Consider the following 54,795-nt stretch of genomic DNA (forward strand, 5'->3'; position numbering starts at 1 on the left):
GATAGTGATAACGAAGATGTGAAAGCACTATTCGCTGATCGCAATGTTACGATTGAGCTTGCCAGCACTGAAGCGGATATCGCCCGTTATTTTGTCTTTGATAATGGTAGCTTCAGCCAATACAGTGGTCATGCTAAAAAAGCAGACCTCACCATCAATTTCAAGGATTCGATGACAGGTGTTAAGCTTTTGACCAAAGGCAATCTTCCTGCCTTTATGACTGCTGTACAAGAAGGCAACCTCAGCATCGAAGGCGATTACAGCCTAATGATGTGGTTCAATAAACTTGCTAAGCATATCGTGCCAGCTATTCCAGAAGAATGTAAACCTTATATCCAAAAAGCCAAGCCTTATGCTTATAAAGCACAAAAACTTGCCAACCATTGGATTGGGGTTGCTAAGCACAAACTTGGCAAATAATGACGTAAATAGATCGACGTAAATGAAGAAAACAGATCACGATTATTTAGCGCTCAGTTACTTTACTCTTTCGCAGTGCTCTGATTTTCTAAAAAGGTTGCGGTATACTATATCGCAGCCTTTTTTATTACCTAAAATTTTATGGCTTTACACACAACTCTTTTAACCACTATTCTCTTAAAAATGATTGTTTCAAAAACTATTATAAAAGGAATTATATGATGGCAGGATTACTTAACATCTCAGAGCCTAATGCCAGTAGCCCCACTGACACATTCAATAATAAAAATAACAGCCACAGCGGCTTGGACAATGACTTTTTAAACAACTTAACAACGGATGCCACCGCCAGCCAACAAATGACCCGTAAGCATAGCCGCGAAGAAATCGCCAAACTGTTTGATTTACCTTTAATGGATTTGTTGTTGCAAGCGCAAACGATACATCGGGCGAATTTCACTGCCAATGAAGTGCAAATCAGTACTTTGTTGTCGATCAAAACAGGTAACTGCCCCGAAGATTGTGGCTATTGCTCACAGTCAGGTCACCACCGCGACACGACTAAATTACAAGCAGAGAAGCGCATAGAAGTCGATAAAGTCATTGCTGCGGCCAAACGTGCCAAAGCCAGTGGCTCGTCACGCTTTTGTATGGGTGCGGCATGGAAACATCCAAGTGCCAAAGACATGCCCTATGTGGTTGAGCTGATCAAAGAAGTCAAGGCCTTGGGACTTGAAACCTGTATGACCCTTGGTATGCTAGATACCAATCAAGCGACGCAACTGGCGGATGCTGGACTCGATTATTACAATCATAACCTAGATACCTCACGTCGTTATTATGAGCAAGTCGTCAGCACGCGTAGCTATGACGAGCGCTTAGATACCATAGACAACGTGCGTAACTCAGGCATCAATGTCTGTAGTGGCAATATCGTCGGTATGGGTGAAAGCCGTGACGACCGTATCGATTGGGTACACGAGCTACTAAAAATGCCCAAAGCACCAGAGTCAATTCCGGTCAACTTGCTTGTGCCCATTAAAGGCACACCAATTGGTGATAAAGTCTTGGCAGAAGGTCAACTGTCAGTGATTGAATGGATTCGTACTATTGCCGTAGCACGTATTTGCTGCCCGACCAGCTATGTGCGTTTGTCTGCTGGTCGCGAAAGCCTATCCGACTCTGAGCAAGCCTTGGCCTTTATGGCAGGTGCCAACTCATTCTTTTATGGTGATAAACTGCTGACTACTGGCAATGCAAGCCAATCAGGCGATGACAGACTCATGCGTGAGCTTGGTCTAACAAAGCAATTTGCCGCGCCAAGAGCGCCCAAAATATTGCCTGTGATGGATGCGATGAGTGGTCATCAATCGCAAGTGGTGATGGCAGAGTAGCGTTTTTTATCGCTACCATTATTGGATAATCTGCGCTAAGCTTGCCGACATTATTGATAATAAAATATTAAATCGTAAGAGAGAATGTGATGGCAGATTATTTCAACTGGATTAAAGCAGCGCATATTATATCGATGGTCTGCTGGTTTGCTGCGATATTTTATTTGCCACGCTTGTTTGTCTATCATGCGATGAGTGACGACAGCATCAGCCACGAACGCTTTGCTATTATGGAGCGTAAGCTCTATCGCGGTATTATGACGCCATCGATGATAGCCACATGGGTCTTCGGTCTATGGATGTTGGGGCTAGGCTGGGAGGTGTATAAAACCCAAGGCTGGTTACACGTCAAGCTCTTATTAGTGGTGCTACTCTCTGGCTATCACGGTGCTTGTGGCTTTTATCGTAAAAAGCTAATTGATAATCCGCATTATAAGACGCATAAATTTTGGCGCTGGTTTAACGAAGTACCAGTGTTTGCATTGGTCATTATCGTCATCTTAGTAGTAGTAAAGCCCTTCTAAAATTCAGTAAATATGCCCATAACTGATTTTTATATCTGAATACCTCTAAACTAAAAGCGTCCATTACTTATTAAAGTAACGGACGCTTTTTTAGGACATCATAAATATGAAAGCTTAAACACTAGGGCGCATGATTTGATAGACATTACTCAAATCATAAACACGGTAACGCGCAGGTTCGCGGCGATTTTCGCCCGCATAGCTGAGGATCAGTGCTTGCTTTGCACGCTCATCAACCCAGCCGACAAACAGTCCACTATGCTCGACGCCATTGTAGCCATGATTGATATAATAGAGCCAATCCCCAACTTCAATCTCGCCGCTATTGGCATAAGGACCTTGACCATAAGTACCTTTATGAATGGTATCGCGTGTCACCCCGGCGCGTTTAAACACGGCATTGAGATAGTCCCAGCAGCCACCTTGAATGATCGCGCGCTCGTTCAGCGCCATCTTGCGTGCGGTGCTAACGACTTCACGGGCGGCCAAACTACTCTGCATCTCCGCACTGCTCAGTAACGGTAAATACTCGCTATCGACATTATCATAATTACCCGATAAAAAAGCGGGCATCACTGCTGGTGCTTGACGCGCTACTTCAGGATAACGATAGGATGTCTGAATCACTGGTGGAGTACTGGCAGAATTTGAGCGATAAGTTCCTGCACGTTGAATGGTAGAACGCGTGCTGACTTTCGCGGAGGGCACCGCTGAGTATGATGGTGTATAGCGAGCACTAAAATCAGATTGCACAGATTTTTGGGCGATCAGCGCACTCATACTATCGGCATGGGCCTGACCTACTAGGCCAACGGTAAATAATAAAAGACTGCACGACGCGGTAACCGACGACGACATAGACAATGACACAGGCAAACGCGACATGACCAACTCCTTGTCAATAAAATATAAATGACAACATAAACCATAATAATAGGATGTTCTAATCTTACTTATAAACCATTTAGACATGACGCTGCAAGCATTATTCGGCTCAAATAGCCGATAAAAGGTATAAAAACACAGACTAATGGTTAGATAAGAGGAGCACGTAGAAAAACGATGGAGAGCTGGCGCTAAATAAAAAGGAAATAAAATAAGCAGTTTTAGATTAAATACTGCGTAGATAGAGTGCTGAGCAGATAAAACATTATCTGAGATAGAAGATTGCTGAAATAAAATATTACTGAAATAAAGTCACTGAGGTTTTTATAGCCCAATCTAGTAGATAATCGGCTAAGAAATAAGCTAATCGTTACTCATTTTGATATTAACATGACGCTTGCCCAATGCTTGACCTTGCAAAATAGCTTTGGCAGCGGTTGCCTCTTGAATACTATCAAAGCCGCTAATATGGTATTTGCGTATATCATCACAATCAACAATCTGTAATTGCTCACCAATAAGCATGATTTTATCACCGTCAGTCAACTGAATATGCTGACGCTTACCTTGATTGTCATGCACCAGCTCACCAGCACGCAGCCACAAGATGCCGCTGCTGATGACACCAGCCATGGCTTTTTTCTGTTGTTGGCGTTTTCGATTAAATATAAAGCTACCAATAATCAGTAGCGCCAATGCCCCTATAGCCAAGCGCTCAGGCAGCAGACTCATTGCCAAAGCAACTGCCACTGCCCCAACCAATAATGCTGAGCCAAACCAAAACATGCCATCATCAGTCGTTTTTGGCTGATCTTGTAGCGTGATTTTGGCACCATCGTCGGTCAGCTTGAGCATGCATGACTACCTGTTACAGAGTAATAAGAAAGTAAAAGTTTAATGAAAATACGATGAGCAAGTAGTCATCAATAAGACTACCAACCCAAGGCTGTTTTTTGCATAGCAATCAGCTCAGCGATGCCTTTTTCGGCAAGAATCAACATATCGTCGGCTTGAGCACGAGTAAATGGCTTTTCTTCCGCCGTTCCTTGTAGCTCAATAAATTCGCCTTTTTGGGTCATAACCACATTCAAATCGGTATCACAGCTGGCATCTTCTTCGTAGTTCAAATCGAGATACGCTTTGCCGTCTTTCATACCAACAGAGACCGCAGCGACCAAACCAATCAGTGGATCTGCCTTGAGTTTTTTGCTTTTTTGGATACTCTCTAATGCATCGATAAGCGCAATAGCAGCCCCTGTCACACTAGCAGTACGAGTACCGCCATCGGCTTGCAAAACATCACAATCAAGATAAATGGTATTTTCACCCAGCTTACTCAAGTCAATCATCGCTCGTAAGCTACGACCAATCAAACGCTGGATTTCTTGGGTACGACCTGATTGTTTACCACGTGCCGCTTCACGTTGGTTACGAGTATTCGTCGCGCGTGGCAACATACCATATTCAGCAGTGATCCAGCCTTTGCCTTTACCTTTAAGCCAACGCGGTACGCCAGATTCAACACTAGCGGTACACAATACTTTGGTATCACCAAAGCTGACTAACACTGACCCTTCGGCATGCTTAGTATAATGGCGCTCAAAGCTGATCGAGCGAAGTTGGTCAAGCTCACGATTGTCAATACGCATAAAAATCCCTAGTACAATGTTTTAAAGGCGGTGTCATAAAATGAGGTGTCTGTCATTATGTGGCTAACCGTCATTTATCTAGCAAACTATTAACAAGCTAAAATAAATAATAATTGGATGCCATAGCAGACGTAAATATTGAGATATCCTAACGTGGCAGCGGCGCAATAGCAAGATTCGTTCGAGCTATTGCGCCGCTACTTGAGCCAGTCATTGGCTTAACAAAGAAATAGCACCAACTTTATTCTAACCCTTCCATCTTACGCAATTCTTTACGCAGGATTTTACCCACGTTTGATTTTGGTAATTCATCGACGAACTGTATGTGACGCGGACGCTTGTAACCAGTCAGTTGCTTTTTGCCAAAATCAAGCAACTCTTGCTCTGTCACATCGCCTTTTTTGACCACAAACAACTTGGGCTCTTCACCGCGGTCATCGTTTGGAATACCGATAGCGCCGCATTCTACCACAGCTGGATGCTCGCTCATGGCTTCTTCAATTTCGTTCGGATAAACGTTAAAACCAGAGACCAAAATCATATCTTTTTTGCGATCAACGATTTTGATAAAGCCTTTTTCATCCATGATACCGATATCGCCAGTTTTCAGAAAGCCATTGGCAGTAAACGTTTCAGCTGTTTCCTCTGGACGATTTTGATAACCTATCATCACCTGCGGACCTTTGACACAAATCTCGCCGCGATCACCCAATGCGACTTCATTTTCATCATCATCGATTAGTATTATATCGGTGCTAGAGGCAGGAATACCAATTTTACCCGTGAATTCAGCAATGGTCATCGGGTTAAAAGCAGCCACTGGTGAGGTTTCTGACAAACCATAACCTTCAACGATAGGCAGACCAGTGATTTTATGCCACTCTTTTGCCACGCTTGGCAAGACAGACATACCGCCACCGATAGACGCTTTTAGGTTAGAGAAATCTAAGTCTGCAAAGCCGTCTTTGTGTACTAGACCGTTAAACAAAGTATTCACCGCAGGGATAAAGGCGGGTTTGTATTTGGCCATCTCTTTAATCAAACCATCCAAATCACGAGGGTTTGGGATAAGCAAGCCTGCATAACCTCGGTACATGCCATACATGCCGCAGACCATAAATGAGAATACATGATATAGCGGTAGTGCCGTCAGGATGACATCATTGGCATCAACATCATCATCAAATGCACTGTCCATCAATGCACTAATCTGTAGCATATTGGCAACTAAGTTACCGTGCGACAGCATTGCACCTTTGGCAACCCCTGTCGTACCGCCCGTATATTGCAATAATGCCACGTCGCTTAAATTCAAATCAGGGCGTTTATATTTGCTGGCTGATACTGCATTTAAAGCGTGCTTAAAACTCACGCTGTTTGGCAGACTATAAGCCGGAATCATTTTTTTGACATGGCGCGCAACGAGGTTAACGACGGCTCCTTTCACTGTTCCTAGCATATCGCCAATCTTACAAACGATGACATGCTCAACCTGACCTTTGTCTTCTGCCTCTTGATAGGTGTTCGCAAAGTTCTCTACAATGAATAGGGCTTTGGTGCCACTATCATGCAGCTGATGCGATAACTCTCGGCTGGTATATAAAGGGTTGACGTTGACCAACACCATACCGGCACGGATGATCCCCAAAGCAACCACTGGATATTGCAGGAGGTTGGGCATCATCACCCCAACTTTATCACCTGTTACCAAGCCTAATGATTGTAAGTAACTGGCAATTTGGCGACTGTATAAATCCAATTCCTTAAAGCTAATCGATGCACCCATACAAATATAGGCCGTTTTTTTCCCATAACGGCTAAAGTTACGCTCAAACACATCAAGTAAAGAGGTATTGTCATCAGGCATATCGATAGTCGCATCAATGCTATAACGCTCATAAGTTTTCAACCATGGGCTGTCACTATCTATCGTCGGCATAGTAGGAAATACGCTGTCTTTATTATTCATTGCAGCGTTATCGTTTGTAGTCTCTTTATTGATACTGTCGGTCATAATTTTCCCTAAATGTTACCGTTAAAAACGTAGAATAATCTAATGAAAACACCATTATTTTTTGTGATTGTTCAGTGACAGCAGAAGCTTGTGAATAAAAAACGTGGTAACAAAAAAGGTTTATCATTCACAAGCTTTGTCAATCAAAGCGCAACGTTAAGTCCTTGATAAATATCACAATAACTCGGCATTGACGAATTAAAAACCACTTTATCCCTGATAGTTTTATCAGACATATAGCGCAAAACCAACGTCATCTCATCGATAAATAGACGAATATGTCGGTAAGCACTATAGCAGTTTTGCTAAAAATTCTCTATCTCTACCTGATTGGTTCATAGCGACAAAAAAAGCAATAAATACAAAAAATGATAAGGCAGCATACCAGCAACCTTACCATTTTCGGATCACGACACCCAGTATCACAACCACCACTATCACGACAACTTAGCATCCTGATAGTTTCTTTCAGATTTAGTTCGTAGCGTTAGTTTGTAGCGTTAGTTTGTAGCGTTAGTTTGTAGCGTTAGTTTTTATCATTAGTATCGTGGTGACTTATCATGATGACTTTACGAGTGCCTAACAAGCAGTAGCAGACACTCATAAAAATACTCTGGCGCTGAAGGCTAGCTGATTAAACGCGGTTCTTTTCTTCCAGCACGCGCAAATCTTTATGTAAAATCTTACCGACATTTGATTTTGGTAATTCATCGATGAACTCAACATAACGAGGACGCTTATAACCAGTTAAATTCTCTTTGCTATAAGCAAGCACTTCTTCTTTAGTCAAACTGTCATCACTACGCACGACATAAATCTTTGGCACTTCGCCGCTCTTTTCATCTTCGATACCAATGACGCCGCATTCCAAAATCTTTGGATGACCTGACATCACATCTTCGACTTCGTTTGGATATACGTTAAAGCCAGATACCAAAATCATATTCTTTTTACGATCAACGATTTTAAAGTAGCCTTCTTCATCCATCACGCCGATATCACCCGTACGGAAATAACCGTCAGACGTCATGACTTCAGCGGTAGCATCATCACGTTTCCAGTAGCCTTTCATCACCTGCGGACCACGAACACAAATCTCGCCGCGCTCACCCAGTGCGACCTCATTGCCTTCTTCATCCAAGATAGCCATGTCTGTCGCTGGCATCGGCAGACCGATGTTACCTGAAAACTCGCCCGTACCTTGTGGATTGGCTGATGCCACAGGAGAAGTCTCTGACAGACCATAGCCTTGTACGATCACATTACCAGTAATTTTTTGCCATTTGTCAGCGGTGTCTTTTAATACTGCCATGCCACCGCCCATCGACATCTCAAGCTTGCTATGATCTAAAGCTTTGAATGGATCACTATTTGCCAACGCATTAAACAGCGTATTGACCGCTGGGAAAAACGCTGGTGGATAATCTTTGTAAGCTTTGATTAAGCTTGCGCCATCACGTGGGTTTGGTACCAGTAACCCAATACAACCACGATATAAGCCAAACATGCCGCAAACGGTAAACGAGAAGATATGATATAGCGGCAAGGCGGTCATGATAACTGGCTGCTCATCCATACCTTCAAACTTATCAAAAGCATCGCCAAGATAGGTATCACATTGAATCAGGTTGGCGACTAAATTACCATGCGTGAGCATTGCGCCTTTAGCGACACCGGTCGTACCGCCGGTATATTGCAAAACAGCAATATCATCAAGGCAGATGTTATCTGGACGTTTGTAATTTTTGGCTGAGAAGCGATTCAGCGCCGTTTTGAAGTTGGTGCTGGTTTTAAGGTTATAGTCAGGTACAAGCTTCTTCACGTGACGCACGACCATATTAACGATAAAGCCTTTTAATGGACTCATCAAATCACCCATCGACGTCACGACGACATGGTCAACCAAGTCTTTACCAATGTCTTCATACGTTTTGGCAAAGTTCTCTAAAATAAATAATGCTTTGGTATCAGAGTCTGTTAGTTGATGCTCAAGCTCTTTTGAGGTGTAAAGCGGGTTAACGTTAACCAAGGTCATGCCAGCACGCAGCACACCCAATACGGCAACTGGTAGCTGCAAAATATTTGGCATCATGACGCCGACTTTATCGCCTTTTTTTAACCCAAGTGATTGCAAGTAGGCAGCAATTTGTTTGCTATAACGATCTAAATCTTCGTAGGAGAGTTTTGCATCCATACAGACAAACGCTGTCTTACCAGCGTGCTTCGTAAAATTCTGCTCAAATATATCGATTAAAGAAGTATTAGCGGCTGGCATCTCAATGTCGTATTGAATACCAAGCTTTTCATAAGTTTTGACCCATACTTTATCGTTACGACGAATTAGGTTACTGTGATTTTCCATAATCTTTTCTCTCCTAGTAATAGTACGCTACCGTCAACCCATGCGAATCACAGTGTGATAAAAATATAACAGCTCAGAGCGCAGGCTTGTCATCGTAATGGCAGGCTTGGCTGTGAGGCAATCATATGGTGATGAGCAAACAATATAGCGGTAAATAGCCCTCTGTTCATTAACATACACACTTTATACAGACTACTCAATATAAAAGATTGCTACTTGAGTTCGCAAACTGTCTTGACGGTCAATAATGTCATAGTTATCAAAACCTTAATAGCAATAATCGATAATCTTTCAGCGATTTATTAGCAAACATTTATTCATTAATACTGTTTATAGTGTTTTATCGTTAACTATTTTTTACCTTTACTATCAAGGGCAGTAGCAAGCTCTGTTAAGGTCACAAAGTTACGTCGTGTACCCTTTTTATCATTATCCAGCACGTCACGACCTGTCGTCTATTCTGACTTATGCCTTTTTAATTTTGCCAATATCCTTTACGATAGCGCTATCCTATTTGTACGCTTGCACCAATTATTTATACCTATTAAAACTGATAAGTGAACCCTATTTTATGTCCGATGTTATTGATCATACGATTGACCCTATTATTCCTAATGAACCGATGGATACTCGCTCAGTCGCAGAGTTCACTGAGCAGGCCTATCTCAACTATGCGATGTACGTCATCATGGATCGGGCGTTACCAAATATCGCTGACGGTCTAAAGCCTGTCCAGCGCCGCATTGTTTACGCCATGAGCGAGCTGGGGCTAAAATCAACGGCAAAGGCGAAAAAATCTGCGCGTACCGTCGGTGACGTGCTAGGTAAATACCATCCACATGGCGATAGTGCTTGTTATGAGGCGATGGTTCTAATGGCACAGCCGTTCAGCTATCGCTATCCACTCATCACGGGCCAAGGTAACTGGGGTAGCCCAGATGATCCTAAATCCTTTGCCGCCATGCGTTATACCGAAGCCAAAATGTCGGCTTATGCCAATACTTTGCTTGCAGAACTCGGACAAGGCACGGTCGATTGGCAAGACAACTTCGATGGTACGATGCAAGAGCCAACCACCCTCCCTGCCCGCCTGCCCAATATTTTATTAAATGGTACGACAGGTATCGCGGTTGGCATGGCAACCGACATTCCACCGCATAATCTTAATGAGGTGGTGCGTGCAGCGATTCGCTTGCTTAAAAATCCAGAGTTGTCCGTTAAGCAGCTCACGCAATCAATACCAGCGCCAGATTTGCCAACGCCTGCTGAAATCATTACCAGCAAAAAAGACTTGCAAGCGATGTACGAGACTGGTCGTGGCAGCTATAAAATGCGCGCAACCTTTCATATTGACCCGAAAGAAAAAAATCTCGTCATCATTAACGCCCTCCCTTATCAAGTATCCGGTAATAAAATTCAAGAGCAAGTTGCTAAGCTGATGACGGATAAAAAGCTGCCGTGGATTGTTGATATTCATGACGAATCAGACCACGAAAATGCTTGCCGTATCGTACTTGAGCTAAAATCAACCCGAGTCGATGTCGCTCGCGTCATGAGCCATCTGTTTGCCAGTACGGATCTAGAAAGCAATTATCGCGTCAATATGAATATGATTGGCCTAAATGGTAAACCACAGGTCAAAAACCTAAAAGAAATTCTTGATGAATGGCTGGTCTGCCGCCGATCAGTGGTCACCCGTCGCTTACAATATCGCCTCGATAAAATCGACAAGCGCTTACATATCCTCGCAGGTTTGCTGATTGCTTATCTTAATATTGATGAAGTCATTCGCATCATTCGCGAAGAGGACGATCCAAAATTATCGTTAATGCAAGATTATGACCTCACTGATATTCAAGCCAATGCTATTTTGGATATTCGTTTGCGTCAGCTAGCAAAGTTAGAGGAAATTGAGCTACGCCGCGAGCAAGATGAACTGGCTGCCGAACGCGCCATCATTCAAGAGTATCTGGACAATCCAGACAGTCTGACCAATCTGATGATTGACGAGCTAACAGCCGATATGAAAGAACATGGCAATGAACGCGTATCACCACTGGCAGAGCGCGAAGAAGCGCAAGCATTAAAAGAATCTGACCTTGTACCGAGCGAACCGATCACTGCCATCCTATCAAAGGCAGGTTGGATTCGTGCTGCCAAAGGTCATGACGTCGATGCCGCTGGCATGAGCTATCGTTCAGGTGACAGCTATCAAGCGCACGTGCGCGGTAAATCCAATGAGAAAATCTACGTGCTCGATAGCACTGGACGCAGCTATAGTATTGATGCGCATAGCCTTGCTTCGGCTCGTGGTCAAGGCGATCCTCTGACCAGTGTGTTAAAGCCACCAGCAGGTGCTAGCTTTGAGCAGCTATTAACCGGTGCTGACAATCAACGCATTATTCTCGCTAGCTCCGCAGGTTATGGCTTTATCAACACCATCGGCAATCTTGATAGCAATCAAAAAGCGGGTAAAAACATCATTAACCTAGCGGCTGATAGTCGATTGCTCCCTGTTGCGCGTATCGATGCGCCAGTAGAAACGACTGCCAATGCTGATGGTGACAATACCCATGCAAAGGTAGCGCCTGACCATATCGCTGTCGTGACCAATGCTGGATATTTACTGATATTTTCCCTCGATGATTTACCTGAACAGGCACGCGGTAAAGGTAATAAGCTAATTAAATTGAAAGAGAATGAGGAAGTGCTCGCCATTACGCCTCTCAGTCAGCAAGACAGCCTAATTATTACCGCTGGCAAACGCCATGTGACGCTAAAACCAAATGACTTGGCTAACTATATGGGTGTTCGTGGTAATCGTGGTAGTCAGTTGCCAAGAGGCTTTCAGAATGTGACGAGTGTTGAGGTTGGTTGATTTAGTTTCGGTTCTTAGATTCTAGAAAAGTTGGGTTAATAGCTTAGCTTACGTTTGCTATTTAGGTTGTCATAGGAATTAGAAATGGTATTACGAAAAGATCTGAAAGATGCTCACGAAAATAGTGTTTTAAGCACTTTTAAGGATTACATGAAAGAAAAAGGTTCAATTTTAAAAGTTGAGAATAGGCCTGATCCACCAGATGCTTTGGTTGAAATTGATAATAATAAAACTTGGATAGAGATTACAGACGCTTTTTTCAGTGATGATGTTGCTAAAAGCATTACATCTTATGCTGCTCATGATAAAATACATCAACCGTCTAAAAGTGGTCTATTTATAGATGCTGATGCAATCACTTCTGAACGAGTTGAGTCAGTTATCAAAAAAAAGTTAACTAAAAGCACAATGATCGAGCTAGCCAATTTACATGGAGGTGGCATACTTCTTGTTGGCTTATTCGATCCATTTTTTGACATAAATGATATAGAAAATCTTTTATCACCAGCTTTTAAGAGTCAGTTGCAAGCTCAAAAAGTCTTTGATTCTATTTATCTATATGAAACGTGCAGCGAAAAAACACATAAATATAAGAAGATTAAGTAATCAAACCTATGGTAAGGTTCTGAATTGGAAAATTACGAGCAAGCGTAGGCTGGGCTTTTAGCCCAGCAAACTCTGTCAAAAAACTAAACCTTAACTATCAATCTTAATACCATCAATATCCGCTCCACCCCATTCAGACGTATAAACCCCTTCTTCTACGCACTTTTGAAAAGTCAAATACTACCAATCGATAGGGCATGCTATATAACCATGTTTCACCGCATAGCTGTCTCAAGTTACCATATTACTTTGATGTCTTGTTCGCGCAACGCTTTCTTATATAAGATAACAGTCGGAATAAGGTCTATCAATATACCAAAGCCAAACATTAGGCATATACTTAATAGCGTCGGTGTAAATACCTCTAGTTTATATAAGACAAACATCGCGCCATAATAGCCGACATTGATCCAAAGTGACTGAAAGAACATATAGTTCGTTTTACCTAAGCCATATAAGGTAGCATCCAAAATACTATTATTGAATATAAAGACAAAATAAAATACTGTCTGTATTCCAACAATATACATCACCGTTTTTATGTCCTGAACATTCATAACATTAGCAAGAAAGCTTTGCCAGAATGGAATAGTAATACACCATATAGCGACAAATATTAGCCCTAGTGAGAAATAGCCTTTTGTGTTTCTGGCAATATTTTTTACGTCTTCACCAACGTCTCTTTTTACTAACTCGGACAATGCTAAGGCAGGTAGTAACAGCCAGCCCCAAATAAAGCTATTAGCTACCCAATAATTACCTTGCTCCTCAACCATGTTAATCATTTTTATAATCATGACTATAAAAGCAATATTTCTGACTAGCGATTCTAATCCTGAAAATACACCTGTCGTCCACCACTCTTTCATCCATGTAAATGACATTTGATTGACTGATAAAAGCTTCAATCCATATTGTCGTATAGAGATATAGGTGGCTAGTAAAATAGCTACATTGACAATAATATTCGTCCAAGCAATACCGATAACACCCATATTCAGACTAAACTCAAAAGGTCCAAAAAACACGCTATCTAAGAATATAGATAGAATCATCTGCACCGCTAGAAAGCCATAAATATACTTATCTTTATTTAAACTGATAATAGTAACCGTCATATATTTAACTAGCGTAGCAAACATAATTGCTACGGTTTCCAGGCGAATATATTGTGTCGTTCTTTCAACGATCTGCTCTGATTGCTCCATAAAAATCACAATATTTTGTGAATAAATGAATAAAATCGCAGATAGACAAGCCGTGATACCCAAGATAACGATAAACCCAGTCTGAACTTTATTTTCAAATTCCTCTGTATTAGACAAAGATTTTCCGAAAAGATAGAATAAAGGCAAAATTAAGGCTTCTTGCGCTATCTCATAAATCAAACTCAGCCACAGTATTTGACTCGCAATATTTATTCCTGAGTCACTAGGCAAATCACCTAGAAAATTCACTCTAATTGTTTGATAGAGTGAAGGTAGTGCCATCATTGAAATAAGAGCGATTAACAGTCTAATATTAATATTTTTAAACATGAGGTTTTTTTAAGAAATAAGCATATTGTTTGGCTCATTATAAATGAGAATTTATACTTTAATTGACTTAAAGTGCTTTCCTCTTATCTATATATGAAACATAACCTACTCTCATCAAAAAGCCGCCTATACACACGGTATAGACGGCTTTTTTACGACAATCAGAATAGAAAAATCGTCTAAGACTTGTTAGAGTCAGCATTTTCAAAAACTGCTGTCAAAAAGCTTTTAATCTGAGCACTTGTCATTAGATAGGGATTATAATCAGAACCTGCTGAGAAGCTTTTGAGGGCATACTCTTCATCTTCAGCGCTTGATGTTAGATGTTTCACTAAAAACCCATTCCATTGACGCGACTCTATTTCCTCTATATTAACAATATTGGGAAAAATAGTTGAATGCTCGTCAAGTATTTTTTTTAAGGCAATATTGATAGCGGGCCTTGTCCCTTGAAAACTTTGAACGAAATAACCTTCACTAATGACTAAAGCTGAAGCTATATTGTTTTCTTCAAAATACCTTCGCCAATACTCAAGTGCACGAGTCAGCTCGATTCCCGAATCTAGGTCGACATTTTTGGCGATATATATCATGTTGATAAGAATATGCTCGCCATTTATTTTTTTGCTTTCTGGAGTATGGCTTGTCGCTATAGTCATGAGAAACCTTATTTATAAAAACCTGATCTAATTTAAGATAAAGTATAATCAATAAAAAATTTTTTCTTAGTGGTTTTTTGTCATCTAGCATCGTTGTATTTCTAGAAATAAGCATTGGAATTCTAATGAGATAGGACGCTGACACTTCTCGGAGTACAATTGTACTATAAAACTTGGCACAATGACTGCGATATCATTAGTCTAATAATTAACAAGCCTAATCTATATCTTCCTATAGCACAGTCTCAACCCTAACATACGACTGACCCACGCTTACTCATGGCTCAGACGTTGCAAACATCACTTACTCTTACTAAAAAGCCGTCTATATACACGGTATAGACGGCTTTTTTACGCTCATTAAAACGACCAAAGCATCAATACCGACCCATCTCAACCGTTGTCTCAGCAAGCACACTATCGCCTTGCCATGCCTGCACATCTACCGTATACAGATGGTTTTTGCCACCTGAACAAGGCGGTTTATACGCCCCTCCCGCTTCCCCTGCACGGCTACGATATTCCGCGATCATCTCAATCCCGACTGGCACTTCATAAGTATGCCCAAACACGCGTGGAATCTCAGCACTCGTAGCACCTTCTGGTAGGGCAAACTCTACAATGCCATGTCCACCATGTTGCATACGTTTATTGCTCACATCGTTGTAAACGAAAACCAAGCTCTCCGCACCCATCGGTATGTTTGAGACCGTCATGCTCGGCGTGGCTGGATTTTTGCCATCATAGTTTAGACACTGCTGCCCTTCAGGTATTTTTTTGCCATTCCAAGCAGCATCGTTAAACTTAACATCCATTGCAAAGGCATTGGCAGATAGTGCCAATGTTGCTAAAGCCGTCAAAGTGGTGACTGATTTTAAGGTAAAAATTTTCATACTAGCTCCTTTAGATAGCGGATACACTGATAAAAACCGTTCATCATTTTGTTAACTGATATTGATCGTTAATCTTAACCTTATAATAAATAGCCACTATTAAGTTAATTATATCGTTTAGGGTTTTTGTTAACCTTTCGAATAAACGCAAATCAATCGCAATGCCCGCAAAGCGAATACCGCAGCAGTAGCCAAATTTGCATCATCGCAGGTTACTTTATAGGTATTTATCTCTTTGGGTGTGTTGTAGTAGTATCTAAATCATTGGTATTGAAACGACTAAAAAACAATAGGATCATCATGTTTATCGAAGACAAAATCGCCAAAGAAAGTATGACTATCAACACTCCGACACCCAAGATCATCTTTTTTGACATCGATGACACCTTGAGCCGCAATGGCATCATTGCCCAACACAACAAAGCAACACTTGAGGAGCTTGCAAGCACTGATATTAAGCTGGTGATTTCAACGGGACGCTCCAAAGCCATATTGCCAGCAGATATTTTAGCTTTACTCAAAGCTGATGTCTTAGATGCGATTATTTGTATGAATGGACAGTATAGTTTTGATAAAAAGGGTCGAATTAGCCACTATCCGTTGTCCGCTGAGCAAACGGATACAATCGTGCGGCTGTGCCAGCAGAGCGAGTTGATTCATAAGTTTGACTCTGCCACCCATATCGCTTGGTCAGGTGAAAATGAGCGCTTGCGCGAGTTTAATGCCATCACGCCAAACTCTATCGTTGATCCTGAATATCATAAAGGGAATACCGTCTATCAATGCTCAGTATTTTTTAACAATCAACAAGAGAAAATGCAAGACGTCGATTTTGCCCAGTACGAGTTAAAGCTCGTCCATTGGCATCATATCGGCGCAGATATCTTACCGATAGAGGCATCCAAGGCGCGAGGCATTAAAGACGTTTGTCAATATTATGGGGTAGATGCCAGTGAGTGTATGGCGTTCGGTGATGGAATGAATGATTTAGAGATGTTTGACTTGGTCGGCTATGCGGTGGCGATGGGTGATGCAAAGCAAGAATTGATTGCGCGTGCAGACTTTGTCACGGGTACGATTGAGGAGCGCGGTATTCAGTCGGTGCTTGAGCAGTTTCATATTGCGTCTTAATAATCAGACTTTGCAAATTGCTACTTCTCTAGGACGTGTCCTCATTTTTAAAATAAGGACACGTCCCAGATAAATCTAACCATGCTTCGTCATTAAACTATAAAGCCAACTACCGATTTTATAAAATCCGACAACAATCAAAATAAGCACCACCGCTGCCAGCACATAGGCCAACCAAACAGGCACATTACTCAACCAGCCAATCGTAAATGCTAAACCCATGTACGTCTCAACCGGCCAATTAACGATAGGTGTCGGCGAGCCAGCGTTAAACATGGTCATAAAGGCGACGATGCCAAGCACAGCAGTAATCAGTCCAGCGCGTTTACGATTATTCATCTTTTGCCTCTTTTAATTCAAACCATTTAATTAACATTCGATTGTTTTTATTTTATCGGTACTCTTTGCATCTTATAAAAACCACGTTGTAAACTCATGGCTTAAGGGTAAAGTAGCTCTCATCATAGCATGATTATTTACGCTTATTATCTTACTCAAATTCAGCAGTAAATCCCATATTTTTCCTTTTATAGATTCTTCAGCCATTCATCAGCGACACTTTTAACAATATTATGAAGAACGTACTTCTTTCTTGCCCTTTAAATTCTTAACAATCATAGCCATAATAGTTTCACAACTGGCTCGATACCTTATATTTAGCACTTAGTATTTAGCCCTTAGCTTCCATTATCTATCATTTAACTTTTTACTCATTTGCATCATTCTTATTTAGGAGAGATATTTTGACTCATTCATCATCGCCCCACAACATTGCTCGTAGCGCTCATATACTACCAAAAGCACTATTAGCCGTGGCTGTTGGGCTAGCACTTGCTAGCTGTAGTAAGTCAGACAATACGGCGGCTGATGGTACAGCGGCGAGTGCTGAAACGCTCAATCTGTATAACTGGTCAGAGTATATGCCGCAAGAAATCCTTGACGGCTTTACTGAAGAGACAGGCATTCGGGTCAATTACACCACCTTTGATTCTAACGAAGCTATGTACGCCAAGCTCAAACTACTCGATGACTCTAGCCAATATGACTTAGCCATCCCATCAACATATTATGTCGAAAAAATGGCCAAAGAAGGCTTGCTGCAAGAGCTCGATAAATCCAAATTGAGCAATTTTAAGAATCTTGATACGTCTTTTACCAATACCAAGGTTGATCCAGAGAACAAATATTCGATTCCCTATATGTGGGGCAGCACCGGTCTTGCCATTAATGGTGACAAGGTCGATCCTGCAACCGTAAATAGCTGGAACGATTTATGGCGTCCTGAGTATAAAGGGCAAGTGATGCTGATGAACGATATGCGCGAAGTGTTTGGCATGGCGCTATTGACCCTTGGGCATTCAGGTAATAGTAAAAATCCTGACGAAATCAAAGCCGCTTATGAGAAGCTCACGACCTTGATGCCAAATGTGAAGACCTTTAACTCGGATGCCTCGCGCATGCCTTATATGGAAGGCGAAACCACGGTTGGTATGAGTTGGAATGGTGAAGCTATCATCGCCAATAACGAAGGCTTGACCAGCTTGGTTTATAAATATCCAACTGAAGGCGCTATCTTGTGGATGGATAACTTTGTCATTCCGAAAAACGCCAAACAAGTCGATGCAGCCCATAAGTTTATTGACTACTTGCTGCGTCCTGAGAACTCTAAAATCGTCAGCGAAGAGATTGGTTATGCCTCGCCTAATATGGCTGCGCGTGAGATGATGCCAGAAGAGGTGAGAAACAATCCAACCATCTATCCGAGCAAAGACGTACTGGCAAAAGCGGAATTCCAAGAAGATGTGGGCGATGAAGCATTGCAAGTCTATCAGCAGTATTGGGATAAACTAAAAACTGGTCGTTAATCATTGTTTGTTGATAGCTGTTTTTAATAGCCATTTTTAATAGCTTTTTTAACAACTGTTACCGCAAAAAAAACGCTGACTTAATAAAGTCAGCGTTTTTTATTTATTCTTTATTGGCTTTTATTTAGCTTTTATAGTCGGTTCAATATAATTTGGATACAAGGAAGGCGAGCGAAAGTACTACCAATAGTAGACTAAACGAGCCTGACACCGTATCTGATTTATATAGGATTGACTATATTTATAAGTGCAAATCAGTTTCACTACCTTTATGCTCGATACGGCGCTGCTCGCGGCGTTGATAGCGCAGACCAGAGGCGGCAAACCATTGCGGCTTAGTCGTTTGCAATAAATCACTAAGTCGCTGCAACTGTACTTGTAAGGTTTGGGTCAGCCAAAAATAGCCTTGCCACTCAAAGCCTAAGTTTTCTACGCTTGGATATTCTGATACCGCGATACGGGTAATAGGACGAAATACTTCATCATTTGGGCTACGTAATACCGCCGCCATATGCTGCATCGCTTGCGTCAATTCGTGCTGATAATGAATAAGCAAAATATGGTTTTCATCGTCAATTTCAATATTGGCCAAACGCGGTGCGGCACTTAACAGTAAATCAATCGTACCAATAATATTCCGATGAGTACGCTGAATAGTCTCTAGTGTTTCCTTTTCAATACCCGATTCACTTGCTGTCGCTGCGATATGCGGACGCACGGCAAGCAAACGCTTATTAATTTTTTGTAATGCTTTCACCAAGGATTTATTGACGGGTGTATCTGGTATAGAACTGTTCGATGGATAAATAATACTGGCCGAACTGGTCGCCTTACTATATTTAAACGGCTTGGGCACTAAGACATCCGCATCAATATGATTGCCAACCCCTGCATACAAATTGCTGCACGTCTCAAGATTACTGGCCAACAAAAACCGCCACATCAACGTCGATTTAAGCGGTAAAATTAACGTTGCGGCCACCGCTACTCCTGCACCAAGCAAAATATTGAACGCGCGATATAAGCCATCTTGGGCAATATTGCTATGGTCAGGGCTCGACACAATCATCAGCATGGTAATACCTGTCAGCAGACCGATATAGCCTAATTGCTTGACCGCCACATAACCGATGATGCCACTGATAATGCCAATCAGTGCATAATATAGCCACAGCCAGCCACCGATATCTTTAATCAGCCATAAGAAGCTAAGTCCAACCACCACCCCAAGCAAAGTACCCAATATCCGCTCTTTAGCCTTGGTATAAATCGCCCCTTGATATTGTAACAAACCCAAAATCACAAACACAGTAATGGTCGTCCACTCACCATGCGGCAAGTGCGTAAACTCATTTAATAAGAGCGCAATAAGTATAGCCAGACCCAAACGTATGGCATGCAAAACATCTGCATGCTGATAACGGGCATAAGGCTCTACAAATGGGGCGGTAAATCGTTGCCAAAAAGTCGGTTTCACGCAGGGTATCTCTTATAAGTGAAGGAATAAAAAATCGGTTAAATTCTAGCTACTGGCTTAACTATTGATAAAGCGATGATAAAGTCATGATCAAAAAATAACGCCTTTTACCTATTAAAAGATAAAAGACGCTGAAGGTCAAAACATGCTAGCACATAACGACAAAAAAACACCCTAACAACATCGCATTTGGTTATTGGTAACGCTGAAAGGTGCTGACAAATACTTGCCAGCATCTCCTATATTTACAAGTGTAAATCGGACTCGCCACCCTGCTCTTTCATTCTACGCTGTTCACGCTTTTGATAGCGCAGACCAGAAGCAGCATACCACTGCGGTTTGGTCGTTTGTAGCAGATCACTTAACTGTTGTAGTTGTGCTTGCAGCGTTTGCGTCAACCAAAAATATCCTTGCCACTCAAACGTTGCATACTGTACGCTAGGATATTCTGATAGCGCAATACGCGTAATAGGTCGAAAAGTCTGATCGCTTGGACTGCGTAGCACTGCCGCGATATGCTGCATGGCTTGGGTGAGCTCGTGTTGATAGTGAATCAGTAGCGTATGATTATCGTCATCGATATCGATATTCGCCAAACGCGGTGCTGCACTGAGCAATAAATCGATGGTACCGATGATATTGCGATGGGTACGCTGAATCGTCTCTATCGTCTCTTTATGAATGCCGGACTCGCTTGCTGTTGCAGCGATATGTGGACGTACTGCGAGTAGTCGCTTGTTTATTTGCTGCAGCGATTTTATCAACGCTTTATTGACAGGCATATCTGCAGTAGTGCTATTTTGAGGATAAGACAGGCTAGCTGAGCTTGTCGCTCTAGTATAGACAAGCGACTTGGGAGCCACTATTTCAGCATCGATATGATGTCCGACACCAGCATAAAGAGTACTACAGGCTTCTAAATTATTTGCCAATAAAAATCGCCACATCAACGTCGACTTTAGAGGTAAGACCACTGTCACCATGACCGCAATACCTGTACCGATTAAGATATTGAGTGCACGATAGACACCATCTTGCGCCATATTAACTTGATTCAAATTAGAAACGATCATCAGCATAGTAATGCCAGTGAGTAATCCAGTATACCCTAGCCGCCTGACCGAAAAATAACCAATAATCCCACTAATGATACCAATAAGCAGGTACTCTATCCCTAACCAAGCACCCGTCCCTTTATTGAACCATAAGATTGCAAATGCCACGACAATACCCAAAACCGTGCCTAGTACTCGCTCTTTGGCTTTGGTATAAATAGCGCCTTGATACTGTAGCAATCCTAAAATAATAAAGACGGTGATCGTCGTCCATTCTCCGTGTGGAAAATGGCTTATTTGATTGGCTAACAGCGCAAGTACAATGGCTGCACCGATACGTATGGCGTGCAAGATATCAGCGTGCTGATAGCGCGCATAAGGTTCAATGAATGGTGCAGTAAATCGTTGCCAAATTTTTGGTTTCACGCACAGGCACTCTTATTAATTGAAGAATATATAGTCAATGAAAAGTAATATCGAACCATCATGTACTGCTGATATCAAAAAAAACGTCTCTGACCTGTTAAAAGGCAAAAGACGTTTGAGATCGAAATAGAGCTATCAATAATTGGATGTCAACCAAACCCATTATACCTCTAAGAAGTCCAAAATACCTTCAGCGGCTTCACGACCTTCCCAAATCGCGGTCACAACCAAATCAGAACCGCGTACCATATCACCACCAGCAAATATCTTGGGGTTTTTGGTTTGGAATTTAAAGGTTTGCTTTTCTGCTGCCAGCACGCGACCGGAACTGTCCATTGTCACTTGCTGAGACTCAAACCAGTCAGCAGGGCTAGGACGGAAGCCAAAGGCCATAATCACAGCATCACATGGGATAATTTCTTCTGAATTAGGAATCGGCTCAGGACGCTGACGACCACGATTGTCTGGCGCACCCAAGTGAGTCGTAACGACTTTCACGCCATTCACTTTACCATTCAAACCAATGATTTCTGTCGGTTGACGATTGAATAGAAACTCAACGCCTTCCTCGCGAGCATTGACCACTTCGCGGCGCGAACCTGGCATGTTCTCTTCGTCACGGCGATAGGCACAAACTACTTGCTCAGCCCCTTGGCGAATACTGGTACGGTTACAATCCATCGCAGTATCGCCACCACCTAGCACCACCACTCTTTTGCCTTTAAAGTCGATATATTCTTCAGGATTTTTTTCCCAATCGTTGCAGCGATTGACGTTGGCAATCAGGTAATCTAGCGCATCATGAACACCGACAAGCTCTTCACCAGCAAAGCCGCCACGCATATAAGTGTAGGTACCCATGCCCATAAATACCGCATCGTACTCGCTTAACAGTTCATCAATACTAATATCAGTACCGATTTCTGTCTCAAGACGAAATTCCATGCCCATGCCTTCAAAGATGACACGGCGGTTACGCATGACGTCCTTTTCCATTTTAAATTCTGGAATACCAAAGGTCAGTAAACCACCAATTTCAGGACGCTTATCAAACACAACTGGTTTCACGCCGTTTCTAACCAGTATATCCGCACAGCCCAAACCTGCTGGCCCCGCACCGATGATCGCGACTTTTTTATCTGTCCAAACCACATCAGACATATCCGGACGCCAGCCAAGTGCAAAGGCGGTATCGTTGATGTACTTTTCGACATTACCAATGGTTACAGCGCCAAAGCCATCATTTAAGGTACAAGCGCCTTCACATAAGCGATCTTGTGGACAGACGCGGCCGCAGACCTCAGGCAACGTATTGGTGCGGTGACACAATTCAGCCGCTTGAAATATCTGCCCTTCGGTGGCCAATTTGAGCCAGTTAGGAATGTAGTTATGTACAGGGCACTTCCATTCACAATAAGGGTTACCACACTCCAGACATCGGTGCGACTGCTGCGCAACGGCTTCACTCTCAAACGGTTTATAAATTTCAACAAATTCCGTTGAGCGCGTGGCGATGTCTTTTTTGGTCGGCTCAAGCCTTGGTACATCTAAAAACTGAAAACTATTTTCTAAGCGTTTTGCCATGGTATTGTCTCTTTAATATGAGGCTTTTTATATCAAGCTTTTTTAAAGTGGGCGGTGACAGTCAACGATGTCTCATTTATCGCAAAATTAAGAGATTTATATCGTGACCGTCACTTACCTGCTGAAAACCTCTGAGTTAAAAGGTTTTTAAAAGCGGAACATTGGATAATCCAAGCAAAGCTACTGTGGGTCAGCCATGGTGGTCTTGAGAAGGCTCGCAATGTTTGCCGCTTTAGGCTTCACCAAATAAAACTTACGAACATAGTGCTCAAAGTCAGCCAATATCGTCTGACCCCACGCGCTGCCTGTTTTATTAACATGCGCTTCAATCACTTGCTGCAAATGGATACGATGCTCTTCGGTTTGCTCACTTGAGATACGGTTAAGATCGATCAGCTCATGGTTACAACGGTCAAAGAAGTCCCCTTCCATATCAAGCACATAAGCGAAGCCACCTGTCATACCTGCCCCAAAGTTGAGACCCGTACGCCCAAGAATAGTGACAATACCGCCTGTCATATATTCACAGCAATGATCGCCTGTGCCTTCGATGACTGCGTGCGCGCCAGAGTTACGCACCCCAAAGCGTTCGCCAGCAGTACCAGCTGCATATAGTTTGCCGCCCGTTGCGCCATATAAGCAAGTATTACCAATGATGGCGGTCTCTTGCGCCGTAAAGCTTGAGTCTTTTGGTGGATAAATAACAATCTCACCGCCAGCCATGCCTTTGCCGACATAATCATTGGCATCGCCTTCTAGCTCAATATTTAGACCACCTGCATTCCAGACGCCTAAACTCTGCCCAGCAGTACCAGTCAGATGCAGCTTAATTGGCATATCACTCATGCCAAGGTTGCCCCAGACCTGCGCAATCTCACCAGAGATACGCGCGCCGATAGAGCGATCACAGTTACCGACATAATAGCTATAATCGCCGCCATTACCTTGACGAATATTGAGCAGCATATCACTAATCATCTGTTCAGCGAGTAAGCCTTTATCAAACGGCTCATTACGCTCAACCTGACAGGTTTGGGCTTTACCACTACTGGCCGGATGGCTAAATAATAATGGCGTTAAATCCAAATGACGCTGCTTATCCGTGTTGCCTTCTAATACTTCAAGCAAGTCAGTCCGTCCGACCAACTCTTCCATACTACGCACACCAAGGGCGGCAAGCCATTCGCGCGTTTCAGTTGCTACAAATTTAAAGAAGTTAATGAGCATCTCTGCTTCGCCAATGAAATGCTCATCACGTAGCTTGGCTTTTTGCGTCGCAACCCCAGTCGGGCAATTATTAAGATGGCAAATGCGTAGGTATTTACAACCAACGGCAATCATCGGCGTGGTACCAAAGCCAAAGCTTTCTGCCCCAAGGATAGCGGCTTTTACCACATCAAGTCCTGTCTTTAGACCACCATCAGTTTGAATACGAACTTTATGACGCAAGCCATTTACTCGTAGTGATTGATGAGTCTCAGCCAGTCCTAGCTCCCATGGTGAGCCTGCATGATGGATAGACGATAGCGGAGAGGCTGCCGTACCGCCATCATAACCTGAGATGGTAATCAAGTCGGCATAAGCTTTTGCCACACCAGTAGCAATAGTACCAACGCCCGGACGTGAGACCAATTTGACCGAAACCAAGGCGTCTGGATTGACTTGTTTTAAGTCAAAAATCAGCTGCGCCAAATCTTCGATAGAATAGATATCATGATGCGGTGGCGGTGAAATCAACGTCACACCCGGTACAGAATAACGTAAGCGCGCAATCAGAGCATTGACCTTACCACCCGGCAACTGACCTCCCTCACCCGGCTTGGCACCCTGTGCAACCTTGATTTGCATCACTTCTGCTGAACGCAAATACGCTGGGGTGACGCCAAAACGACCCGAGGCAATTTGTTTGATCTTTGAGTTGCGCAGCGTGCCATAACGTACTGGATCTTCGCCGCCCTCACCAGAGTTTGAACGTCCACCGATGGTATTCATCGCCATGGCAATCGCTTCATGGGCTTCGGGTGACAATGCCCCCAACGACATGCCCGCCGAGTCAAAGCGCGTCAGAATGGATGAGATATCCTCTACGTCATTCACATCGATAGAGTTATCTGTTTTTAATTGCAATAAATCACGCAAGGTCGCCACCGGACGGCTATTAACCAAATCAGCATAATGACGATAATTATCATAATCACCCGTACGAACCGCGGTATGCAGGCTATTAATCACGTCTGGGTTAAAGGCATGATATTCTTTGTTGAAGACAAACTTCAGTAAGCCACCTTGATCGAGTGGCGCGCGGCGCTTAAAAGCATTCGCCGCTAGCTGTGCTTGATCGGCAGCTAAGTCAGCAAAGGTCGCACCTTTAATACGACTCTGCACGCCTTTGAAACACAGGCTCACCACCTCTTCAGAGAGACCCACTGCTTCAAATAACTGCGCGCCGCGATAAGAGACAATGGTCGAGATGCCCATTTTTGATAAGATTTTTAGCAAGCCTTTATCCAAGCCTTTACGGAAATTAACCCGCGCTTGAATCGGATCACCAAGTAGCTCACCAGTCGCTACTAAGTCATCAATAACATCATAAGCCAAGTAAGGATAAATGCAGGTCGCACCAAAACCAATCAATACTGCCACTTGATGCGAGTCGCGCGCCAAACCAGTCTCAATGATTAAATTGGCGTCAGTTCGAATACCTTGACCAATCAAATAATGATGCACCGCACCAGTCACCATGATGGCATTGGCTGGTACTTTATCAGCATCGATGTCTTTATCAGACAACACAATCAAAGTGTGACCAGCTCGGATGCTGTTAGCCACTTGCTCGCAGATAGCCGTGATGGCTTCTGATAGCTCAAGGGTGCGATCATAGTTTAAATCAATACGCGCCATTTTAAAGGCTGGATCGCCCAAGGTCTCAAGCTGCTGCATCTTGCTGGCTGACAGTACAGGCGACGATAAGATAATACGGTGTGCATCTCGCGCTGATGGCGCAAACACGTTAGTTTCAGCACCGAGGCAGGTCTGCAATGACATCACGATAGATTCACGCAATGGATCAATCGGTGGATTGGTCACCTGTGCGAACTGCTGGCGGAAGAAATCACCGACATGGCGGATTTGCTGCGACAGCACTGCCATAGGCGTATCATCACCCATTGAACCGACGGGCTCTTGACCATTTTCGGCGTTGGGGCGGATAATTTCAGTACGCTCTTCATTGGTGATGTGATACATTTTTTGCAGTGTTTTTAGCTCATTACCACGGCATGTTTGTGCTGCTAACTCTTCTTCAAGGCGCTCATCATCACGGATACGGGTTGCTTCTTCACGCAGCCATTTACGGTACGGATGGGCTTTTTTAAGTAACGTCGCAATCGCTTTAGTATCTAAGATTTGACCCGTTAAAGTATCAATAACGAGCATTTGACCAGGGCCAACGCGTCCTTTTGCCAATACATCTTTTGGCGAGTAATCCCACACACCAACTTCAGAAGCAACGGTGATATAGCCGTTTTTAGTGGTCACCCAGCGCGATGGGCGCAGACCGTTACGATCAAGCATACAGACCGCATAGCGTCCATCTTGAATCACCAAACCTGCTGGACCATCCCACGCTTCCATGTGCTGCGAATAAAACTCATAAAAGGCGCGCAAATCCATATCCATGCTATCGACATTCTGCCAAGCAGGTGGCACGAGAATCGACATCGCATGGAATAGATTCATACCACCTGACATGAGGACTTCAAGCATATTATCTAAGCTTGATGAGTCAGATCCCGTACTGTTCACCAGTGGCGTCAATTCATTCAAATTGGGCAGTTTGTCTGATTTTAGTTTTGGCGTCCGTGCCTCAGACCAGTTGCGATTGCCTGTGATGGTGTTCAACTCGCCATTGTGGGCAAGATAACGAAACGGCTGCGCCAAGGGCCAACGCGGCAAGGTATTGGTGGAGAAACGTTGATGAAATACCACGATATGCGATGCCAAACGCGCATCTTGTAGATCCAAGAAAAATGCTGGCAAGTCTGATGGCATCACCAAACCTTTATAGATAATCGTCTGGCAGCTTAATGAGCACACATAAAACAGCTCATCATTAGCTAAGCGCTGCTCTGCTTTTTTGCGTGCGACAAACAGTTTACGATTAAAGTCGTCCGCTGCCAAATCATCGGGGGCGTTGACAAACACTTGCTTAAAATCAGGTAAAGTCTCACGGCCAATGTCACCGACAATGCTCAAATCAAGCGGCACATCACGCCAGCCAGCAACCTCTAATCCTTGGGCGACAATCTCATCGCTCAGCACTTGCTGGCTATCACGAGCTTTTGTCTCATCTAAATTGACAAAGATCATACCAACGGCAAAGTTGTTAGTAATCACGAACCCTTGCTCAGCAGCAATACCTCTAAAAAACTCAACAGGCGTCGCCAGTAGTAGACCACAACCATCACCCGTTCTACCATCAGCAGCAACACCGCCGCGATGGGTCATACAGCTTAGACTATGAATAGCAGTTTTTACCAAATCATGGCTGGCTTGTCCCTCAATATGAGCGATCAAACCAAAACCACAGTTATCAGAAAAGTCATCTGGCGTGGCCAGGTGGGTTTGCGAGGAAATCATTGACATGGCTAGTCCTTTTAGGTGAACGGGCAATTTATGCATCCAATGCAGATCATAAACTGAAGACCGTAAGCAGAACGGGCTAATAATTAATATTCGTATATCCGAATTAATAAATGGTGTGACGCTCATAGACATCATTTTGAGACTAAGGTGAAAGCTCTGGCACTCCCAGTCATTGAATGATGTTTCAATAGATCATTAACATATTAAAAGATAGTAAACGGTCGCCCTTGGCAATGACATACAGCCCTGTATACCCGTTACCTAATCATCAATAACGCAATGTCGCTATCTTGAGTGTCACTTGTTATCACACCATGCCTAGCAATCCAGACTGATTGACTACGCATGTAATAACCGTGCATTTGATTAATTTTGAATATCTGACGCTCTGTAATCAAGCGCTTCATTCACTCTAAAGAGAGCGATAATAAGAGAGGTTGCGCCACTTGCGATAGCTTAATTATAGATAGCAAGTGACAACGCTTGAGACAAAAAATTTTAGTAACGTATCTTTTAAATGATAGAAGTTTACCAATTCATTGTTAAAAAACAATTTTTACGATAACTATACAGAACGTCGCCCACAGTTATATTAGTTAATGACGGACAAAAAATCTAGTCTTTTCTATCCATTCACCCACCATATTTTGTAAGAGAACTTATTACTATTGGTTATAGGATGATTAAATGTTCTATGCAAATTTTGATACATAGTATCTGTGACAAGGCTTAGTTGAGATACTTAATTAAGATCAACTTCTTTTGGAAATGTATTTTTAGCACTAATTATATGCTTTATGATGCTCCACAAAAAAACCCACTAACCAGCTTGTCAGTGGGCTTTTGTCAATCATAGTGATAACGAGGTTATCATAACTATCAACGATATGTTCAAAGGACAAACACACTCTAATTACTTTTGTCTTCTATCAGTGTTTTTATGCTGTCGTTATTGCTCTTAGGAGGATTGCTATTCTTGCTAGTAGCGTTTGCGCCAGAATTTGTGCTACTGGTACTACTTGGCGGCTTTGGTGTTGCGACTACTGGGGGGTTTTTAGTGGTATTTTCAGTGCCTGATGTCACTGGTTTTTTATTCTCTGATTCAGACTTAGTTCCACTACCTTCATTTTTAGGCGTGGTAACAGAGGATACTTCCTCTTCATTGCCAACAATGCGCTCTTCAGTGACCGATAAAGTATCAGAGGTATCTGCTGACTGACGGATACTTTCATTGTCGCCGTTACTGGCAGTTTCTTGACTGCTACGACCAGCATTGTCCCCATTATTCGTTTCTGGCAGTGGCTGGCGCACTGGCACTTCGCGCTTAGTCGGCTTTAGATCAACAGAACGTGTGCGTCTGGTGCTCAAATCTTTAACCGGATCAGGGCGTTCATAATTATCAATGATACCGACATAACGATTGATCTCTTCTGGCAACACGCGCACATTGGCTGGCAACTTAAAGTCTATCAGTTTTGCAGCGCCAACCGCTTCTTGTGGACTACTCATGAGCCCATAAGTTAACATATAGCGGACTTGATTTTCATCATCAAGATAACGGAAATAAGCAAATTTATTACGGTCTGCGCGGCCTTCTAGATAACTGACAATCACATCGTTTTCGGCGACATTCATCACCTGCACTGTCCACTTACCTTTGTTCGCCAACAAATAACGTTTGTCTTTAAACTCAGCAGGATAATTGCGCAAATCACGTACCGTCGTATCAAAACTAATGGGCTGCACGTCGGTATCAAGCTCGTGTAACGACTCTATTTTTAAGGGCTGCTCAAGCTCAGCACTCAATGGTTGCGGTGCTGATATGGGAGCATTTTCAATTTTGGCACCCATCGCTGGCGTTTGACTAAACATCCAAATCAGAGCCGTAACCACACCCAGCAGCAAGGTCATTATCAGCCAAATCAACGCTTGACGGCGATATGACTGGCTAGCGGTACGCGGCGTCGATCTTGAAGCTGCCATGGGAGTATCCTTGGTGAAAATAAAGTTGACCGCATTCAAGAGATGCGCAGTAAGTAGAATGGCGGCGAGCCAGTCTGCTTTAAACCGTTGCGTTCAGTAAGTATTCATGAGCACTAAAGCTTTGAGACATTATACGCTGTGCTCTGACAATACCGCATGCAAAAGATCTTCATCGAAATCATTGGTCAATATGGCCTGACCTAGTGATTTTAACAAAATCAGGCGGATTTGTCCGTGTTTCACTTTTTTATCATGTCCCATCAAGCTTAGCACCGTTTGTGTATCAATGCGTGGCGGGGTGATGGGCAAATTTGCTAAGGTTAAAATACGCTTAATACGAGCAACGTCCTCAGCCGTTAACCAACCCATTCTCTGTGATAACTCTGCGGCTTGTACCATGCCAGCAGCAACTGCCTCACCGTGTAGCCAATTACCATAGCCTTCATGGGTTTCAATGACATGACCAAAAGTATGACCAAAATTTAACAATGCTCGCACGCCTGACTCTCTTTCATCTTGCGCGACGATATCGGCTTTATACTGACAGCAGCGTTTTACGGCATCACCAAGTACCGCTAAATCCAAATCCATCATCGCTGGCAGATTGACTTCCAGCCAATCTAAGAACGTGACATCCATAATGAGTGCGTATTTAATGACCTCAGCCAACCCGGCTGACAACTCGCGCGCTGGCAAAGTCTTGAGCGTACTCATATCAGCAAGTACCATTTGCGGCTGCCAAAAAGCGCCAATCATGTTTTTGCCTTGAGGGTGATTGATGCCCGTCTTACCACCAACGCTCGAATCCACTTGTGACAGTAGCGTGGTTGGAATCTGGATAAAATTTACACCACGCATAAAGCTTGCAGCAGCAAAGCCCGTCATATCGCCCACAACGCCACCACCTAAAGCAATAAGCGTAACGTCACGATTGAAATGCGCTGCCATCAATACATCGTAAATTTGATTGATACTGGTCTGATGCTTATATTGCTCACCATCTGGCAATACGCAAACACGCACAGTGAACTGCTCTGTTAACTCTTTTTCTAAAGCGTTTAGGTATAAAGGCGCAACAGTATCATTAGTGACAATCAATACTTGGCGACCACGAATATAAGGTGTGATCAGCTTTGCCATACTGTTGTGATCTATCGCTGTTTTTTCAGTAATGACGATTGGATAGTCATGGCTTTGCGTATGAACCGTTAAACCGTCATGAAACAGTGGCGTTGCCATTAAACACTCCCTAAGCATTTTGAATGAGGTAAAAGTAGCTGAGCTTAACTAGGGCGCGTCCTGATTTTTATCGCCATTTTTAAATGAGGACACGCCTTGATAAAGTTTATCATTATGGTTAATTTTCTTTATCTTCTGGTGCTATAGCAGTCGAGTCAGTAAATGACTCTAGTTGCTGTAAGAGCTGATTGACCATATGACGAGGATAAGTATGACCAGTTGGCATAATAATATGAGCAACTTGGCGATATAAGGGATCACGAGTGCTATATAAATCTTGCAAGATTTTTCTAGGATTTGGCTGCTGTAACAGTGGTCGTGATTTGTCTTTAGCCGTGCGAGCCATTTGCACATCAACTGGCGCGTTCAAATAAACCACGATGCCACGCTGATGCAAAAACGCTCTGTTTTCAGCACACATCACAGCGCCACCACCAGTCGCTAAGACGATTTGGTCTTTTTGAGTCAACTCATCGATGGCGCGCGTTTCACGCTCACGGAAGCCCGCCTCGCCTTCTTTAGCGAATATCCAAGCTATGTCAGCCCCTGTCTGCGATTCAATGTACCAATCGCTGTCTACAAAGGTGCGCCCCAACTGCTTAGCCAGCAATTTACCGATGGTTGTCTTCCCTGCTCCCATCGGCCCTACTAAAAATACCGACGGCAATTCCTCCACCATAATACTTACTCAGCTAAATTAGCTATGATACAACGTCATTGATATTCTGGCTAGTAATGAGCGTTGATTATTGTTAGTAAAATTCAATCAATATGAAAATTTTTCCATAAAAAAAGCAAGCGTTGATGCTTGCTTCTTTTGAGCGAAAACCAATCAATAAATGATTAATCCAAGCGGCTAATACCATCATTGATTAATTTTGGCGTGATAAATATCAATAACTCTTCTTTCGAATTACTACGCACGTCTTTACGGAAAGCCCGGCCGATATAAGGCAGATCTCCTAAGAAAGGTACTTTATCGACACCATTGCTGGTACGATTCTTAAAGACACCACCCAACACAACCGTTTGACCATCTTCAACAATAACATTGGTTGAAATAGAGTCTTCAGCAATAGCAACCTGATTATTAATAATGGTTGGCGTACCGTTAGTGATTAACAATTGCAAACCGATTTTGCCATCTGGGGTGATATTTGGTGTGGCCTCTAAACTCAATGCTGCTTCTTTAAAGCTAGTGGTAGTTGCTCCACTGGCAGACGCTTCTTGATAAGGAATCTGCGTCCCTGAAGAGACTTTCGCCGTTTGCTTGTCTGCTGTCAGAATCTTCGGCGTAGAAATCACTTCACCGCGATTATCCGCTTGCAGTGCTGACAATTCAAGATCAAGCATTACATCTGACATGCTAAGCAAGCCAAAGGCAATACTACCCGCGGGGTTAGCCACACCTAAATCGACGTTTAAGTTATCAGGACGAGTAATATCGTATGAAGGATAAGAAACCGTTTGACCATTTACCGTCGTCGTTTCTACATCAAAGTCTTTTAAATCCCATAACGTTTGATTACTACCACCGACCAATAAATTACGGTTGTTAGCAGCACCATTTGACAAGATACCCCAACGAACCCCAATCTCTTTACTAAAGCTATCACTAGCACTCACAATACGCGCTTCAATCATAACCTGACGGACTGGAATATCAATTTTACCAATCAACTTATGGATATTCTCGATACTGTCAGCCACATCTTTAATAATTAAGGTATTGGTACGCTCATCTACCGTTACCGTTCCACGATTAGACAATAAAGTATTGTTATCAGCAGCATTTGCATTGCTGCCACCTGATGAGCCACTGCCTTGAGAAATAAGTGTCAAAACATCTGGTGCTTTTGCATAGCTAAGACGAATATATTCTGTGCGTAATGGCGCAAAAGACTCAACTGCTTGCTGTGCTTCAAGCTCACGTGCTTCTTGCTCAGCAAGCTCGGTGGAAGGCGCAACCAAAATGACATTGCCATTCTCACGCTTACCAAGATTCTTACTCTTTAGAATAATATCTAGCGCTTGATCCCATGGGACATTAATCAGGCGTAAGGTGATATTGCCCGCGACTGAATCACTAGCCACAATATTCATTTCTGTGAACTGCGCTAGGATATCTAAGACACTACGAATCTCAACGTCTTGAAACTCCATAGATAGCGCTTCACCGCTATAGACTTTTTCTTCAAGTGTTGGCTCACGTAGTAGCTCAGGTTTTCTGATATTAATATTCAGCTGATTGCCTGATTGATAAGCCTGATACTCATAATCTTCTTTGACATTAATAGTAATTACACCATTTTGACCTTGGTTTTTAGTATCAATACTTTCAACCAGACCACTATTAATATTCAAACGGCGCAATAAATTTCTTGGCACGGTGCTACCCGTTAAGCGTACCACTAACTTGTTACCTTGACGTTGTACATCAACGGGAATGGCTTCATTGGTAAGTGCGATGCTAACGTTGCCACCACCATCATTTCCTGCGGCAAAATTGACGGCACTCAAACCATCATAGCTATATTGCTTACTCACTTGCGATGCAGCAAGTTGTGGGCTTAATAATGGGTTAACTCTGACCACCATGGTATCAGCAGGCACTTGGTTTTTAACCACCGTTTTACTGGCTATATTGACTGCCGGTGCACTACTGGTTTCTAAAATCGGTGTAACGACTGCTGTCCTCGTGATCGCATTATTGTCATTGAGTACGTCTTGGATAGGATCATTGGTCATTACTGGACGGTTAGGATCGGTAATGGTTAATAGTAAATCGTTACCCTCAATCGATGTCGTATAGTTACCTGCCTGTTTTAGCTCAACAATCAGACGCGTGGTACTGTCACTATTTAAAGTCGTGACCTTATCAATCATACCAATATTGTATTCATTAAAGCGACTAGCAAGTCCATTTTGCACTTGTTCAAAATCTAATACCAAACGGCTAGGGTTATCAAGTTGATAAGCAGCAGGTAACACTGGTAAACCTTCAAATCCCAAACGCATTTGCGTCACTGCTGGTGCAGTTTGTACCACAGAAACTTCGTTAATGCGCTGTGCGGCATGGGCACTATTACTCACTGCTACCATGCTGATTGCCAATGCTGAAATGGCAAAAGCAGAAGATACGCGGTTGCTCATCATCGTTACCTTGTTATTGCGTACTGTCATTATTTATTCCTCAAAAAATCTGCCGACTTAGCTTATGGGTGAAACCAACGACTGGGGTTTTTCAACAAACCCAGCGCGGCTGTCTGGCACAATTTCAATCAAGTTAATCTGGGTCGGCGTGATTTCAACAATACGGCCGTCATTTAGTCCAAGATAATCACCTACTTTCACACTCGCGACTGAACCATCAGGGCGTTGTACCAACGCATATCGCTGACCTTCAGGTGAAATTACGACACCACGAAAAATCAGTTGCGATAGCTCATATTGCTCAAGAGGTTCTTTCACTCTGGTAATGTCAGGACGCACACCATCGATGGAGGTGGTGGGACCTTGGACATTGACTAAACTCGGTGGTAAGAATGGACTGCGCTGGGCGCTGGCACTATAAACAAAGTCTTCTACTAGCTCAGCTTTGGGCGGTGGTTCAATAGGTTGAGCTGGCTGATTACGGATATCGGTCATTGATTGCTCTGCCATACCAATGCGATCCGCACACCCTGTCATGGACAATACAGCCATGCTTAAAACCAATAGCGTAGGCAGTTTTTGAATATTCATTAGTTGCCTCCTGCATTATCAGTGGTCGCAGCGTCAGTGACAGCAACCGTTTCATCACCCTCAGGGTCAGCTTCTTTTGAACGATACGTTTTGGTTTGTAATACCAAATTAAGCTCCGGTAAAACATCCAATGTCGGCTGCGGATTGCTGACCTCAAAATCATGCATAGTAATGATTCGTGGTAAGGCGGCAAGACCACTAATAAAGCTACCAAACTGATGATATTCGCCCAAAGCAGCAATGCGGATAGGTTGCTCAATAAAAAATTCGTTTTCAATCTCAGGCTCTACTGAAATGTCTTGAAAACGTATATTGCTGCCGACACCCGTCATGTTAATGCCCTCAACCAGCTCTGATACACGCGTATCTTTTGGTAACTGATCGAGTAAGGTATTGAACTCAGCTTCCATTTGGACAACTTGCTCTTGGTAAGCTTTTAAATGACGCGCGCGTGATTCTTTTTCACGATAACTATCAAGTAACGTTTGTTGCTGGCTCTCAGCAGCATTGATCTCATCGATTTTACTACTAATCGGTAAAGCCCATGCCAACGCTGCGATGAGCGTAATGATAAGCCCTATTACCGTTACCTTTACAGGTAATGGCCAGCTGCCGTAGTTTTCAGAGTCTAACGATTCAAAACTGCGGCGAAACTCCTGTAAATCAAACTGTTGCTTTGGTTTCAATGCTGTTTTTTTGGTTTTAATCAGGCTTTTTTTACGGTTAAGCTTCATAACTCACCTCCAGGTACAGTGGTACCGTCAGCACCTTCTACAGGAGCGGCTGTTTCCGACTGTACTTTGGTCGTGATCACAAACTGTACATAACTGTCTTCAGGATAAATAGGACGCGGCTGTTCACCAGCGGTGACCGTATTATTAAGCACTGGTGCAGATTCATAAGCACTGATATTTTGTTGGATATTACTAACGGCTGAATCACCCATCCATTTACTATCATCAAGATTACGAATCAAACTTGACACAATATTTGGATTATCAGCTCGACCTGTCAGCGTCAAAACATCGCCTTCACGTTTGAGGTTATTCAAATAGAGTGCCGGCGGGATGGCTTTAGCTAGATCATCCCATAAACGAACAGGCACAGGACGTCGACCCTGCAAGTCTTGAATGACTTGCATACGTGAAATAATATCCTCACGGCGCTGCTCTAGACTATCAATTTCAGTCAAAGCCGTATCTAAAAGCGCATTTTCTTTTTCAATCAATGCGTTCGCATCAAGTTGTTCATCAAGCTCGTTGTTAAAGTAGCTCCATGAAGCAAATGCAGCCAATAAAGTAAGCAAAGTCACTGCCACTACTAACGTGAGAAATTCTTTATTGCGACGCTCGCGCTCTTCTTGGCGCCAAGGTAATAGGTTAATACGAGCCATTAGTCGAAGCTCCTTAACGCAAGACCGCACGCAGCCATTAAACTTGGTGCATCAATGGCCAGTTGCTCATTATCGATATTTGGGGCAATAGTCATATTGGTAAAAGGGTTGGCAATACTGACAGTCACCCCAAGTTTTTGCTGTGCCATGCCAGCAAGACCAGAAATAGAGCTACTACCACCAGCAAGGACCACATGATCGATACTACTGTATTGGCTTGAAGAAAAATAAAATTGCAATGAGCGAGTAATTTGTTGAATAGCATTTTCGATAAAAGGCGTCAGCACATCAAGATAGTAGTCATCTGGTAAGGTACGCTCACGCTTACTAACAGACGCTTCTTCAGCAGATAGTCCATAACGGTTTTGTATCGCTTCTGTTAACTGAACACCACCAAATAATTGTTCACGGCTATAGATAAACTCACCGTTCTTAGCGATATATAAAGTCGTTTGATTGTGACCAATATCTATCAAAGCCACTAACTCAGGGGCATTTGGTAAGTTATTTACCATGAGTCCAAAAGCACGTTCTATCGCATGTGATTCAATATCCATGACCTTCGTTTGAAGACCACCAAAGGTTAAGGCATCAACTCTTTGGTCAACATTCTCCGAGCGTGATGCGGCAAGTAAGACTTGCACCATATCATTACTTGCTAAAGATGGCCCTAAAACTTCAAAGTCTAAGTTGACGTCTTCTAATGGATAAGGTATGTATTGATCAGCATCTAAACGTATCTGCGCTTCACGCTCAACGTCGCTTAGCGCAGCATCCATATCAATAATTTTAGTGATTACTGCTGATCCTGACACGGCTGTTGCAGCACTACTACCAGCGACATGACAACGTTTAGCTAAGTTAGCAATAATATGACCAACCGCTTCGGTGTCTACAAGAAGTTTATCGACGACTATACCTTCTGGCAGTCTTTCAATACCATAAGATTTTAGATGAAACATGCCCTGTTGGCGCTGTATATCAACCAACTTTACTGAAGTGGCACAGATATCCACACCAATTAAATTCTGACTCTTGGAAGTAAATAGCCTCACAAACTCTATACCTTATATTAAGTGTACAATCTGATAGTTATTTGTAATAATTCAGTACAATACTTTACTTAACAGATAGATTCAAGCATTTAAACAGGTTATTAAGGTCAACTTACACATTTATTATGACCTGCTGATTTTGTTCAAGGTATAATGTTTTATCTGTTGCAAATTTTAATTGATAAGTCTTCTTATGACCAAAAAAAATGCTACCGCCCGTCTCATTCACTTTTTGGTGGGGCTTGTTATTGCCTGCTTGGCATTGGCAGTTATCTTAGCACTTGCTGTGCCCATTGGTTTTTATGGGATGGCGATGTATTTATCGCCTACCCTGCCTAGCATTCAAGAGATTAAAATAGCAAATTTAGAAATGCCATTACAGATATATAGTAGTGATGACAAACTCATTGGCCAATATGGTAACCGTTTGTCTTTACCAATTACTTTTGAGGACATTCCTGAAAATTTGACTCATGCTTTTTTAGCAGCAGAAGATGCGTCCTTTTTCCAGCACAGTGGTATTAGTATTAAAGGTCTTGGTCGCGCAGTGACAGAAGTAGTGACTGATGACGACAGCCAAACGGGCGGCTCTACCATCACCATGCAGGTTGCCAAAAACTACTTCTTAAGTCCAGAGCGCACCTTAAATCGCAAATTGGTCGAGCTATTTTTAGCACGTAAAATAGAAGATGAGCTCAGTAAAAATGATATCTTGACGCTTTATGTCAACAAAATCTATCTAGGCGAAGGCGCTTATGGTATCCGCGCCGCGGCAAAAAAATATTATAGTAAATCCCTAGAAAACCTCACTATTGCTGAAACAGCAATGTTGGCGGGCCTACCAAAAGCCCCTTCTAAATACAATCCTGTTGCCAATCCCAGTCGCGCCCTCACTCGCCGCAACTGGATCATTGGACGCATGCACGAATTAGGCTATATCAGCAAAGTACAACGCGACGAAGCGATCAGCTCACCAGTAGGCATTAACCTCTATAAAGAGAAGCTCGACGTCAATATGCCATATTTGGCAGAAATGACACGCTCTACCTTAGTTGATCGCTATGGTGAGCAAGTGATGCATAGTGGATGGCGGGTACGTCTTACCGTTGATAGCAAAGCACAGACAGATGCGGAAACAGCGGTACTGACCGGTTTGGTGGCTTACGAACATCGTCATGGTTGGCGCGGGGCTGAAGCAAATGATGAACCGCTAGAAAATTTCCGCCGCTATAGTAATATGACTCCCGCCAAAGTCACCAAGGTTAATGCTCGCAGTTTTGAGGCGACAATGCCCTCTGGTGAAAATGTGACCGTTGGTTGGTCTGGGATGAGCTGGGCACGCAATTATATTTCTGCCAATCGTATCGGTTACTTTCCTGACAACGCCCGCCAAATTGTCAATAAAAACGATATCATTCGTTTGATACCGACCGCGAATGGTAATTGGCAGCTGGGACAAATCCCCGAACTACAAGGAAGTCTGGTCTCCTTGAATCCAGAAACTGGTGCTGTTAAGGCATTAGTCGGTGGCTTTGACTTTAATCACAGTAAATTCAATCGTGCTCTACAAGGCTGGCGTCAACCAGGCTCAACCATTAAACCGCTTGTCTATACCGCTGCTCTAGAAAAAGGCTATCGCCCAGATAGCATTGTTTCGGATCGACCGATTCAAGTGGGTGACTGGAAACCAAAAAATTCTGATCAACGTTTTTTAGGCGAAATCACTTTACGCCGTGGACTATATTTATCTCGTAACTTAGTCTCTATTCGTCTCTTACAAGCCATTGGTATCTCTGATACGCGCGACCTATTAGATGAATTCGGACTTGATAAAGAAAAGCTACCGACGACTTTGTCGTTAGCGTTAGGTGCAGGACAAGCAACACCGTTACAAATGGCAACAGCCTATGCCACGTTCGCGAATGGCGGTCACCGTGTACAGCCGTATTTTATCGAACAAATTTATAATTATAATAATAACCTCCTTTTTCAGGCAAACCCACGCCAAGCGTGTGCCACCTGCTTCAATGAAAAACTTGAAGACCTCAATAGAAATCTCATCGAAGATTATAAGAAATCAATTGAAAATGAAGACAGTGTTATCGATGATGAAGTGACGGTTAAAGAACAAAACTTAGAAAACAGTGATAATAGTGAACAAAACGGTAAAGCGCTAAATTTAAAGGTTTATGATGCTAGCCCACAGGCCGATCGCTTAAAAGCACCAGCGGTTCAATATGCACTGGCTAAGCAAGCACCTCGAATCTTACAACCCAGAGTCGCTTTTGAGATGGCAGATATCTTACGTGACGTCGTACAGCGTGGTACGGCAGTACGAGCCAAGGCTTTAGGTCGTGATGATATTGGTGGCAAGACTGGTACCACCAATGAAGCAAAAGACGCTTGGTTTGCAGGTTTTCATCCTACCAATGCAACTGTCGTATGGATGGGTTTTGATCAACCATCAACCATGGGTCGTCGCGAATATGGTGGTGTGGCAGCTCTACCCGTTTGGATGGATTTTATGAAAGCCCAACTTAAAGACACGCCTCATCAGTGGGTGTCTATCAATAACCGCGCCAAATCGAAAAAGCAAAAACAAAGAATTATAGAAATGACTGATGATGGTATTCTGGCCGATGATGAAGATACGGATAGCAGCGAATCAGAAAAACCAGTTAAGACGCAGACTCAACAGCGTAAATCACCACCAGCTGAGCCTGTTGAAGTACAAACTAGCTCTCAAGCAGCCAAACCTAGTAACAGTCGTAGTAATGATAGTGTGCCGCAAAACCCTTTATCGGTAACACCCGTTGAGCGCATGCCACCGATACCAGAGTAGACAACCATTAATAATATAAACTTATGACGTAAAAAAAGGCTTATTTGGCACTCGCTAAATAAGCCTTTTTTATACTTAATATTTTGATCAATACCACTCTATTAAAGGACAGTCATCAGTCAACTAGGACATGTCTTCATTTTAAAAATGGTGATAAGCGTGAGATAAATTTTAATAACTATTTTTAGAACTCAACCATACCAGCACGTAGTTGCTCAATCAGCTCTAAAAACTGCTGACGCCATTCTCGTATGGTCGTCTCATCTGGCAACCATTGATTCGACAAGGTCACAACGTTAACAATAAGATCAGGTGAGGCAGTATTGCTTGGTGTTTGATCTACAATAGTATCTGGCGGCACGGCGTACAAACAACGCTGATACGCACGCTCTATATTGGCCAAAAAACCCTGCTGCTGTAACTGCTGCAAGCGTTGAATTTCAGGCGATACTTGGGTACGCTCGCTCAATGCTTGCTCAATATCTGACAATGTTGGTGCGCTCAGGTTTAAACTATAAAAATAACCTAGCTCTTGGGTAAATGCGAGAAAGGCACCGTATAGATGAAAAATAGCAGTTTCACAATGGGCTTGGTATAGCTGCTTATCATCGGTACTTCCCGCCGCTTGGCAGGATAGACGACAGAAATACAGTTTTTGATTGGTACGATCTGCTTGATATTTGGCAACACGGGTTTTACCTGCCATTTGCGACTTATCCTTATATGAAATGTAAATTAGGGCATATTTTCCAGTGTACTATTTTTTTAGATAACAGTACCATGCATTTCTCACTTTATTGCACACACAAAAAAGCCAGCAACTTAGGCTGGCTTTTTATCAAATTAACAATAAATCAAAGACGCTTAATACTATTAATTATCCTGATTAAGCTCTTGTGCAAAGGCTTCATCAAAGCTTGCAAAGTCTTTACTGTCCGTGCTCGCTGACATATCAAATGCTGCATTGTCAAACCCTGCTTTAAGATCTTTATCTAGCAGTTTTTGCTCCGCTTTCTCTTTGCGTGCTTTATGATAAGCAAGACCAGTACCAGCAGGAATCAAGCGACCAACAACGACGTTCTCTTTCAGACCACGTAGCTCATCCACTTTACCAGTCACGGCAGCCGCAGTTAGTACACGGGTCGTCTCCTGGAACGATGCTGCTGAGATAAAGCTTTCTGTTGCCAGACTTGCTTTGGTGATACCTAGTAATTGACGCTCGAACTGTACTGGGAATTTATCTTCCGCTTCCAGCTTAGCATTCAATGCTTTGATATCAGAGTACTCTGCTTGATCGCCTTTGAAGTGGTTTGAATCGCCGCCATCAGTGATTTCAACTTTACGCAGCATCTGACGAATAATCACTTCGATGTGCTTATCGTTGATTTTTACACCCTGCAAGCGATAAACATCCTGTACTTCGTTAACAATGTAATCAGCAAGTGCAGTCTGACCTTTCAAACGTAAGATATCATGTGGATTCTGTGGACCATCAGCGATCACTTCACCACGTGCTACCGTTTCGTTTTCAAAGACGTTGATTTGACGCCATTTCGGGATTAGCTCTTCATGAATCTCACCATCTTCATTGGTGATGATGAAGCGGTTTTTACCTTTAGTCTCTTTACCAAAGCTAACCACACCTGTCATTTCTGCCATGATGGCATGATCTTTTGGACGACGTGCTTCGAACAAGTCAGCAACACGTGGTAGACCACCGGTAATATCTTTGGTACCTGAAGAGGCTTGTGGTACACGACCCAAAATCGAACCGGCTGCTACTTTTTCACCATCGCTGACGCGAATGATGGTTTCAGCTGGTAAGAAGTAAACCACTTCTTTACCTTCATCAGTGTTCAAGATAATCGCAGGACGTAAGTCTTTTGCTGAACTTGAACGGTCACGAGTAGCAAGAATCTCAAATGAGCTCATACCAGTCGCATCATCAACTTTTACGGTAGCAGTCAAGCCATCAGTGATCTCACTGAAGCGTGCAGTACCAGCAAATTCTGTGATAATAGGATGCGTGTGCGGATCCCATTTAGCGATGGTTTGACCAGCATCAACCTGATCTTCGTGTTTCACAAGCACGCTAGAACCATAAGGCACTTTATAGCGCTCACGCTCACGACCAAGCTCATCGGTCAAGGCGATTTCAGCTGAACGCGATACGATGACTAAGTGACCATCGGTATGTTGAACCGTTTTCATGTTTTCGAAATGCGCTTGACCAGCACTACGAACTGAGATGCTGTTATCCACTGATGCTGAGCTTGCTGCCCCGCCCACGTGGAATGTACGCATCGTTAACTGAGTACCAGGCTCACCGATAGACTGAGCGGCCATAACACCAACTGATTCGCCGATATTCACTTTATGACCACGAGCCAAATCACGACCATAACACTGTGAACAAACACCATGCTCAACATTACAAGTAATAACTGAGCGTACCCAGATGTCATCAATCGCATTGTTATCAAGCACGTTTACCCAATGCTCATCGATCAAAGTACCTGCTGGAATCAATACCTTATCGGCATCATCGTTATAAGTCACATCACGAGCCGTCACACGACCTAGCACTAGTTCACCTAACTTCTCAATGATTTCACCACCTTGAATATGTGGTTTCATGAGCAAGCCTTGCTCAGTACCACAGTCATCACTGGTAATAACCAAATCTTGTGCCACATCAACCAAACGACGCGTCAAGTAACCTGAGTTAGCCGTTTTAAGTGCCGTATCCGCAAGACCTTTACGTGCACCATGCGTTGAAATAAAGTACTGAAGTACGGTCAAGCCTTCACGGAAGTTTGCTTTAATTGGCGTTTCAATGATTGAACCATCTGGCTTAGCCATCAAACCACGCATACCAGCCAACTGACGAATCTGAGCCGCACTACCACGAGCACCCGAATCTGACATGATAAAGATAGAGTTGAATGACTTCTGCTCTTCTTCTTCACCTTTGGCGTTCATGATTTTATCAGTGGCTAAGTTGTCCATCATCGCTTTAGCGACTTTGTCGTTGGTACGTGACCAGATATCAACTACTTTGTTATAGCGCTCACCAGCGGTCACAAAACCTTGCTCGAATTGATCTTCGATTTCGCGAACTTCGCCTTCTGCCACTTCGATAATTTGCTTTTTCAGTGGTGGAATAACCATGTCATCAATACCGATAGACACACCAGACAATGTCGCTTGGGCAAAACCAAGATACATCAATTGGTCAGCAAACATGACACTTTCTTTAACGCCAACTTTACGGTAGCAAGAGTTGATCAAACGAGAGATGTTTTTCTTCGTCATCTCTTGGTTACATTCATCAAAAGACATACCTTTAGGCATGATGTTCCAGATCAATAAACGACCTGCAACCGTTTCTTTTAAGCTGATTTCTTTAGTCTCATTGCCATCTTCATCAATATGCGTCTCAGTAACACGCACTTTGATCTTAGCGTTTACATGCAAATCGTTTGAACCAATCGCACGCAATGCTTCATTAACGGTGGCAAAAATCATGCCCTCGCCTTTGGCATTGATAGACGAGCGACTGATGTAATATAGACCCAGTACAACATCCTGTGACGGTACGATGATTGGATCACCGTTCGCAGGCGACAAGATGTTATTGGTAGACATCATTAAGGCACGTGATTCAAGCTGTGCTTCTAGGGTCAATGGCACGTGAACGGCCATTTGGTCACCATCAAAATCGGCGTTAAACGCGGTACAAACGAGCGGATGCAATTGGATTGCTTTACCTTCGATTAGTACTGGCTCAAATGCCTGCAAGCCCAAACGGTGAAGTGTTGGTGCACGGTTCAAGAGTACTGGATGCTCACGAATAACCATGGCCAGCATATCCCACACTTGCGGCTCTTCACGCTCTACCATCTTTTTGGCAGCTTTAATTGTCGTGGCTAAACCATGAGACAATAATTTGTTATAAGTAAATGGTTTGAATAATTCAAGTGCCATTTTCTTTGGTAAACCGCACTGATGTAGACGTAGCGTTGGACCAACAACGATCACCGAACGACCAGAGTAATCGACACGTTTACCAAGTAAGTTTTGACGGAAACGGCCTTGCTTACCTTTGATCATATCTGCCAAAGATTTCAATGGACGCTTGTTACTACCAGTAATGGCACGACCGCGACGACCGTTATCAAGCAAGGCATCAACTGATTCTTGCAACATACGCTTTTCGTTACGTACAATGATATCAGGGGCACTCAGCTCAAGCAGACGCTTTAGACGGTTATTACGGTTGATCACGCGGCGATATAGATCGTTTAGATCTGAAGTCGCAAAACGACCGCCTTCTAGTGGTACTAGCGGACGCAAATCTGGTGGTAGTACTGGCAAGATGTTCATCACCATCCACTCAGGCTTGTTATTAGAGTCACGGAAGGCTTCTAATAATTTAAGACGCTTAGACATCTTTTTAAGCTTGGTTTCAGAACCCGTTTGCGGAATCGCTTCGCGCAAATCATCGATTTCAAGATCTAAATCGATATCTTTCAATAGGTCTTGAACCGCTTCAGCACCCATTTTGGCAGTGAATTCATCGCCAAACTCTTCAAGCGCTTTATAATAATCTTCATCATCAAGCAGTTGATACTTCTCTAGAGAAGTCAAACCTGGCTCAGTAACAATATAGCTTTCAAAATATAGGACGCGTTCGATATCACGAAGCGTCATGTCTAGCAATAGACCGATACGGCTTGGTAATGATTTTAAGAACCAAATATGCGCCACTGGGCTGGCTAAGTCAATATGACCCATACGATCACGACGTACTTTCGCAGTCGTTACTTCTACGCCACATTTTTCACAGATAACGCCTTGGAACTTACGGCGCTTATATTTACCACATAAACATTCAAAGTCTTTTACTGGACCAAAGATTTTGGCACAAAATAGACCATCACGTTCAGGCTTAAACGTACGATAGTTAATCGTTTCAGGCTTTTTCACTTCGCCATGTGACCATGACTTAATGACGTCAGGTGAGGCTAAAGTAATTTGAATGCTATCAAACTCTTGATTACCGTTGCCGGTAGGGCTTTGCATGATATCGAGTAAATCTTTCAAGTTGCTTCTCCGTTATCTTTATAATCATCTGATAGCGTATTATTGACGCAAATAAGATGAATGAAGGCAATGAATAGGGTTGAGACAAATCACTAAAAGCAGCAGCGATGCGCATACTGCTTTTAGGTTGACCACTAAGGATAATAATCAACTGAGACCATGTTAACGATAGTCTCAATCAGCCGTGCTTAATGGGTTTGTTTTAACTCAATATTAATACCCAATGATTTGATTTCTTTGGTCAGTACGTTAAACGATTCAGGCATACCTGGATCCATATACTGCTCACCATCAACGATGTTTTTGTACATACGCGTACGGCCTTCAACGTCATCCGACTTCACAGTCAGCATCTCTTGTAACGTATAAGTCGCGCCGTAAGCTTCTAGTGCCCAGACTTCCATCTCACCGAAGCGCTGACCACCAAACTGAGCTTTACCGCCGAGTGGCTGCTGCGTCACTAGTGAGTAAGAACCGGTAGAACGTGCATGCATTTTGTCATCAACCAAATGGTTAAGTTTGAGCATGTACATATAACCAACGGTTACTTTACGGTCAAACTTCTGACCAGTACGACCATCATATAACGTCTGTTGACCATCGCGATCCATACCAGCAAGCTCTAGCAAATCTTTAACTTGGCTTTCTCTTGCGCCATCAAATACTGCTGTGCCCATTGGTACACCAGCGCGCAAGTTATCTGCTAGCGCCATGATGTCATCATCACTCAAGCTATCAAGATCAACTTGCTCACCGCCGACTTGGTTATAGATTTTGTCTAAGAAGTCACGTAGCTCTTTGATCGCTGCTTGCGATTTGAGCATACCATCGATCTTCTCGCCCAAACCTTTCGCTGCCATACCCAAATGCGTTTCTAGAACCTGACCGATGTTCATACGCGATGGTACACCAAGTGGGTTCAAGACGATGTCAACGGTATTACCATTTTCATCATAAGGCATGTCTTCAACTGGCATAATGCGCGATACCACACCTTTGTTACCATGACGACCCGCCATCTTATCACCAGGCTGAATACGACGCTTAACCGCTAGATATACCTTAACGATTTTTTGTACGCCATGTTGTAAGTCATCACCAGCGGTTAATTTGCGTTTTTTCTCAGCAAACTTCACATCGATATCTTTTTGCTTATCAACCAAATACTCAGCGATTTGCGTTAGACGCTCAGAGATTTCTTCTTCAACAGGCTGAATATCAAGTAAAGTCTCAAGGCTCATATCTTTCATATCAGCCAATGCCATCACTGTACCGGCTTTTAAACCAGAACCACCGCTGACTTTTTGACCATCAAGCAAGTTACCAATACGACCACGAGCCGCTTCTTCAAAGATACGTAGCTCTTCTTTTAAATCTTTACGATAGCTATCAAGCTGTGATTTTTCAATTGCTCTTGCACGTGCATCTTTTTCCACGCCATCACGAGTAAAGACTTGAACGTCAATAACCGTGCCTTTGCTTGAGGTTGGTACGCGTAGCGACGTGTCTTTAACATCAGCCGCTTTTTCACCAAAGATAGCCCGGAGCAATTTCTCTTCTGGCGTTAGTTGCGTTTCACCTTTTGGCGTCACTTTACCAACTAGAATATCACCAGCGTCGACTTCAGCACCGATATAAACGATACCTGCTTCATCAAGACTTGATAAAGCGGCTTCACCAACGTTTGGAATATCCGCAGTGATCTCTTCGGTTCCGAGCTTGGTATCACGTGCCACACAGGTCAATTCTTGAATATGAATCGTGGTGAAACGATCTTCTTTCACGACTTTTTCAGATAACAAGATTGAGTCTTCGAAGTTATAACCATTCCACGGCATAAATGCGATGCGAATGTTCTGACCCAATGCAAGCTCACCCAGATCCGTTGACGGACCATCAGCCAAGATATCACCTACAGCAATAGCATCACCTTGGTTGACGATAATACGTTGGTTGATACAAGTATTTTGGTTAGAACGCGTGTATTTAACGAGGTTATAGATATCAATACCAGCTTCACCAGCAATCATCTCATCTTCATTGACACGAACCACAACACGTGAGGCATCAACGTCTTCGATCACACCGCCACGCTTAGCGATCACACAAACACCTGAGTCACGCGCAACGTGACGCTCCATACCCGTACCTACTAACGGCTTATCAGCACGTAGTGTAGGAACTGCCTGACGCTGCATGTTCGAGCCCATCAAGGCACGGTTAGCATCATCATGCTCTAGGAACGGAATCAAACCAGCAGCTACCGATACAACCTGACTTGGCGACACATCCATATGCGTCACTTTTTCTGGCGGCATACGGACGAATTCACCATAGCTACGCACACTGACCATCTCATCAGATAACGCGCCTTCTGCGGTTACTGGTGAATCAGCCTGTGCAATGACCGTACCGACTTCTTCAATCGCTGATAAATACTCAATAACATCTGTTACTTTACCATCAACCACACGGCGATAAGGCGTTTCTAAGAAGCCAAAGCTGTTGGTCTTTGCAAAAGTCGCTAGTGAGTTAATCAAACCAATGTTTGGACCTTCAGGAGTCTCAATCGGACATACGCGACCATAATGGGTATCATGTACGTCACGTACTTCAAAGCCTGCACGTTCTCGGGTCAGACCACCAGGTCCTAGAGCTGAGACACGGCGTTTATGGGTAACTTCAGACAACGGGTTGTTCTGATCCATAAACTGCGATAACTGGCTTGAACCAAAGAATTCTTTGACCGCAGCAGCAACAGGTTTTGAGTTAATCAAATCTTGTGGTGACAAGTTATCAGATTCCGCTGAGCTTAAACGCTCTTTGACTGCACGCTCTACACGTACTAGACCAACACGGAATTGGTTTTCTGCCATCTCGCCGACCGAACGAATACGACGGTTACCCAAGTGATCGATATCATCGACTTCACCGCGACCGTTACGAATCTCAATCAATTCTTTTAAGACATTAACGATATCGGCATTGGTCAATACGCTACGAGCGCGTTGGATGTCTGGATCATCAGTATTATCAAACTCTAACCCTAAACGACGGTTAAACTTCATACGACCGACGTTCGATAAGTCATAACGATCAGCGTTGAAGAACATACTGTCAAATAGTTTTTCAGCGGTCTCAACCGTTGGTGGCTCACCTGGACGCATGACTTTATAGATTTCAATCAATGCTTCTTCACGGCTTGACGTACTATCAGCACGCAAAGTGTCGGCAATATAACTGCCTTGATCGATATCATTGGTGAATAGAATGCTGAATTCTTTGATAGACTCGCTGGCTTCAAATGCGCTTAATTTAACCAATAACTCATGGTCAATCAATGTATTCGCTTTAGCGATAACTTCGTCATTCACCACGATATCTTCAGCTAAAATACGCTCATAGAGATACTCATCAGGTATCGCAATCTTCGTCATACCTGCTTCTTCAAGCTGACGGATACGGCGGGCGTTGATACGTTTACCCTGCTCGACGATTACATCACCTTCTGGTGATACGATATCGAACTGAGCCATCTCACCGCGCAAGCGATCAGCAACCAAATCAATCTCGAATTGCTCTTCACCTTTATATACGGCTACTTTATCAAAGAACAAATCTAAGATTTCAGACGTTGTTAGACCAAGCGCACGTAGAATAATTGAAGCCAATAGCTTACGACGACGGTCAATACGAGCAAAAACTAAGTCTTTGGCATCAAATTCAAAATCTAACCATGAACCACGGTAAGGAATAATACGCGCGTTATATAGCACCTTACCACTTGAATGTGACTTGCCTTTATCATGATCAAAGAATACACCAGGTGAACGATGTAGCTGAGATACGATAACACGCTCAGTACCATTGATAATAAAAGTACCGTTAGCTGTCATCAAAGGCATCTCGCCCATGTAAACGCTTTGCTCACGAATATCTTTGATAGCAGCTTTACTGTCTTTGTCTTTGCTGTCTTTATCTTTGATGATCAAACGGATTTTGACACGCATCGGCGCGGCAAATGTTGAACCACGTAAGATACACTCACGCTCGTCAAATTCAGGCGTACCTAAATAGTACTCAACAAATTGTAGCTCTGCGTTACCAGAGTGACTCTCAATTGGGAAAATAGAGGAATACGCAGCTTGCAAACCAGTATTCTCACGAGCTTTCGGCTTTTTGTGCTCTTGCAAAAATTGCTCGTAAGAATCTACTTGAATAGACAGTAAATAGGGAATGTCCATCACAGTGGGCAATTCAGCAAAACTTTTGCGAATACGCTTTTTTTCAGTATAAGAATATGCCATCGAGAGTCCTTACAGTAAACGTGGAAACAAATTAAAAGCGTGGCCAGCGTGCATAAATACGATGCAAACTTGGCGACGTAAACGATAATATAAAACAGGTAATCGTGTTCAGTTGATATCTTTTGTCAATTACTACTTCTGCTATCAGTGCTTACTTAGCACCCTTAGCACCCTTACTTTCATTTTATGATCGGTATCTAAGTCAGTCTATATGACCACTCAGACGACCAAATTCAATATCACATCATCTAAAACATATTACTTTTTAGGCAAAACTTACTCATAGAGGTAAGAAAAAATGACTCGTTCAAGGGTATTTCTAAGTTATCTGCTATCAAAACTGATTGTATTTAGTCATTTTTCTTTCGAAAAACAGGCTCTTTCAAAACCAACAATTCTATCAAAACTAATATCGTCGCTGATATGTACCGTCTATAAGCCTAACTACTGACAGTAATACTCTGCGAAACGGACAACCTAAACTTAATAGCTTTTCAGAATTAATAATAATCGGGGTAACTATAACTTTTAGAATCAGTATAAACTATAGTGTTAATGGGAAAGCATGCAGACACAAAAAAATGCCAAACATCTATGGACGTTTAGCTTAAATTAACTGATTTCAAAAACTGGCATGTGTGCTTGCATGTATATCGTCTGTCCTTTTGATGGGTATCCACCGTGATGTTGCATACGTATGTTGGCAGACACAAAAGGTCAAGCTACGAATTATAGTAAAAAAAAGCTGGCAATGCAAGGCATTACCAGCTTTTTTTGTACAACACTAAGATAAGCGAGGCTTATTTTAGTTCAACAGTTGCACCAGCTTCTTCAAGTTTCTTTTTCAACTCTTCAGCTTCAGCTTTGTTAACGCCTTCTTTGATTGGAGCTGGAGCGCTTTCAACCAAATCTTTCGCTTCTTTCAAGCCAAGACCAGTAGCTTCACGTACGGCTTTAATTACGCCAACTTTCTTCTCGCCAAAGCTGGCAAGAACTACGTCAAACTCGTCTTTTTCTTCAGCAGCAGCAGCAGCAGGGCCAGCAGCAGCAGGTGCAGCAGCAACAGCAGCTGTTACGCCGAATTTTTCTTCCATAGCGCTGATTAATTCAACGATATCCATTACTGACATTTCAGCGATTGCGTTTAACACGTCATCTTTAGATAGTGCCATGAGAACTCTCCGTTATCTGATAAAAATTAATTGATTTTAAAATCGCTTGGATTGCTTGCCAAATTTTCAAATAGTGTTGGCAGTAAAGTGCAATCGGCGATGTCAAAGTTACGTTAAAACAAGCAATTATGCCGCTTCTTTTGCGTCTTTGATTGCTGCTACCGTGCGAACAAGCTTACTAGGAACAGCGTTCATAGTTTGAACAAGCTTGGTAACTGGTGCATTCATAGTAGCCATCAAGATAGAGATTGCTTCGTCGCGAGTTGGTAGCTTCGATACGCGCTCTAGCTCTTCTGGACCATAAACAACACCACCAACTGATACCAATTTGGTCTCTAAAGCTTTGTGATCTTTACTGAACTCGAAAACAACTCGAGCAGCAGATCCCAAATCTTCCATAGAGAAAGCCAAAAGTAATGGACCAGTCATACGGTCTGACATGCTCTCAAATTTAGTGCCTTCAAACGCACGTTTTGCTAGGGTATTTTTTACCACTTTCAAAACGACGCCTTTTTCACGGGCTTGTTCGCGTAGCTTAGTAAGCTTTGCAACACCAATACCATGATATTCGGCAGCTACTGCTGAGTAAGCATTAGCAGCAACTTCAGACACTTCAGCCACAACTTGTTGTTTTTGCTCTAGCGTTAATGCCATAAGTTGACTCCTTTAATCTTATCAATCAGCTGAATATTTAATCATTTAAACCTAAGCTTTTAAGCATTGGCATTTAATAATTAAACGAATCGCTTAGACTGACTTGATACGACACGTTATCAGCATATTTATTAAAAATAAATTTACTCATAACGACTGATTACGGCACCGTTATCAGAATGACATCAAGTGATAGATTGAACTATCGGCTCTTATCAACAACTGGGTGGGTCACCGTCTGCGTAGGACAACTAAGATTTTCATCTTTCGTCGATTAACAAAAGCAGCTCGTTGTTATTACTAATGATCCGAAAACAATTAATAAAAACGTAAAACCGCTTTCTACCTACGGTCTTAGACAGCATAGCGTTTGCTACGCTGACCTAATTCTTTAAAATATTTTTGCAGCCTTCATTTAAAATCGTCAAATAAAGGCACATATCTAATTATTTTGCTGTGCGATATGGAACTGGATCAATACTTAGACCAGGACCCATCGTGCTAGACAAGGTAATTTTCTTAATGAAAGTACCTTTAGAAGTAGCAGGCTTAGCACGTCTTAAATCTGCAATCAGTGCTTCAGCATTCTGGATTACTTGCTCAGCAGTAAAACCAACTTGACCGATAGTCGTGTGGATGATACCTGCTTTGTCTACACGATACTGTGCTTGACCGGCTTTAGCGTTAGTAACCGCTTCAGCAACGTTAGGCGTAACCGTACCGACTTTAGGGTTAGGCATTAGACCACGTGGACCTAGGATAGTACCTAGTTGACCAACAACACGCATTGCATCAGGAGCAGCAATAACGATATCAAAGTCCATGTTACCAGCTTTGATTGATTCTGCTAAGTCTTCAAAACCAACGATATCTGCACCAGCTTCTTTGGCGGCTTCAGCAGCAGCACCTTGAGCAAATACAGCAACGCGTTTGGTTTTACCAGTACCAGCAGGTAGGTTGGTAGCGCCACGAACCACTTGATCAGATTTACGTGGGTCAACACCCAAGTTAATCGCAATATCAATTGACTCTTTGAATTTAAGAGGTGGTAAATCGTTTAGGATTTGAACCGCTTCTTCAACTGTATACTGCTTTTCATGTACGATACGGCTTTGAATTTCTTTTTGACGTTTGGTTAGCTTGCTCATTTACACACCCTCCACGGTAATACCCATTGAACGTGCAGTACCAGCGATGGTACGAACAGCAGCATCAAGATCAGCAGCAGTTAAATCTGCATCTTTGGTCTTAACGATGTCTTCTAGTTGTGCACGGTCAACTTTACCGACTTTAGCGGTATTTGGTGTACCAGAACCTTTAGCGATACCAGCAGCCTTACGTAGTAAGTATGCAGCTGGTGGTGACTTCATGATGAAAGTAAAAGACTTATCGCTATATACAGTGATCTCAGTAGGAATCGGTAGACCCGGCTCTTGATTTGAGGTCGCAGCGTTAAATTCTTTACAGAACGCCATAATGTTCACGCCTTTTTGACCCAATGCTGGACCAATCGGTGGTGAAGGATTTGCTTTACCTGCAGGGACTTGTAGTTTGATGTAACCATCAATCTTCTTAGCCATGATTTTCTCCTAAATGGGTAATAGCGCCAAATCAATGTGGTATAAACCTTATTGACTAACAGCTCCCCGGTTGATGAACTTTTTTGCTGATTTAGTCTAGCTTTTCAACTTTACTAAATTCAAGCTCGACCTGAGTCGGTCGATTAAATACGTTTACCGTTAAATGTAGTTTAGACTTCTCGTAATCCACTTTTTCTACCAACCCTTTAAAGTCAGTAAATGGACCATCGATAACTAACAGCTCTTCGCCCGGCTCAAATAGAGTCTTAGGACGTGGGTCAGTTTCAGTCTGATTCAAACGGTTTAAAATACGATCCGCTTCTACTTGCGTAATTGGCGCTGGTGTTTCAGGTGTACCACCGATGAAACCCATAATACGTGGGCACTCTTTAACGATGTGCCAAGTATTGTCGTTCATTTCCATCTGGATCAATACATAACCCGGAAAGAACTTACGCTCACTCTTACGCTTTTTGCCGTCTTTCATTTCGACGACTTCTTCAGTAGGAACCAATACGTCACCGAATGATTCAGCGAAGTCACTACGATTAATACGATCAGTTAATGAACGCTGTACTTGCTTTTCATATCCTGAAAACGCTTGGACAATATACCAACGCATATCACGCTCCTGATCATTATAAGTAAATTTTGGGGTAAGACTCACTAATACGTGCGACTAACCAATAAAGATGCCAACGAACCAATTGAAAAAGTTATCTAATAACCAAACCAGAAAACCAACAATGGCAATCATGACAATGACCTGCCAGGTATATTGAAACGTTTCATCTTTACCTGGCCATGTCACTCGGCGCAATTCAACAGCAGCGTCTTTTAATAATATTTTAAAAGCGCGGCCTTGATGCGTTAATGCCAAGCATACTAAGGCGAATACAATAAGGGCAACGATAATACCAATACGTACCCAGACATCATTGGCAGGTTGCCAATAGCCAGGTAAATACTGATTAACTAACGTCGCCCCGATTAATACTGCTGCGGCAAGTAGCCACAGTACCACATCTTTTATTGAGCCTGTTTTAGCCACTTCAACAGCAGTTGTTTGATTGCCCGCTGAGATGTGCTTACCTTTAGACAGCATTCCACCAGCACCCGCCTTGGCATCAGATAACTTAGTCTCGAGGTTATCTTGATCATTGCTCATAAAGAACTCGCTTCGGAGATGGTGAGGTATAACAAAGATGTGATAAGAAGATGGCAGGCGATGTAGGACTCGAACCTACAACCCTCGGTTTTGGAGACCGATGCTCTACCAATTGAGCCAATCGCCTATGGGTGTTAAGGCTGATAATTATACAAGGTTTTAATGAGAATGCAAGTTTTAAGACGATATTTTATCTGGATAATTTAATAAATCGCTTTTTTAGTGATAAAAAATCAGAAAACTCTATTTAGAATCACATATGAAAGCCAAAATCTAACAGAAGTTACTGCTTTAATAGTTTAAAACATACAGCTAGTATTTGAATAACCACTGACTTGATAAGCATTGCTCTGACTTATTAAGCTATTAATAAAAAAAGCCACCCTTGATTAAGGATGGCTTTTTTTATGACTAATTTATAAGCTCATTACTGAGACGGACAGATTAGTTTAGTACGTTAGCAACAACACCAGCGCCTACAGTACGGCCGCCTTCACGAATAGCGAAGCGAAGACCTTTGTCCATAGCGATTGGGTGGATAAGCTCTA

The 54,795-nt window shown here is 42.9% G+C and carries 39 protein-coding genes and 1 tRNA gene (1 of these 40 cut by a window edge); 8 read left to right on the top strand and 32 right to left on the bottom strand.

Annotated features, from left to right (window positions below):
* The 3 genes from C8D84_RS10115 to hemJ form a co-directional block, all read left to right on the top strand.
* On the top strand, positions 1 to 420 hold the 3' portion of the coding sequence (locus tag C8D84_RS10115) for an SCP2 sterol-binding domain-containing protein (protein WP_045443962.1). 87 nt of this gene lie to the left of the window's left edge; only the last 420 of its 507 coding nucleotides appear in the window; its start codon lies beyond the left edge, outside the window; the stop codon is at positions 418 to 420.
* Positions 421 to 779: 359 nt separating this feature from the next.
* Positions 780 to 1,814 (top strand): biotin synthase BioB, encoded by a 1,035-nt coding sequence (gene bioB, locus C8D84_RS10120; RefSeq protein WP_211181292.1) that lies wholly within the window; start codon positions 780 to 782, stop codon positions 1,812 to 1,814.
* Between the two features lie 89 nt (positions 1,815 to 1,903).
* Positions 1,904 to 2,338, top strand: coding sequence for a protoporphyrinogen oxidase HemJ (gene hemJ / locus C8D84_RS10125; protein ID WP_060492310.1), 435 nt, complete (start codon positions 1,904 to 1,906; stop codon positions 2,336 to 2,338).
* Between the two features lie 114 nt (positions 2,339 to 2,452).
* On the opposite strand, the gene C8D84_RS10130 is transcribed toward hemJ, so the two are convergent.
* The 5 genes from C8D84_RS10130 to C8D84_RS10150 form a co-directional block, all read right to left on the bottom strand.
* Positions 2,453 to 3,223, bottom strand: coding sequence for a hypothetical protein (locus C8D84_RS10130; RefSeq protein ID WP_055124810.1), 771 nt, complete (start codon positions 3,221 to 3,223; stop codon positions 2,453 to 2,455).
* Positions 3,224 to 3,586: 363 nt separating this feature from the next.
* Entirely contained in the window at positions 3,587 to 4,078 is a 492-nt protein-coding gene (locus tag C8D84_RS10135; RefSeq protein ID WP_060491852.1) for a hypothetical protein, read from the bottom strand.
* Positions 4,079 to 4,155: 77 nt separating this feature from the next.
* Entirely contained in the window at positions 4,156 to 4,872 is a 717-nt protein-coding gene (rph, locus tag C8D84_RS10140; protein WP_045443953.1) for a ribonuclease PH, read from the bottom strand.
* Positions 4,873 to 5,113: 241 nt separating this feature from the next.
* Positions 5,114 to 6,841 carry an AMP-binding protein gene (locus C8D84_RS10145; protein WP_407691881.1) on the bottom strand — a complete coding sequence of 576 codons (1,728 nt, stop codon included), beginning with the start codon at positions 6,839 to 6,841 and terminating at the stop codon, positions 5,114 to 5,116.
* A 679-nt stretch (positions 6,842 to 7,520) separates the two neighbouring features.
* Positions 7,521 to 9,248, bottom strand: a complete 1,728-nt coding sequence (locus tag C8D84_RS10150; RefSeq protein ID WP_109591899.1) for an AMP-binding protein — start codon at positions 9,246 to 9,248, stop codon at positions 7,521 to 7,523.
* Positions 9,249 to 9,819: 571 nt separating this feature from the next.
* Here C8D84_RS10150 and parC point away from each other — a divergent pair.
* On the top strand, positions 9,820 to 12,126 hold the full coding sequence (gene parC / locus C8D84_RS10155) for a DNA topoisomerase IV subunit A (RefSeq protein WP_109591901.1): 2,307 nt from the start codon (positions 9,820 to 9,822) through the stop codon (positions 12,124 to 12,126).
* Between the two features lie 84 nt (positions 12,127 to 12,210).
* Positions 12,211 to 12,732, top strand: coding sequence for a hypothetical protein (locus C8D84_RS10160; RefSeq protein ID WP_109591903.1), 522 nt, complete (start codon positions 12,211 to 12,213; stop codon positions 12,730 to 12,732).
* A gap of 236 nt (positions 12,733 to 12,968) precedes the next feature.
* Here C8D84_RS10160 and C8D84_RS10165 read toward each other — a convergent pair whose 3' ends face one another.
* The 3 genes from C8D84_RS10165 to C8D84_RS10175 form a co-directional block, all read right to left on the bottom strand.
* Entirely contained in the window at positions 12,969 to 14,270 is a 1,302-nt protein-coding gene (locus tag C8D84_RS10165; RefSeq protein ID WP_109591905.1) for an MATE family Na+-driven efflux transporter, read from the bottom strand.
* A 179-nt stretch (positions 14,271 to 14,449) separates the two neighbouring features.
* Positions 14,450 to 14,929: a BLUF domain-containing protein gene (locus C8D84_RS10170; protein ID WP_109591907.1), complete on the bottom strand. Its 480-nt coding sequence runs from the start codon at positions 14,927 to 14,929 to the stop codon at positions 14,450 to 14,452.
* Positions 14,930 to 15,306: 377 nt separating this feature from the next.
* On the bottom strand, positions 15,307 to 15,822 hold the full coding sequence (locus tag C8D84_RS10175) for a hypothetical protein (RefSeq protein WP_109591909.1): 516 nt from the start codon (positions 15,820 to 15,822) through the stop codon (positions 15,307 to 15,309).
* A gap of 300 nt (positions 15,823 to 16,122) precedes the next feature.
* Here C8D84_RS10175 and C8D84_RS10180 point away from each other — a divergent pair, with 300 nt between their 5' ends.
* Complete coding sequence (locus C8D84_RS10180) at positions 16,123 to 16,953, top strand: HAD family hydrolase (protein WP_228244534.1); 831 nt, start codon at positions 16,123 to 16,125, stop codon at positions 16,951 to 16,953.
* Positions 16,954 to 17,028: 75 nt separating this feature from the next.
* Here C8D84_RS10180 and C8D84_RS10185 read toward each other — a convergent pair whose 3' ends face one another.
* Positions 17,029 to 17,292: a hypothetical protein gene (locus C8D84_RS10185; RefSeq protein ID WP_109591911.1), complete on the bottom strand. Its 264-nt coding sequence runs from the start codon at positions 17,290 to 17,292 to the stop codon at positions 17,029 to 17,031.
* A 404-nt stretch (positions 17,293 to 17,696) separates the two neighbouring features.
* Between C8D84_RS10185 and C8D84_RS10190 the strand changes: the two genes are divergently transcribed.
* Complete coding sequence (locus C8D84_RS10190) at positions 17,697 to 18,818, top strand: ABC transporter substrate-binding protein (protein WP_228244535.1); 1,122 nt, start codon at positions 17,697 to 17,699, stop codon at positions 18,816 to 18,818.
* Positions 18,819 to 19,059: 241 nt separating this feature from the next.
* Here C8D84_RS10190 and C8D84_RS10195 read toward each other — a convergent pair whose 3' ends face one another.
* The 12 genes from C8D84_RS10195 to C8D84_RS10250 all read right to left on the bottom strand — a co-directional run bounded on the left by C8D84_RS10195 (position 19,060) and on the right by C8D84_RS10250 (position 37,418).
* Complete coding sequence (locus C8D84_RS10195) at positions 19,060 to 20,295, bottom strand: FUSC family protein (protein ID WP_109591916.1); 1,236 nt, start codon at positions 20,293 to 20,295, stop codon at positions 19,060 to 19,062.
* A gap of 245 nt (positions 20,296 to 20,540) precedes the next feature.
* On the bottom strand, positions 20,541 to 21,776 hold the full coding sequence (locus C8D84_RS10200) for an FUSC family protein (protein ID WP_109591918.1): 1,236 nt from the start codon (positions 21,774 to 21,776) through the stop codon (positions 20,541 to 20,543).
* Positions 21,777 to 21,938: 162 nt separating this feature from the next.
* Positions 21,939 to 23,360: an FAD-dependent oxidoreductase gene (locus C8D84_RS10205; protein WP_109591920.1), complete on the bottom strand. Its 1,422-nt coding sequence runs from the start codon at positions 23,358 to 23,360 to the stop codon at positions 21,939 to 21,941.
* 180 nt (positions 23,361 to 23,540) lie between these two features.
* Complete coding sequence (gltB, locus tag C8D84_RS10210) at positions 23,541 to 28,004, bottom strand: glutamate synthase large subunit (protein WP_109591922.1); 4,464 nt, start codon at positions 28,002 to 28,004, stop codon at positions 23,541 to 23,543.
* 909 nt (positions 28,005 to 28,913) lie between these two features.
* Positions 28,914 to 29,987 carry a hypothetical protein gene (locus C8D84_RS10215; RefSeq protein WP_109591924.1) on the bottom strand — a complete coding sequence of 358 codons (1,074 nt, stop codon included), beginning with the start codon at positions 29,985 to 29,987 and terminating at the stop codon, positions 28,914 to 28,916.
* 129 nt (positions 29,988 to 30,116) lie between these two features.
* Positions 30,117 to 31,226, bottom strand: a complete 1,110-nt coding sequence (aroB, locus tag C8D84_RS10220; protein WP_109591926.1) for a 3-dehydroquinate synthase — start codon at positions 31,224 to 31,226, stop codon at positions 30,117 to 30,119.
* A gap of 118 nt (positions 31,227 to 31,344) precedes the next feature.
* On the bottom strand, positions 31,345 to 31,905 hold the full coding sequence (aroK, locus tag C8D84_RS10225) for a shikimate kinase AroK (protein ID WP_045453412.1): 561 nt from the start codon (positions 31,903 to 31,905) through the stop codon (positions 31,345 to 31,347).
* 164 nt (positions 31,906 to 32,069) lie between these two features.
* Positions 32,070 to 34,409 (bottom strand): type IV pilus secretin PilQ, encoded by a 2,340-nt coding sequence (gene pilQ / locus C8D84_RS10230; RefSeq protein WP_109591928.1) that lies wholly within the window; start codon positions 34,407 to 34,409, stop codon positions 32,070 to 32,072.
* Between the two features lie 27 nt (positions 34,410 to 34,436).
* Complete coding sequence (locus C8D84_RS10235; RefSeq protein ID WP_055124829.1) at positions 34,437 to 34,970, bottom strand: pilus assembly protein PilP; 534 nt, start codon at positions 34,968 to 34,970, stop codon at positions 34,437 to 34,439.
* Positions 34,970 to 35,704, bottom strand: a complete 735-nt coding sequence (locus C8D84_RS10240) for a type IV pilus inner membrane component PilO (RefSeq protein WP_045453405.1) — start codon at positions 35,702 to 35,704, stop codon at positions 34,970 to 34,972. The genes C8D84_RS10235 and C8D84_RS10240 overlap by 1 nt, the downstream gene beginning before the upstream one ends.
* Entirely contained in the window at positions 35,701 to 36,363 is a 663-nt protein-coding gene (locus C8D84_RS10245) for a PilN domain-containing protein (protein ID WP_109591930.1), read from the bottom strand. Before C8D84_RS10245 ends, C8D84_RS10240 begins: the two co-directional genes overlap by 4 nt.
* Positions 36,363 to 37,418, bottom strand: coding sequence for a pilus assembly protein PilM (locus C8D84_RS10250; RefSeq protein WP_109591932.1), 1,056 nt, complete (start codon positions 37,416 to 37,418; stop codon positions 36,363 to 36,365). Before C8D84_RS10250 ends, C8D84_RS10245 begins: the two co-directional genes overlap by 1 nt.
* Positions 37,419 to 37,611: 193 nt before the next feature.
* On the opposite strand from C8D84_RS10250, the gene C8D84_RS10255 reads away from it, so the two are divergent.
* Positions 37,612 to 40,260 carry a penicillin-binding protein 1A gene (locus C8D84_RS10255; protein WP_109591934.1) on the top strand — a complete coding sequence of 883 codons (2,649 nt, stop codon included), beginning with the start codon at positions 37,612 to 37,614 and terminating at the stop codon, positions 40,258 to 40,260.
* Between the two features lie 184 nt (positions 40,261 to 40,444).
* On the opposite strand, the gene C8D84_RS10260 is transcribed toward C8D84_RS10255, so the two are convergent.
* From C8D84_RS10260 to C8D84_RS10310, 11 genes are all read right to left on the bottom strand, one after another.
* Positions 40,445 to 40,966, bottom strand: coding sequence for a DUF6586 family protein (locus C8D84_RS10260; protein WP_109591936.1), 522 nt, complete (start codon positions 40,964 to 40,966; stop codon positions 40,445 to 40,447).
* A 167-nt stretch (positions 40,967 to 41,133) separates the two neighbouring features.
* Positions 41,134 to 45,366 carry a DNA-directed RNA polymerase subunit beta' gene (gene rpoC, locus C8D84_RS10265; RefSeq protein WP_055124834.1) on the bottom strand — a complete coding sequence of 1,411 codons (4,233 nt, stop codon included), beginning with the start codon at positions 45,364 to 45,366 and terminating at the stop codon, positions 41,134 to 41,136.
* Positions 45,367 to 45,554: 188 nt separating this feature from the next.
* Positions 45,555 to 49,673, bottom strand: coding sequence for a DNA-directed RNA polymerase subunit beta (gene rpoB, locus C8D84_RS10270; protein WP_109591938.1), 4,119 nt, complete (start codon positions 49,671 to 49,673; stop codon positions 45,555 to 45,557).
* Between the two features lie 800 nt (positions 49,674 to 50,473).
* Positions 50,474 to 50,845, bottom strand: coding sequence for a 50S ribosomal protein L7/L12 (gene rplL / locus C8D84_RS10275; RefSeq protein WP_011514491.1), 372 nt, complete (start codon positions 50,843 to 50,845; stop codon positions 50,474 to 50,476).
* A gap of 126 nt (positions 50,846 to 50,971) precedes the next feature.
* A complete protein-coding gene (rplJ, locus tag C8D84_RS10280; protein WP_045443904.1) occupies positions 50,972 to 51,499 on the bottom strand; it encodes a 50S ribosomal protein L10 in 528 nt (175 codons plus the stop codon).
* 446 nt (positions 51,500 to 51,945) lie between these two features.
* Positions 51,946 to 52,647: a 50S ribosomal protein L1 gene (rplA, locus tag C8D84_RS10285; RefSeq protein ID WP_045443901.1), complete on the bottom strand. Its 702-nt coding sequence runs from the start codon at positions 52,645 to 52,647 to the stop codon at positions 51,946 to 51,948.
* On the bottom strand, positions 52,648 to 53,079 hold the full coding sequence (gene rplK / locus C8D84_RS10290) for a 50S ribosomal protein L11 (protein ID WP_010201717.1): 432 nt from the start codon (positions 53,077 to 53,079) through the stop codon (positions 52,648 to 52,650).
* A 91-nt stretch (positions 53,080 to 53,170) separates the two neighbouring features.
* Positions 53,171 to 53,701, bottom strand: a complete 531-nt coding sequence (gene nusG / locus C8D84_RS10295) for a transcription termination/antitermination protein NusG (RefSeq protein ID WP_045443893.1) — start codon at positions 53,699 to 53,701, stop codon at positions 53,171 to 53,173.
* Between the two features lie 57 nt (positions 53,702 to 53,758).
* The gene (gene secE, locus C8D84_RS10300) at positions 53,759 to 54,247 is read right to left on the bottom strand and encodes a preprotein translocase subunit SecE (RefSeq protein WP_083475710.1); all 489 of its coding nucleotides are present in this window, start codon (positions 54,245 to 54,247) and stop codon (positions 53,759 to 53,761) included.
* Between the two features lie 51 nt (positions 54,248 to 54,298).
* A tRNA-Trp gene (locus tag C8D84_RS10305) sits at positions 54,299 to 54,374 on the bottom strand.
* 317 nt (positions 54,375 to 54,691) lie between these two features.
* Positions 54,692 to 54,795, bottom strand: a 104-nt coding sequence (locus C8D84_RS10310) for an EF-Tu C-terminal domain-related protein (protein ID WP_456154006.1), incomplete at its 5' end; no start/stop codon positions are given.

It is taken from the genome of Psychrobacter immobilis (assembly GCF_003148585.1).
GTDB lineage: Bacteria > Pseudomonadota > Gammaproteobacteria > Pseudomonadales > Moraxellaceae > Psychrobacter > Psychrobacter immobilis.

What these genes read in the sequence shown, in the direction of transcription:
- rpoB (WP_109591938.1), bottom strand. Translation starts at nt 49,673, where the DNA reads ATGGCATATTCTTATACTGAAAAAAAGCGTATTCGCAAAAGTTTTGCT.
- C8D84_RS10205 (WP_109591920.1), bottom strand. Translation starts at nt 23,360, where the DNA reads ATGGCAAAACGCTTAGAAAATAGTTTTCAGTTTTTAGATGTACCAAGG.
- C8D84_RS10160 (WP_109591903.1), top strand. Translation starts at nt 12,211, where the DNA reads ATGGTATTACGAAAAGATCTGAAAGATGCTCACGAAAATAGTGTTTTA.
- parC (WP_109591901.1), top strand. Translation starts at nt 9,820, where the DNA reads ATGTCCGATGTTATTGATCATACGATTGACCCTATTATTCCTAATGAA.
- C8D84_RS10215 (WP_109591924.1), bottom strand. Translation starts at nt 29,987, where the DNA reads ATGGCAGCTTCAAGATCGACGCCGCGTACCGCTAGCCAGTCATATCGC.
- rplJ (WP_045443904.1), bottom strand. Translation starts at nt 51,499, where the DNA reads ATGGCATTAACGCTAGAGCAAAAACAACAAGTTGTGGCTGAAGTGTCT.
- C8D84_RS10150 (WP_109591899.1), bottom strand. Translation starts at nt 9,248, where the DNA reads ATGGAAAATCACAGTAACCTAATTCGTCGTAACGATAAAGTATGGGTC.
- rplK (WP_010201717.1), bottom strand. Translation starts at nt 53,079, where the DNA reads ATGGCTAAGAAGATTGATGGTTACATCAAACTACAAGTCCCTGCAGGT.
- C8D84_RS10235 (WP_055124829.1), bottom strand. Translation starts at nt 34,970, where the DNA reads ATGAATATTCAAAAACTGCCTACGCTATTGGTTTTAAGCATGGCTGTA.
- C8D84_RS10175 (WP_109591909.1), bottom strand. Translation starts at nt 15,822, where the DNA reads ATGAAAATTTTTACCTTAAAATCAGTCACCACTTTGACGGCTTTAGCA.
- pilQ (WP_109591928.1), bottom strand. Translation starts at nt 34,409, where the DNA reads ATGACAGTACGCAATAACAAGGTAACGATGATGAGCAACCGCGTATCT.
- aroB (WP_109591926.1), bottom strand. Translation starts at nt 31,226, where the DNA reads ATGGCAACGCCACTGTTTCATGACGGTTTAACGGTTCATACGCAAAGC.
- C8D84_RS10255 (WP_109591934.1), top strand. Translation starts at nt 37,612, where the DNA reads ATGACCAAAAAAAATGCTACCGCCCGTCTCATTCACTTTTTGGTGGGG.
- hemJ (WP_060492310.1), top strand. Translation starts at nt 1,904, where the DNA reads ATGGCAGATTATTTCAACTGGATTAAAGCAGCGCATATTATATCGATG.
- C8D84_RS10130 (WP_055124810.1), bottom strand. Translation starts at nt 3,223, where the DNA reads ATGTCGCGTTTGCCTGTGTCATTGTCTATGTCGTCGTCGGTTACCGCG.
- C8D84_RS10260 (WP_109591936.1), bottom strand. Translation starts at nt 40,966, where the DNA reads ATGGCAGGTAAAACCCGTGTTGCCAAATATCAAGCAGATCGTACCAAT.
- rplA (WP_045443901.1), bottom strand. Translation starts at nt 52,647, where the DNA reads ATGAGCAAGCTAACCAAACGTCAAAAAGAAATTCAAAGCCGTATCGTA.
- nusG (WP_045443893.1), bottom strand. Translation starts at nt 53,701, where the DNA reads ATGCGTTGGTATATTGTCCAAGCGTTTTCAGGATATGAAAAGCAAGTA.
- aroK (WP_045453412.1), bottom strand. Translation starts at nt 31,905, where the DNA reads ATGGTGGAGGAATTGCCGTCGGTATTTTTAGTAGGGCCGATGGGAGCA.
- C8D84_RS10180 (WP_228244534.1), top strand. Translation starts at nt 16,123, where the DNA reads ATGTTTATCGAAGACAAAATCGCCAAAGAAAGTATGACTATCAACACT.
- C8D84_RS10135 (WP_060491852.1), bottom strand. Translation starts at nt 4,078, where the DNA reads ATGCTCAAGCTGACCGACGATGGTGCCAAAATCACGCTACAAGATCAG.
- C8D84_RS10170 (WP_109591907.1), bottom strand. Translation starts at nt 14,929, where the DNA reads ATGACTATAGCGACAAGCCATACTCCAGAAAGCAAAAAAATAAATGGC.
- rph (WP_045443953.1), bottom strand. Translation starts at nt 4,872, where the DNA reads ATGCGTATTGACAATCGTGAGCTTGACCAACTTCGCTCGATCAGCTTT.
- C8D84_RS10165 (WP_109591905.1), bottom strand. Translation starts at nt 14,270, where the DNA reads ATGTTTAAAAATATTAATATTAGACTGTTAATCGCTCTTATTTCAATG.
- bioB (WP_211181292.1), top strand. Translation starts at nt 780, where the DNA reads ATGACCCGTAAGCATAGCCGCGAAGAAATCGCCAAACTGTTTGATTTA.
- rplL (WP_011514491.1), bottom strand. Translation starts at nt 50,845, where the DNA reads ATGGCACTATCTAAAGATGACGTGTTAAACGCAATCGCTGAAATGTCA.
- secE (WP_083475710.1), bottom strand. Translation starts at nt 54,247, where the DNA reads ATGAGCAATGATCAAGATAACCTCGAGACTAAGTTATCTGATGCCAAG.
- gltB (WP_109591922.1), bottom strand. Translation starts at nt 28,004, where the DNA reads ATGTCAATGATTTCCTCGCAAACCCACCTGGCCACGCCAGATGACTTT.
- C8D84_RS10240 (WP_045453405.1), bottom strand. Translation starts at nt 35,704, where the DNA reads ATGAAGCTTAACCGTAAAAAAAGCCTGATTAAAACCAAAAAAACAGCA.
- C8D84_RS10245 (WP_109591930.1), bottom strand. Translation starts at nt 36,363, where the DNA reads ATGGCTCGTATTAACCTATTACCTTGGCGCCAAGAAGAGCGCGAGCGT.
- C8D84_RS10185 (WP_109591911.1), bottom strand. Translation starts at nt 17,292, where the DNA reads ATGAATAATCGTAAACGCGCTGGACTGATTACTGCTGTGCTTGGCATC.
- C8D84_RS10145 (WP_407691881.1), bottom strand. Translation starts at nt 6,841, where the DNA reads ATGAATAATAAAGACAGCGTATTTCCTACTATGCCGACGATAGATAGT.